General features: G+C 69.3%; 58 protein-coding genes, 1 other RNA gene, 2 pseudogenes and 1 CRISPR repeat array (2 of these 62 running past the window's edge). Of the genes and pseudogenes, 39 read left to right on the forward strand and 22 right to left on the reverse strand.

The window, feature by feature from the left end; all coding sequences use genetic code 11:
* The 3 genes in view from ACZ5RK_RS08900 to ACZ5RK_RS08910 are tightly spaced (each overlapping or abutting the next) and all read right to left on the reverse strand, a layout consistent with a single transcriptional unit that may run on beyond the window.
* Positions 1–156 carry the 5' portion of an ABC transporter permease gene (locus ACZ5RK_RS08900; RefSeq protein ID WP_464908879.1) on the reverse strand. Its footprint begins 678 nt before the window's first position, so the window shows 156 of its 834 coding nt (coding positions 1–156); its start codon is at positions 154–156; its stop codon lies off the left edge, out of view.
* On the reverse strand, positions 156–1,205 hold the full coding sequence (locus ACZ5RK_RS08905) for an ABC transporter permease (protein ID WP_464908880.1): 1,050 nt from the start codon (positions 1,203–1,205) through the stop codon (positions 156–158). Before ACZ5RK_RS08905 ends, ACZ5RK_RS08900 begins: the two co-directional genes overlap by 1 nt.
* Positions 1,202–2,671, reverse strand: a complete 1,470-nt coding sequence (locus ACZ5RK_RS08910; protein ID WP_464908881.1) for an ABC transporter ATP-binding protein — start codon at positions 2,669–2,671, stop codon at positions 1,202–1,204. Before ACZ5RK_RS08910 ends, ACZ5RK_RS08905 begins: the two co-directional genes overlap by 4 nt.
* A gap of 120 nt (positions 2,672–2,791) precedes the next feature.
* Between ACZ5RK_RS08910 and ACZ5RK_RS08915 the strand changes: the two genes are divergently transcribed.
* The 4 genes from ACZ5RK_RS08915 to csaB are packed head-to-tail and all read left to right on the forward strand — an operon-like array spanning position 2,792 to position 7,254.
* A complete protein-coding gene (locus ACZ5RK_RS08915) occupies positions 2,792–3,922 on the forward strand; it encodes an ABC transporter ATP-binding protein (protein WP_464908882.1) in 1,131 nt (376 codons plus the stop codon).
* A gap of 22 nt (positions 3,923–3,944) precedes the next feature.
* A complete protein-coding gene (gene udk / locus ACZ5RK_RS08920; RefSeq protein WP_464908883.1) occupies positions 3,945–4,580 on the forward strand; it encodes a uridine kinase in 636 nt (211 codons plus the stop codon).
* Positions 4,577–6,277: a DUF5693 family protein gene (locus ACZ5RK_RS08925; protein ID WP_464908884.1), complete on the forward strand. Its 1,701-nt coding sequence runs from the start codon at positions 4,577–4,579 to the stop codon at positions 6,275–6,277. The genes udk and ACZ5RK_RS08925 overlap by 4 nt, the downstream gene beginning before the upstream one ends.
* Complete coding sequence (csaB, locus tag ACZ5RK_RS08930; protein WP_464908885.1) at positions 6,262–7,254, forward strand: polysaccharide pyruvyl transferase CsaB; 993 nt, start codon at positions 6,262–6,264, stop codon at positions 7,252–7,254. Before ACZ5RK_RS08925 ends, csaB begins: the two co-directional genes overlap by 16 nt.
* On the opposite strand, the gene ACZ5RK_RS08935 is transcribed toward csaB, so the two are convergent.
* From ACZ5RK_RS08935 to miaA, 4 genes are read right to left on the reverse strand one after another with little or no spacing between them, the layout of a single operon-like run.
* The gene (locus ACZ5RK_RS08935) at positions 7,229–8,287 is read right to left on the reverse strand and encodes a hypothetical protein (protein ID WP_464908886.1); all 1,059 of its coding nucleotides are present in this window, start codon (positions 8,285–8,287) and stop codon (positions 7,229–7,231) included. The two genes, csaB and ACZ5RK_RS08935, sit on opposite strands and share 26 nt — an antisense overlap.
* Position 8,288: 1 nt before the next feature.
* Complete coding sequence (locus ACZ5RK_RS08940; protein ID WP_464910076.1) at positions 8,289–9,032, reverse strand: 3'-5' exonuclease; 744 nt, start codon at positions 9,030–9,032, stop codon at positions 8,289–8,291.
* Positions 9,033–9,055: 23 nt separating this feature from the next.
* Entirely contained in the window at positions 9,056–10,471 is a 1,416-nt protein-coding gene (gene gatA / locus ACZ5RK_RS08945) for an Asp-tRNA(Asn)/Glu-tRNA(Gln) amidotransferase subunit GatA (RefSeq protein WP_464908887.1), read from the reverse strand.
* Between the two features lie 7 nt (positions 10,472–10,478).
* The gene (miaA, locus tag ACZ5RK_RS08950; protein WP_464908888.1) at positions 10,479–11,387 is read right to left on the reverse strand and encodes a tRNA (adenosine(37)-N6)-dimethylallyltransferase MiaA; all 909 of its coding nucleotides are present in this window, start codon (positions 11,385–11,387) and stop codon (positions 10,479–10,481) included.
* An 18-nt stretch (positions 11,388–11,405) separates the two neighbouring features.
* Here miaA and ACZ5RK_RS08955 point away from each other — a divergent pair, with 18 nt between their 5' ends.
* On the forward strand, positions 11,406–11,813 hold the full coding sequence (locus ACZ5RK_RS08955; protein WP_054647551.1) for an Hsp20/alpha crystallin family protein: 408 nt from the start codon (positions 11,406–11,408) through the stop codon (positions 11,811–11,813).
* Here ACZ5RK_RS08955 and ACZ5RK_RS08960 read toward each other — a convergent pair.
* The 3 genes from ACZ5RK_RS08960 to ACZ5RK_RS08970 form a co-directional block, all read right to left on the reverse strand.
* Positions 11,807–12,385 (reverse strand): thymidine kinase, encoded by a 579-nt coding sequence (locus tag ACZ5RK_RS08960; protein WP_054647552.1) that lies wholly within the window; start codon positions 12,383–12,385, stop codon positions 11,807–11,809. The two genes, ACZ5RK_RS08955 and ACZ5RK_RS08960, sit on opposite strands and share 7 nt — an antisense overlap.
* 66 nt (positions 12,386–12,451) lie before the next feature.
* On the reverse strand, positions 12,452–12,667 hold the full coding sequence (rpmE, locus tag ACZ5RK_RS08965; protein ID WP_464908889.1) for a 50S ribosomal protein L31: 216 nt from the start codon (positions 12,665–12,667) through the stop codon (positions 12,452–12,454).
* A 78-nt stretch (positions 12,668–12,745) separates the two neighbouring features.
* A complete protein-coding gene (locus tag ACZ5RK_RS08970) occupies positions 12,746–12,931 on the reverse strand; it encodes a hypothetical protein (RefSeq protein WP_464908890.1) in 186 nt (61 codons plus the stop codon).
* 43 nt (positions 12,932–12,974) lie between these two features.
* On the opposite strand from ACZ5RK_RS08970, the gene rnpB reads away from it, so the two are divergent.
* Positions 12,975–13,344, forward strand: an RNA gene (gene rnpB / locus ACZ5RK_RS08975) — RNase P RNA component class A.
* A 148-nt stretch (positions 13,345–13,492) separates the two neighbouring features.
* Here rnpB and ACZ5RK_RS08980 read toward each other — a convergent pair.
* Together ACZ5RK_RS08980 and ACZ5RK_RS08985 are read right to left on the reverse strand one after the other, a co-directional pair.
* Positions 13,493–13,789 (reverse strand): hypothetical protein, encoded by a 297-nt coding sequence (locus ACZ5RK_RS08980; RefSeq protein WP_464908891.1) that lies wholly within the window; start codon positions 13,787–13,789, stop codon positions 13,493–13,495.
* Positions 13,753–14,232, reverse strand: coding sequence for a hypothetical protein (locus ACZ5RK_RS08985; RefSeq protein ID WP_464908892.1), 480 nt, complete (start codon positions 14,230–14,232; stop codon positions 13,753–13,755). Before ACZ5RK_RS08985 ends, ACZ5RK_RS08980 begins: the two co-directional genes overlap by 37 nt.
* A 26-nt stretch (positions 14,233–14,258) precedes the next feature.
* On the opposite strand from ACZ5RK_RS08985, the pseudogene ACZ5RK_RS08990 reads away from it, so the two are divergent.
* The 17 genes and pseudogenes from ACZ5RK_RS08990 to ACZ5RK_RS09070 form a co-directional block, all read left to right on the forward strand.
* Positions 14,259–14,893 (forward strand): annotated as a pseudogene (locus ACZ5RK_RS08990) (transposase); the annotation flags it as partial.
* A 243-nt stretch (positions 14,894–15,136) separates the two neighbouring features.
* A CRISPR array of direct repeats spans positions 15,137–15,591; the repeat unit is 29 nt; unit sequence CGGTCCATCCCCACGTGCGTGGGGACTAC.
* Positions 15,592–15,958: 367 nt separating this feature from the next.
* A complete protein-coding gene (gene mraZ, locus ACZ5RK_RS08995; RefSeq protein ID WP_054638370.1) occupies positions 15,959–16,393 on the forward strand; it encodes a division/cell wall cluster transcriptional repressor MraZ in 435 nt (144 codons plus the stop codon).
* A gap of 6 nt (positions 16,394–16,399) precedes the next feature.
* Positions 16,400–17,260: a 16S rRNA (cytosine(1402)-N(4))-methyltransferase RsmH gene (gene rsmH, locus ACZ5RK_RS09000; RefSeq protein ID WP_054647486.1), complete on the forward strand. Its 861-nt coding sequence runs from the start codon at positions 16,400–16,402 to the stop codon at positions 17,258–17,260.
* Positions 17,257–17,502: a hypothetical protein gene (locus tag ACZ5RK_RS09005; RefSeq protein WP_464908893.1), complete on the forward strand. Its 246-nt coding sequence runs from the start codon at positions 17,257–17,259 to the stop codon at positions 17,500–17,502. The genes rsmH and ACZ5RK_RS09005 overlap by 4 nt, the downstream gene beginning before the upstream one ends.
* Complete coding sequence (locus ACZ5RK_RS09010; RefSeq protein ID WP_464910077.1) at positions 17,499–18,818, forward strand: peptidoglycan D,D-transpeptidase FtsI family protein; 1,320 nt, start codon at positions 17,499–17,501, stop codon at positions 18,816–18,818. Before ACZ5RK_RS09005 ends, ACZ5RK_RS09010 begins: the two co-directional genes overlap by 4 nt.
* Positions 18,802–20,112: a UDP-N-acetylmuramoyl-tripeptide--D-alanyl-D-alanine ligase gene (locus tag ACZ5RK_RS09015; RefSeq protein WP_464908894.1), complete on the forward strand. Its 1,311-nt coding sequence runs from the start codon at positions 18,802–18,804 to the stop codon at positions 20,110–20,112. The genes ACZ5RK_RS09010 and ACZ5RK_RS09015 overlap by 17 nt, the downstream gene beginning before the upstream one ends.
* Positions 20,100–20,798, forward strand: a complete 699-nt coding sequence (locus ACZ5RK_RS09020) for a hypothetical protein (protein WP_464908895.1) — start codon at positions 20,100–20,102, stop codon at positions 20,796–20,798. The genes ACZ5RK_RS09015 and ACZ5RK_RS09020 overlap by 13 nt, the downstream gene beginning before the upstream one ends.
* Positions 20,789–21,646, forward strand: a complete 858-nt coding sequence (locus tag ACZ5RK_RS09025; protein ID WP_464908896.1) for a phospho-N-acetylmuramoyl-pentapeptide-transferase — start codon at positions 20,789–20,791, stop codon at positions 21,644–21,646. The genes ACZ5RK_RS09020 and ACZ5RK_RS09025 overlap by 10 nt, the downstream gene beginning before the upstream one ends.
* Positions 21,643–22,896: a Mur ligase family protein gene (locus ACZ5RK_RS09030; protein ID WP_464908897.1), complete on the forward strand. Its 1,254-nt coding sequence runs from the start codon at positions 21,643–21,645 to the stop codon at positions 22,894–22,896. The genes ACZ5RK_RS09025 and ACZ5RK_RS09030 overlap by 4 nt, the downstream gene beginning before the upstream one ends.
* Positions 22,875–23,933: an FtsW/RodA/SpoVE family cell cycle protein gene (locus tag ACZ5RK_RS09035; RefSeq protein ID WP_464908898.1), complete on the forward strand. Its 1,059-nt coding sequence runs from the start codon at positions 22,875–22,877 to the stop codon at positions 23,931–23,933. The genes ACZ5RK_RS09030 and ACZ5RK_RS09035 overlap by 22 nt, the downstream gene beginning before the upstream one ends.
* On the forward strand, positions 23,921–24,940 hold the full coding sequence (locus ACZ5RK_RS09040; RefSeq protein WP_464908899.1) for a UDP-N-acetylglucosamine--N-acetylmuramyl-(pentapeptide) pyrophosphoryl-undecaprenol N-acetylglucosamine transferase: 1,020 nt from the start codon (positions 23,921–23,923) through the stop codon (positions 24,938–24,940). Before ACZ5RK_RS09035 ends, ACZ5RK_RS09040 begins: the two co-directional genes overlap by 13 nt.
* Positions 24,937–26,277: a UDP-N-acetylmuramate--L-alanine ligase gene (gene murC, locus ACZ5RK_RS09045; protein ID WP_464908900.1), complete on the forward strand. Its 1,341-nt coding sequence runs from the start codon at positions 24,937–24,939 to the stop codon at positions 26,275–26,277. Before ACZ5RK_RS09040 ends, murC begins: the two co-directional genes overlap by 4 nt.
* The gene (locus ACZ5RK_RS09050) at positions 26,267–27,064 is read left to right on the forward strand and encodes a UDP-N-acetylmuramate dehydrogenase (RefSeq protein ID WP_464908901.1); all 798 of its coding nucleotides are present in this window, start codon (positions 26,267–26,269) and stop codon (positions 27,062–27,064) included. Before murC ends, ACZ5RK_RS09050 begins: the two co-directional genes overlap by 11 nt.
* Before the next feature lie 31 nt (positions 27,065–27,095).
* Positions 27,096–27,686, forward strand: coding sequence for a cell division protein FtsQ/DivIB (locus ACZ5RK_RS09055; protein WP_054647826.1), 591 nt, complete (start codon positions 27,096–27,098; stop codon positions 27,684–27,686).
* Positions 27,683–28,924: a cell division protein FtsA gene (ftsA, locus tag ACZ5RK_RS09060; protein ID WP_464908902.1), complete on the forward strand. Its 1,242-nt coding sequence runs from the start codon at positions 27,683–27,685 to the stop codon at positions 28,922–28,924. The genes ACZ5RK_RS09055 and ftsA overlap by 4 nt, the downstream gene beginning before the upstream one ends.
* 11 nt (positions 28,925–28,935) lie before the next feature.
* Positions 28,936–29,991, forward strand: coding sequence for a cell division protein FtsZ (gene ftsZ, locus ACZ5RK_RS09065; RefSeq protein ID WP_464908903.1), 1,056 nt, complete (start codon positions 28,936–28,938; stop codon positions 29,989–29,991).
* Between the two features lie 84 nt (positions 29,992–30,075).
* A complete protein-coding gene (locus ACZ5RK_RS09070) occupies positions 30,076–30,576 on the forward strand; it encodes a crossover junction endodeoxyribonuclease RuvC (protein ID WP_054647766.1) in 501 nt (166 codons plus the stop codon).
* Positions 30,577–30,665: 89 nt separating this feature from the next.
* Here the strand turns inward: ACZ5RK_RS09070 and ACZ5RK_RS09075 are convergent, their stop codons facing one another.
* Genes ACZ5RK_RS09075 through carH form a run of 3 tightly spaced genes read right to left on the reverse strand, consistent with a single transcriptional unit; the run spans position 30,666 to position 32,967 of the window.
* Complete coding sequence (locus tag ACZ5RK_RS09075) at positions 30,666–31,532, reverse strand: complex I NDUFA9 subunit family protein (protein WP_464908904.1); 867 nt, start codon at positions 31,530–31,532, stop codon at positions 30,666–30,668.
* The gene (gene ldrP, locus ACZ5RK_RS09080; protein ID WP_464908905.1) at positions 31,532–32,119 is read right to left on the reverse strand and encodes a transcriptional regulator LdrP; all 588 of its coding nucleotides are present in this window, start codon (positions 32,117–32,119) and stop codon (positions 31,532–31,534) included. The genes ACZ5RK_RS09075 and ldrP overlap by 1 nt, the downstream gene beginning before the upstream one ends.
* Positions 32,116–32,967 (reverse strand): HTH-type transcriptional repressor CarH, encoded by an 852-nt coding sequence (gene carH, locus ACZ5RK_RS09085; protein WP_464908906.1) that lies wholly within the window; start codon positions 32,965–32,967, stop codon positions 32,116–32,118. Before carH ends, ldrP begins: the two co-directional genes overlap by 4 nt.
* A 117-nt stretch (positions 32,968–33,084) precedes the next feature.
* Between carH and ACZ5RK_RS09090 the strand changes: the two genes are divergently transcribed.
* From ACZ5RK_RS09090 to ACZ5RK_RS09150, 13 genes and pseudogenes are all read left to right on the forward strand, one after another.
* Complete coding sequence (locus tag ACZ5RK_RS09090) at positions 33,085–33,936, forward strand: phytoene/squalene synthase family protein (RefSeq protein WP_464908907.1); 852 nt, start codon at positions 33,085–33,087, stop codon at positions 33,934–33,936.
* Positions 33,936–35,213, forward strand: a complete 1,278-nt coding sequence (phr, locus tag ACZ5RK_RS09095; protein ID WP_464908908.1) for a deoxyribodipyrimidine photo-lyase — start codon at positions 33,936–33,938, stop codon at positions 35,211–35,213. The genes ACZ5RK_RS09090 and phr overlap by 1 nt, the downstream gene beginning before the upstream one ends.
* Before the next feature lie 9 nt (positions 35,214–35,222).
* Complete coding sequence (locus ACZ5RK_RS09100) at positions 35,223–35,402, forward strand: hypothetical protein (protein ID WP_054647705.1); 180 nt, start codon at positions 35,223–35,225, stop codon at positions 35,400–35,402.
* 9 nt (positions 35,403–35,411) lie between these two features.
* A complete protein-coding gene (locus tag ACZ5RK_RS09105; RefSeq protein WP_464908909.1) occupies positions 35,412–36,587 on the forward strand; it encodes a cytochrome P450 in 1,176 nt (391 codons plus the stop codon).
* Positions 36,584–37,282 (forward strand): lycopene cyclase domain-containing protein, encoded by a 699-nt coding sequence (locus ACZ5RK_RS09110; RefSeq protein WP_464908910.1) that lies wholly within the window; start codon positions 36,584–36,586, stop codon positions 37,280–37,282. The genes ACZ5RK_RS09105 and ACZ5RK_RS09110 overlap by 4 nt, the downstream gene beginning before the upstream one ends.
* A gap of 4 nt (positions 37,283–37,286) precedes the next feature.
* On the forward strand, positions 37,287–37,961 hold the full coding sequence (locus tag ACZ5RK_RS09115) for a lysophospholipid acyltransferase family protein (protein WP_464908911.1): 675 nt from the start codon (positions 37,287–37,289) through the stop codon (positions 37,959–37,961).
* Entirely contained in the window at positions 37,958–38,983 is a 1,026-nt protein-coding gene (locus ACZ5RK_RS09120) for a glycosyltransferase family 2 protein (protein WP_464908912.1), read from the forward strand. The genes ACZ5RK_RS09115 and ACZ5RK_RS09120 overlap by 4 nt, the downstream gene beginning before the upstream one ends.
* Before the next feature lie 115 nt (positions 38,984–39,098).
* On the forward strand, positions 39,099–39,359 hold the full coding sequence (locus ACZ5RK_RS09125) for a type II toxin-antitoxin system prevent-host-death family antitoxin (RefSeq protein ID WP_054647827.1): 261 nt from the start codon (positions 39,099–39,101) through the stop codon (positions 39,357–39,359).
* Between the two features lie 20 nt (positions 39,360–39,379).
* Positions 39,380–39,772 (forward strand): type II toxin-antitoxin system VapC family toxin, encoded by a 393-nt coding sequence (locus tag ACZ5RK_RS09130; protein ID WP_054647828.1) that lies wholly within the window; start codon positions 39,380–39,382, stop codon positions 39,770–39,772.
* Positions 39,769–39,939: a hypothetical protein gene (locus ACZ5RK_RS09135; RefSeq protein ID WP_464908913.1), complete on the forward strand. Its 171-nt coding sequence runs from the start codon at positions 39,769–39,771 to the stop codon at positions 39,937–39,939. Before ACZ5RK_RS09130 ends, ACZ5RK_RS09135 begins: the two co-directional genes overlap by 4 nt.
* 57 nt (positions 39,940–39,996) lie before the next feature.
* On the forward strand, positions 39,997–41,565 hold the full coding sequence (crtI, locus tag ACZ5RK_RS09140) for a phytoene desaturase family protein (RefSeq protein WP_464908914.1): 1,569 nt from the start codon (positions 39,997–39,999) through the stop codon (positions 41,563–41,565).
* Positions 41,562–42,560, forward strand: a complete 999-nt coding sequence (gene fni / locus ACZ5RK_RS09145) for a type 2 isopentenyl-diphosphate Delta-isomerase (RefSeq protein WP_464908915.1) — start codon at positions 41,562–41,564, stop codon at positions 42,558–42,560. The genes crtI and fni overlap by 4 nt, the downstream gene beginning before the upstream one ends.
* 121 nt (positions 42,561–42,681) lie before the next feature.
* Positions 42,682–42,963, forward strand: a pseudogene (locus tag ACZ5RK_RS09150) (type VII toxin-antitoxin system MntA family adenylyltransferase antitoxin); the annotation flags it as partial.
* Positions 42,964–42,993: 30 nt separating this feature from the next.
* Here the strand turns inward: ACZ5RK_RS09150 and ACZ5RK_RS09155 are convergent.
* The 3 genes from ACZ5RK_RS09155 to ACZ5RK_RS09165 all read right to left on the reverse strand — a co-directional run bounded on the left by ACZ5RK_RS09155 (position 42,994) and on the right by ACZ5RK_RS09165 (position 47,085).
* Entirely contained in the window at positions 42,994–43,935 is a 942-nt protein-coding gene (locus tag ACZ5RK_RS09155; protein WP_464908916.1) for a YbgA family protein, read from the reverse strand.
* Between the two features lie 69 nt (positions 43,936–44,004).
* Positions 44,005–46,590, reverse strand: a complete 2,586-nt coding sequence (locus tag ACZ5RK_RS09160; RefSeq protein ID WP_464908917.1) for an arsenate reductase (azurin) large subunit — start codon at positions 46,588–46,590, stop codon at positions 44,005–44,007.
* A gap of 12 nt (positions 46,591–46,602) precedes the next feature.
* Positions 46,603–47,085 carry an arsenate reductase (azurin) small subunit gene (locus ACZ5RK_RS09165; RefSeq protein ID WP_464908918.1) on the reverse strand — a complete coding sequence of 161 codons (483 nt, stop codon included), beginning with the start codon at positions 47,083–47,085 and terminating at the stop codon, positions 46,603–46,605.
* Positions 47,086–47,313: 228 nt separating this feature from the next.
* Here ACZ5RK_RS09165 and ACZ5RK_RS09170 point away from each other — a divergent pair, with 228 nt between their 5' ends.
* Together ACZ5RK_RS09170 and ACZ5RK_RS09175 are read left to right on the forward strand one after the other, a co-directional pair.
* The gene (locus ACZ5RK_RS09170; protein ID WP_464908919.1) at positions 47,314–47,667 is read left to right on the forward strand and encodes an ArsR/SmtB family transcription factor; all 354 of its coding nucleotides are present in this window, start codon (positions 47,314–47,316) and stop codon (positions 47,665–47,667) included.
* A 39-nt stretch (positions 47,668–47,706) separates the two neighbouring features.
* Positions 47,707–48,615 carry a DUF72 domain-containing protein gene (locus ACZ5RK_RS09175; RefSeq protein ID WP_464908920.1) on the forward strand — a complete coding sequence of 303 codons (909 nt, stop codon included), beginning with the start codon at positions 47,707–47,709 and terminating at the stop codon, positions 48,613–48,615.
* On the opposite strand, the gene ACZ5RK_RS09180 is transcribed toward ACZ5RK_RS09175, so the two are convergent.
* Positions 48,612–50,186, reverse strand: a complete 1,575-nt coding sequence (locus ACZ5RK_RS09180; protein ID WP_464908921.1) for a gamma-glutamyltransferase family protein — start codon at positions 50,184–50,186, stop codon at positions 48,612–48,614. The two genes, ACZ5RK_RS09175 and ACZ5RK_RS09180, sit on opposite strands and share 4 nt — an antisense overlap.
* Before the next feature lie 23 nt (positions 50,187–50,209).
* Between ACZ5RK_RS09180 and mntR the strand changes: the two genes are divergently transcribed.
* Positions 50,210–50,869: a manganese-dependent transcriptional regulator MntR gene (mntR, locus tag ACZ5RK_RS09185; protein ID WP_464908922.1), complete on the forward strand. Its 660-nt coding sequence runs from the start codon at positions 50,210–50,212 to the stop codon at positions 50,867–50,869.
* Here mntR and ACZ5RK_RS09190 read toward each other — a convergent pair.
* From ACZ5RK_RS09190 to ACZ5RK_RS09200, 3 genes are all read right to left on the reverse strand, one after another.
* Positions 50,861–52,027, reverse strand: coding sequence for a serine hydrolase domain-containing protein (locus ACZ5RK_RS09190; protein ID WP_464910078.1), 1,167 nt, complete (start codon positions 52,025–52,027; stop codon positions 50,861–50,863). The two genes, mntR and ACZ5RK_RS09190, sit on opposite strands and share 9 nt — an antisense overlap.
* 2 nt (positions 52,028–52,029) lie before the next feature.
* Positions 52,030–52,305 carry a hypothetical protein gene (locus ACZ5RK_RS09195; RefSeq protein ID WP_054647761.1) on the reverse strand — a complete coding sequence of 92 codons (276 nt, stop codon included), beginning with the start codon at positions 52,303–52,305 and terminating at the stop codon, positions 52,030–52,032.
* Positions 52,306–52,370: 65 nt separating this feature from the next.
* Positions 52,371–52,506, reverse strand: the 3' end of a protein-coding gene (locus ACZ5RK_RS09200; RefSeq protein ID WP_054647760.1) for an SDR family oxidoreductase. Its footprint extends 602 nt past the window's final position; 136 of the gene's 738 nt are visible here — the last part of the coding sequence; the start codon falls outside the window, past its right edge; the stop codon is at positions 52,371–52,373.

The following is a 52,506-nucleotide window of genomic DNA, read 5'->3' on the forward strand; positions in this document are numbered from 1 at the left end:
CTCGAGGGCCAGGGCGAAGGCCGAAAGGGCGCTTAGGGCCATCATTCCCTCCACCCCCAGGTTCACCACCCCGCTCCTCTCGGCGAGGAGGGCCCCCAGGGAGGCCAAGAGGATGGGCGTGCCGAAGAAAACCGCGCGCAAAAGGACCTCTTCCATCAACGCCTCCAGACTACCCGGTGGCGGCTCAGGGCCTCGGCGCCGATCAGGGCCAGGAGGGAAAGCCCCGAGACCACGTCCACCACCCGGAAGGGCATGGAGAGGGCGAGCTTCAAGGCATCCCCCCCCGCCAGGATGAGGCCCAGGAGGAAGGCGGTGACGAGCACCCAAAGGGGGCGCCCCCGGGCCAGCCAGGCGGCGAGGATGGCGGTGAAGCCGTAGCCCAAGGAGATCTGGGCGGGTTCCAGGAGGCGGTGGTGGACCCCCGCCACCTCCCCCACCCCCGCGAGGCCCGAAAGGAGACCGGAAACCCCTCCCACCAAGAGGAGAAGCCGCCCCGCGGGCAGGCCCAGGTAGCGGGCCGCGGAGGGGTTCTCCCCGAAGACCCTCAGGGCGAAGCCCAAGGGGGTGCGGAAAAGTAGCCCCTGCAAGGCCAAGGCCGCCCCCACCCCCAGGAGGAGGGTGGGCCAGTGGACCAAGGTGTCCCCCAGACGGGGCAGGTCCGCCGCCTGGGGAAAGCGGTCGGTGTAGAGGAAGCCGAAGACCAGCTGCCCCTTCCAGGGCCCCGCCACCAGGTAGACCACCAGGTAGTAGGCCAGGTAGTTCTGCATGAGGGTGGTGAGGATCTCGCTGGCCCCGAAGCGCACCCTAAGCCAGGCGGCCAGCCCCCCCCACAAGGCGCCCAAGAGCCCCCCCAGGAGGAACATGAGGGGCAAAGTCCAAGGCCCCGGGGGAAGGAAGAGGGCCACGTAGGCCGCCCCCACCGCCCCCAGGAGAAGCTGCCCCTCGGCGCCGATGTTGAAGAAGCCCACGCGGAAGGCGAAGGCCAGGCCGGAGCCAATGAGCAGCAGGGGTATGGCCCGCCGGGCGATCTCGGAAAGCCCCAAGGGATCGGCCAGGGGGGAAAGGAGAATCCCAAAGGCCCGCAGAGGGGAAACCCCGTAGGCGAGAAAGAGGAGGGCCAGGAAGAAGAGGGCGAAAAGCAAAAAGGCGGCGTAGGTCAGGGCCACCTTCCCCGGGGAAGGCGCGGGGTCCAGCTCCAGCCTCATGCCTGCCCCTCCGTCATCATGCGGCCCAAACGCTCCCGGCTCGCCTCCTCCCGGGGGATGGGCCCCACCAGGCGGCCGTGGTACAGGGCCGCCACCCGGTGGGAAAGGGAGAGGACCTCCTCCAGGTCCTCGCTCACCAGGAGCACCGCCCCTCCCTCCCGCACAAGGTCCAAAAGCCTTCCGTGGACCTCCTCCGCCGCCCCCACGTCCACCCCGTAGGTAGGGTGCATGGCCAGGACGAGCCGGGGACCCTCCTTGAGTTCCCGGACCAGGATCACCTTCTGCACGTTTCCACCGGAAAGAAACCGCAGGGGAGTCCGGGGGGAGGGGGCCTGGATGCGGTGGCGGCGCATGAGCTCCTCGGCGTCCTTCTCCATGCGCCCGTAGTCCAGAAGGCCCCGCCGGGCGTAGCGGAAGTAGGTGCGCAGGGCCAGGTTTTCCGCCACGCTCATCCCCGCCACCACCCCCGTGCTCCGTTCCTCGGGGATGTGGGCCACCCCCAGGGCAAAAAGCCGGGCCGGGTCCTGGGGAAGCGGGCTTCCCCCAAAGCGCACCCGGCCCCGGTAGGGGCGGAGCCCGGCCAGGGCCTCGAGGAGCTCCTTCTGCCCGCTTCCCGCCACCCCGGCGATGCCCAAAACCTCCCCGGCCCGCAAGGCGAAGGAAATCCCCTGCAGGGGAAAACCGTGCCGGAGAACCAGGAGGTTTTCCACCTCTAGGACCACCTCCTCCCGGGGGGGCGGGGCCTTGGGGGGCGGGGCCATCCCCCGGCCCACCATGAGGCGCACCAGGAGGTCCTTATCTGCCTCCTCCCGCCGCACCTCCCCCACCTTCTCCCCGGCCCGGAGGACGACGATGCGGTCAGCGAGGTCCAGGACCTCGTCCAGCTTGTGGCTGATAAAGAGGACGGCGAGGCCCCTCTCCTTGAGCCTCCGCACCTCCCGGAAAAGGTCCTCGGCCTCCTTGGGGGTAAGGACGCTGGTGGGCTCGTCCAGGATGAGCACCCTGGGCCGGGAAAGGAGGGCCCGCAACAGCTCCACCCGTTGCTTCTCCCCGGCCGAGAGGCGGTGGACGGGGGCCTTCAGATCCACCCCCAGGGGGTGGTCCTGGAGGAGGGTCTGGAGCCTCCGGAGAAGGGCCCGGCGGGAGAAGAAGGGGGGGAGGTCCAGGCCCAGGGCCAGGTTCTCCGCCACCGAGTGGGCCTCTATGAGCTCGGGGTGCTGGGGCACCAGGGCGATGCCGAGCCTCTGGGCCACCCTGGGGGAGGGGATGACCACCTCCCGGCCCTCCAGGAGGATGCGCCCCTCGTCGGGGGCGTAGAGGCCGTAAAGAAGGCTCACCAGGGTGGTCTTCCCCGCCCCGTTCTCCCCCAGGAGGGCCAGGACCTCCCCCCTTCTCACCTCGAGGCTCACCCCGCGGTTGGCCACCACGGGGCCGAAGCGCTTGGTGATGTTCTCCAACCTCAGCATGGGAAGGCCCGCAGGCCCGGACCTGAGGATACCACCACCGCTCCCCAGGGGCTGGTATACAATGCCCCCAAGCCCCCGATGGGCCCGAAGCGGCTCAGAGCGCGGGGCGAGGAGGTAGGCATGGCTAAGGTAAGGCTGGAGCACGTGTGGAAGCGCTTCGGCAAGGTGGTGGCCGTCAAGGACTTCAACCTGGAGACGGAGGACGGGGAGTTCGTGGTCTTCGTGGGGCCCAGCGGCTGCGGCAAGACCACCACCTTGCGCATGATCGCCGGGCTCGAGGAGATCTCCGAGGGCAAGATCTACATCGGCGACCGCCTGGTGAACGATGTCCCCCCCAAGGACCGGGACATCGCCATGGTCTTCCAGAACTACGCCCTCTACCCCCACATGAACGTCTACGAGAACATGGCCTTCGGCCTCCGCCTTAGGCGCTACCCCAAGGACGAGATAGACCGGAGGGTGAAGGAAGCGGCCCGGATCCTCAAGATTGAGCACCTCCTTTCCCGCAAGCCCCGGGAACTCTCGGGCAGCCAGCGCCAGCGGGTGGCCATGGGCCGGGCCATCGTGCGGGAGCCTAAGGTCTTCCTCATGGACGAGCCCCTCTCCAACCTGGACGCCAAGCTCCGGGTGGAGATGCGGGCGGAGATCGCCAAGCTCCAAAGGCGCCTCGGGGTCACCACCATCTACGTCACCCACGACCAGGTGGAGGCCATGACCCTGGGCCACCGCATCGTGGTCATGAAGGACGGGGAGATCCAGCAGGTGGACACGCCCCTCCGCCTTTACGACTTCCCCGCCAACCGCTTCGTGGCGGGCTTCATCGGAAGCCCCTCCATGAACTTCGTCAAGGCCTCCGTGGAGGTGCAGGGGGAGAAGGCCTACCTCGTGGCCCCCGGGTTCCGGATCCGCGCCAACCCCATCCTGGCGCAAAGCCTCAGGCCCTACGCGGGCAAGGAGGTCTGGATGGGCCTTCGCCCCGAGCACCTGGGCCTCAAGGGCTTCACGGTGATCCCTGAGGAGGAAAACGCCCTTCGGGGGGAGGTGGAGGTGGTGGAGCCCCTGGGGGCGGAAACCGAGCTCCACGTGAGCGTGGACGGTACCGTTCTGGTGGCCAAGGTGGACGGGCACGCTCCCGTGAGGCCCGGGGACCGGGTGGAGCTCCTGGCGGACACGGGCCGCCTCCACGCCTTTGACCCCGGCACCGAAAGGGCCATCGGCCACTCCCAGGAACCCGTGGCCGTGGCCCGCTGAAACCGCCCCTTATCATGGAGGGGTGAGCGCCGCCAAGCCTTTCGTCATCGGCATCGCTGGGGGTAGCGCCAGCGGCAAGACCACCCTGGCCCAAGCCCTGGCCCGGGCCCTGGGCCAGCGGGTGGCCCTCCTGCCAATGGACCACTACTACAAGGACCTCTCCCACCTGCCCTTTCCCCAGCGCCTGCAGGTGAACTACGACCACCCCGAGGCCTTTGACCTGGACCTCTACCTGGCCCACGCCGAGGCCCTCCTCCGGGGAAGCCCGGTGGAGATGCCCCTTTACGACTTCAAGGCCTACGCCCGAAGCCCCAAAACCCAGCGGGTGCGGCCTGCGCCGGTGGTGATCCTGGAGGGCATCCTGGTCCTCTACCCTGAGGCCCTAAGGCAGCTCATGGACCTCAAGGTCTTCGTGGACGCCGACGCCGACGAGCGCTTCATCCGAAGGCTCCTACGGGACGTGGAGGAACGGGGGCGCACCCTTAAGGGGGTGGTGGAGCAGTACCTCCACCGGGTGAAGCCCATGCACCAGGCCTTCGTGGAACCCTCCAAGCGGTACGCCGACGTGATCCTGCCCGGAGGGGGCCAGAACCCCGTGGCCCTGGAGATGCTCCTGGCCAAGGCCCTCGCCCGCCTGGGGGAGGTGGGGGCAGCATGAAGCGGCTTCTGCACCTCCTCCTTTTCCTCGCCCTCGTCCCCTCCCTCCTGGCCCTCCTCCCCAGGCTTCGGGCGGAAAGGCCGGGGCCCGTGGCCCTGGTGCTGGATGCCGAGGCGGTGCGCGCCCAGGCCAAGGCCCAGGGGCAAAGCCTCCTCCAGGCCCTGGCCCAATACCGGGCCCAAGGGGTGAACGGGGTGGCCTTCCCCGAGCGCCTGGTCAAGGACTGGATCGCCGAAGGTGCTCTCCTTTACCGCCAGGGGCGGGAGCTTCGGGAGGAGGGGCTTCCCGCCCGGAGGGACTGGTACTACCTCAAGGGGGAAGCCTGGCTTCTGGACCTTCTGCAAAGGGCCTACCACCTCCCCACGGAAAGGCTTGGGGAGTGGCTGGGCTTCCCCGTGGACGTCCAGGCCTTCCCCGCCTTCTACGCCTTTTCGGAGATCCAAAAGGCCAAGGAAGCGGGCTTTTACGTGGTGGTCCGGCCCATCAACCACCCCCTGCGCCGCCTGGAGCCCGGGCTTCCCCTGGTGCCCAAGGAGGCGGACGCCGTGGTCTTCCAGGGCCTGGAGGCCTTGGGCTACCCCCACCGGCTGGAGGCGGCCCAGGCCCTGGTCCCGGTCCCCGTGGCCCTCATTGAGGGGACCCCCCAGCCCGGCCTTCTGGCCTACAGGGAAAGGGGCGTGCTAAGGCTTTTCAGCCTACGCTACGAGTGGCAACTCACCCTAAGCCCCGAGGAGGCCGCAGACAAGTACACCCTCGCCGCCCGGGAGCGGGGGCACCAGCTCCTCTACCTCAGGCCCTACCCCTACCCCCAGGAGACCGCCCGCCTCCTCACCCGTCTGCAGGAGGGCTTAAAGGCCAGCCACATCGCCCTGGGGGCGCCTAAGCCCCGCGGGTTCGCCCCAAGCCCCTTGCGCCACGCCGCCTGGGTGGGGGTGCTTGCGGGCCTCGGGCTTTTGGCCCTGGGGCTTCCCGTGTACGGGCCCTGGGTGGCCTTTATCCTCCTCCTCCTGGCCCTGGGGTACGCCGGGAGCCAGGCGGGGGCGTTGCTTGCGGCTCTGGTCTTCCCGGTGCTGGGCTTTTTGGGACCCAGGAACGGGCTTTGGCCGTGGGCGCGGAGCCTGGGGTACGCCCTCATGGGAGCGGTCTTCCTCAGCGCCCTGGGCTCGAGCCCGGCCACGGTCTTAGGCCTCACCCCCTTCAAAGGGGTCTCCCTCACCCTGCTGGTCCCGCCCCTCCTGGTGGCTTACAGCTTCCTGGACCGCAACTTCAAAGAAGCCCTCACCCGCCTCTACACCCACCCCCTGCGCCTGGGGGAGGTGGCCCTGGGGACTCTGGCCCTGGGCCTTCTGGCCTTCGCCCTCCTGCGCCGGGGCAACGACGCCCCCTTGGTGCCGGAGTTGGAGCTGAAGCTGAGAAGCCTGCTCCAGGACCTCATGGTGCGCCCCCGCTTCAAGGAGGTCTTCGGGCACGCCCTCTTTCCCCTGGCCCTCCTCCTCCCCTGGCCGCGCCACCTGCAAAACGCCCTCCTCTTCCTGGCAAGCCTCGGCATCGCCTCCATCCTCAACACCTTCAGCCACTTCCACACGCCCCTACCCATCTCCTTCTTCCGGGTGCTGAACGGCGCCCTTCTGGGAGGGGCTTTGGGCCTGCTAGGGGTTATCCTGGTGAGGAGGCTACGGGCATGGTGGTTGGGGTAGCGGGGTACTACGGGTTCAGGAACGCCGGGGACGAGGCCATCCTGGAAGCCATCGCCCGGGAGCTCAGGGCGCGGGGGCACCAGGTGGTGGCCCTCTCCGGGGACCCCAGGCGCACCCGGGAGGAGCACGGCCTTAGGGCTTTCCACCGCCTTAACCCCTTGGCCCTTCTTGGGGCCGACCTCTGGCTTCTGGGAGGTGGGGGGCTTTTGCAGGACGCCACCAGCGCCCTAAGCCTCCAGTACTACCTTTCCCTCCTCCGCCTCGCCCGGCTTTTCCGCAAGCGGGTGGTGGTCTTCAACCAGTCCCTGGGGCCCCTTTCCCCTCGAGGGGAGGCCCTGGTGCGGCGGGTCCTTCGGGGGGTACCCGCCATCTTCCGCGACCAGGACTCCCTGGAGTACGCCAGGCGCCTGGGCCTTTCCGCCGAGCTCGGCGCCGACCCCGCCCTCCTCCTCACCCCGCCCCCGGTGCAGCGGGAAGAGGACCTGGTCCTGGTCATCCCCCGGGCCGGGGTGGCCCCGGAGGCGGTGCGCAACCTGTACATCACCGCCAACCACCTCTTCCACGAGGGCAGGCAGGTCCTGGTCCTCCTCCTGCAACCGGGCTACGACGAGGAGGTCTTGGAAAACTTCCCCCACCACCGGGTGGAGAAGACCTCGGACCCCAGGCGGGTCCTCTACCTGGCGGCCCAGGCGGGGTACGTGATCTCCATGCGCCTCCACGGCCTTATCCTGGCAGCGGCCGCCGGTACCCCCTTCGCCGCCCTCTCCTACGACCCCAAGGTGGCCGCCTTCGCCAAGGAGACCGGGGCCTACTACCAGGAGCTCCCCGGGGACCCCATCAAACTCTCCAAGGCAGCCATGTACGGCCGCTTCCCCGACTGGGAGAAGGTGGAGGGCCTAAAGGAGCGGGCGCGGCGGAGCTTTGACCTCGCCCTGGGGGAGGCCACGCCCATCAAGCGCCCCCACGGACGCGGCTGAGGCGGGCCAGCACCCCTTCGGCAAAGCTCCCGAGGTCCTTTAAGGCCTCCTCCACCTCCTGCCTCAGGAGGAACTCCCCCGGGGAAAGCCGCTTTAGGAGGAGAAAAGGGGGCTGGGCAAAAAGCTCCACCCCCTGGCGCACCACCTCGGGGACGAGGCCTTCCTCCAGGGCCTCGGCCTCGAGGTCCTGGAGCAAGAACACCTCCCCCAGGCGCTTGCGGGCGAGAAGGAAGAGGAGGGCGGCCAGGGCCCCCCGCTCGGAAAGCTCGGCCACCAGGCGGTCTTCCAGGGCCTCCACCGCTTCCAGGTCCACCCGCCCTTCCCGCAGGAGGTCCTCCAGGTCCAAAGCCGAAAGGGGGAAGCGCCCCTTGAGGCGCACCAGGCGGTTCACCCCCTCCGGGGAGAGGTAAGGGATCCCCGGGGGCACCGCCCCTTTCTCGGACTCCGGGGCCAGAAGGGCCACATGAGCCCCCTGCGCGCGGTAGGGCCTTAGGTCCTCCACCCTCCCCTCCCCCAGCCGGAGAAGGGCCAGCACCACCTGCCGCCGTCCCAGGGGGGCCTTGTAGAGCCAGGGGGGCCCCCCCTCCAGGAGGAAGCCCAAGCGCCTCAGGTCCTCGGTGACCCCCGGGGGCTCGAGGGCCTTGGGCTCGTGGGGGAAGAGCACCTCCTTGGGGTAGGGGGTGACCCGGACCCGGCGCCTCTCCCCCTTGGGGGCCTCTTCCTTGGCCTCCTTGGGGTCTTCCCGGGGCCTCTCCAGGCGGGGGAGGGAGCGGGGCAGGGCCTTGAGCTCCACCTCCTCCCCCCGGAAGTGGAGGAGGACCACCTCGTTCACCGCCAGGCGCCGCTTGGCGTAGTAGGGCCCAAGGCCCTTAAGGAGCCCCCCCTTCCAGTCCACCTCCACCTCAAAGGCCTCCCCGTCCTCGTCCACGAAGCGCACGCGCTCCTTTCCCTGGAGGCGCTGGCGCAAGGAAGCGGTGAGGGCCATGGTACCCGATTGAATACAGGCGCTGGTCAAAACGTAGCGGGCGGTCATACTACCTCCCTAACTCCACCAGGGAACGGGGACTCCCTGAAGTGAGCATATAATACACCTCGTAGACCAGGGCAAGGGTCCGTTCCACGTCGGCCAAAGCCCGGTGCTCCCTCCTGGGGGGAAGCTCCAGGGCCTCCGAAAGGGCGTCCAGGCCGTAGCGGCGAAGCCCCCGAAGAGCCCTTTTGGCCAGGCGGATGGAGTCTACCACCGGGTTCCTCAGCTCCAACCCCATGCCCCCCAAGGCCGGGCGCAGAAAGGAGAGGTCAAAGGGGGCGTTGTGGATGACCAGGGTGGCCCCTTGCAAGAGGGGGTAGGCCTTGGCCAAGACCTCCTCCAGGGGCGGGGCCTCCGCCAGCTCAAAGGCCCGGATCCCGGTGAGGTTCTGGATGAAGGGGCCCGGCGGGCGGGAGGGGCGCACCAGGCTTTGAAAGGCCTGGCGCCTCTTGCCCTCGAGGCGCACCAGGGCGAGCTCTATGATCTCGTTCCGCCCCGGGTCCAGGCCGGTGGTCTCCAGGTCCAGGAGGACCACCGCTTCCCCGGGGTGGGGAAAGGGATAGCGCCACTCCCAAAGCCCCACCTCCTCCCCGGGGATGAAGCGCCCGTCCAGCAAAGGCCGCACCACGGGGGCCACGGGGCCCCGGAGCCCCAAGGCCTCCCCCAGGAGGGGAAGGGGAAGGGGCCTCCCTTCGGCCCTGAGGCGCCGGGCGAGGCGGGTGGCGAGGCGGAGGCGAAAAGCGGGGTCCATCCCCTGCATGGCGGCCAAACCCCCTAGAGGGCCTCCCCCAAGGGCGTGCGAAGGAAGGCGCGGTCCGTGGCCTCCTCAAAGGCCAGGGCCGCCCGCAAGAGGCGTTCGTCCTCCCCCCAGGGACCAAGGAGCTGGAGCCCCACCGGCAGGTGGCGCTCAAACCCCGCGGGGAAGGAGAGGGCCGGTAGCCCCGCCAGGTTTGCCCCCACGGTGTAGAGGTCCTCCCGGTACATGGCGAGGGGGTCGGGGCGGGCCCCCAAGGGGAAGGCGGGATGGGGGGTGGTGGGCAGGAGGAGGAGGTCCACCTCCTGGAAGAGGGCCCTGGCCTCGGCCTCGAGGCGGCGGCGGAAGGCCTGGGCCCTCCCGTAATAGGCCTCGTAGTAGCCGCTACTGAGGACGAAGGTGCCCATGAGAACCCGCCTTTTGACCTCGAGGCCAAAGCGGGCCCGGGTGGCCATCCTCACCCCTTCCACCTCCTCCCCCTCGGCCCGGACCCCGTACAGGGTGCCGTCGTAGCGGGCCAGGTTGGAGCTGGCCTCCGCGGGGGCCAGGATGTAGTAGGCGGCCAGGGCCTGGGGCAAGGAGGGCCAGGAGACCTCCTGCACGCTCAAGCCAAGCCCCTGGAAGACGCCCAAGGCCTCCTCCAAAGCCCCTTCCACCCCGGGGCTATTCCCAAGGAGGGCTTCCCGCACCACCCCGAGGCGCAAGGGGGGAAGGGGCTCTTTTAGGGCTTGCTGGAAGCGGGGAGGAAGGTCCAGGCTGGTGGCGTCCAGGGGGTCGGGGCCGGCCATGGCGTCCATGAGGAGGGCGAGGTCCCGCACGGATCGGGCCATGGGGCCGATCTGGTCCAGGCTCGAGGCGTAGGCGATGAGGCCGAAGCGGCTCACCCGGCCGTAGGTGGGCTTGAGGCCGTAGACCCCGCAGAAGGCGGCGGGCTGGCGCACGCTTCCCCCCGTGTCCGAGCCCAGGGCGAGGGGGGCGAGGTCGGCCGCCACCGCCGCGGCGCTTCCCCCGCTGGAGCCCCCGGGAACCCTTCCCGGGTCAAAGGGGTTCTTGGTGGGGAAAAAGGCGGAGTGCTCCGTGGAGGAACCCATGCCGAACTCGTCCAGGTTGGTCTTGCCCAGGACCAGGGCGCCAAGGGCCCGAAGCCTCGCCACCGCCGTGGCCTCGTAGGGGGGCAGGAAGTTCTCCAGAAGGCGGCTTCCCGCGGTAGTGCGGAGGCCCCGGGTCACGATGTTGTCCTTCACGGCCACCACCAGGCCCGCCAGGGGCAGGCGGGGGTCCAACCTCTGGGCCTCCTGCAGAAGCCCTTCGTTCAAGGTGAGGAAGGCCCCAAGCCCCGGGTCCAGCTCCCGAACCCGCCTCTGGTAGGCCTCGGCCACCTCCAGGGGGGAGACCTCCCCCCGGGCCACCCGGGCGCGGATCTCGTGGGCCAACATGCCCCCACTATAGCCGGAAGTGAAGGCGAAGCCAGTCCCGAAAGCCTAAGTACGCCTCCTCGCCCCCCCGGGGCAGGTAGGTGACGTCCCCTGGCTCGTGGCGGAACCAGGTGTACTGCCTTTTGGCGTAGGCCTTCACCGCCCGGATGTCCCTAAGGAGGGCTTCCTCCAGGCCGTACTCCCCCCGGAGGTAACCCGCCACCTCCTTGTAGCCGATGGCCTGCAAGGCGGTGGGCATCTCGGGGTACCGGGCGAGAAGCCCTCGGACCTCCTCCACCAGGCCCCGGGCGAACTGGGCCCTGGCCCTTTCCTCCAGCCTGGGGAAAAGCCAGGCCCTTTCGGGCCACAGGACGAGCTTCTTGTAGCGGAAGCGGGGAGGCCTTCGGGGGAAACGGGCAGGGGGAGTCCCGGTACGCCGGTAGACCTCCAAAGCCCGCACCAGCCTCCGGGGGTTCCGCCCCACTCGCCTCGTGTCCTCGAGGCTCACCCGGGCGAGCTCCGCCAGGAGGGCCTCGAGGCCCCTTTCCTCCAGCTCCCGCCAAAGGGCCTTCTGGGTTTTGGGGTCCGGAGGGGGAAGGGCGTGAAGCCCCTGGGAAAGGGCCCGGATGTAGTAGCCGGTGCCCCCCACCACCAAGGGGAGGCGCCCCCTGGCCAGCACCCCGGCAATGGCCTCTTCCGCCAGGTCCAGATAGCGGGCCACGCTCATGGCCTCGCCCGGGGTGAGGACGTCCACCAGGTGGTGGGGCACCCGCGCCCTTTCCTCGGGGGAGGGCTTGTCCGTGCCGATGTCCAGGCCTTGGTAGACCATGGTGGCATCGGCGGAGATGACCTCGAGGGGCAACTCCTCCCCAAGCCTCAAGGCGAGGAGGGTCTTCCCGCTACCCGTGGGCCCGGCGAGAACGGGGACGGCCTCCACATCCCTTATGCTAAGGGCATGTTAGAGCGCCTGGACCGCCTGGAGACCCTGCGGAAGCTAAAAGAACTGCAAGAGCGCATCGCCGAGCTGGCCTACCAGCTCACCGGCGAGGAACCCGCCGCCTGGGCCCCCAGGGTAGACCTCCTGGAGGATGAGGACCACTACATCCTCCTGGTGGACCTCCCTGGAGTCCGGCCCGAGGACCTGGAGCTTTTGGAGGAGGGAAGCCGCGTGACCCTGGCCGGGGTGCGCCACCCCCTTCCCGGAACCTACCTCCTGGAGGAGCGGCCCATGGGCACCTTCCGCCGCACCCTGGACCTGCCGGGGCCCATTGAGGAGGGCACGGCCCAGGCCAGCCTGCGGCACGGCGTGCTGGAGGTGCGCTTCCGGAAGCGCAAGGGCACCTCCCTTCCCGTGGCTCAGTAGACCACCTGGTGGCAGGCCCGGCACCGGGGCTCGTAGTGCTCCAAAGCCCCCACCAGGATCACGGGGTCGGTGTAGCGGGCCGGTTGGCCGTTCACCAAGCGCTGGGTGCGGGTGGCGGGAGCGCCGCACCGGGGGCAGATGGCGGTGAGCTTCTCCACGAACTCCGCCCGGGCCAAAAGCTCAGGCATGAGGCCGAAGGGTTCCCCCCTGAAGTCCAGGTCCAGCCCCGCCAGGATCACCCGCACCCCCCTTTGGGCCAGGCGTTCCACCAGGGGGAGGAGCCCGCTGTCCAGAAACTGGACCTCGTCCACCGCTACCACCTCGGGCAGGGGGTCCAGGTGGGCTTCCATCTCCTGGGCGCGCTCTATGGGAATGGCCTCTACCCTTTCCCCATCGTGGCTTACCACATAGGCCTGGTGGTAGCGGTCGTCCAAACGCGGCTTGAAGACCACCACCCGCTGCTTCGCGATGAGGGCCCGCTTGACCCGGCGGATGAGCTCCTCGCTCTTGCCGGAGAACATAGGGCCAGCGATCACCTCAATCCAACCCTGGCGGTGGAGTATAGGGGGCATGGGTCCCTCCTAGGAAAGCTTAAACGCAACCTGGGGGCCTTGGGGGCCCCCAGGTCCAGCCAGCCCTTACCGCCCCTTGCGGTAAGAATCCCCGTAGCGGCGCTGGAAGCGCTCTACCCTACCCTCCGTGTCCACGAACCGCTGCTGGCCCGTGTAGAAGGGATGGCACTTGCTGCAGACCTCCACGTGGATCTCAGGCCTCACCGAATAGGTGTGGATGACGTTGCCGCAACCGCAGATGATGCGGGCGGGAACCAGCTTAGGGTGGATGCCTTCTTTCACGCTCGCCTCCTGCCGCACGGTCTTGGCCGTGCGAAGACCATCTCCCAGTCTAAGGGCGGAGGGCCTAAGAAGCAAGGCCTACCGGGGCGGGGGAAGGCGCCGCCAGGCGGGGCCCCAGAGCCTGCGCCTGAGCCCCCGCCAGGCCCCATACCCCAGGCCGGCCAACAGGGCCACCGCCGCCAAAAGCCAGACCAGGCCCAGCACCGCCAGCCCCAAAAGGGCAAGGAGCAAGAAGCCTAAAGGGGCGTACCAAGGAACCCGCACCCCCTGATTCTAACCGGGGTTTGTGCTAGAATGGTGAGTGCCCCAGGGCAGGGGTGCGGTCGCGCCTGGAGGCCCAAACCTCCGGGTGAGGAAAGTCCGGGCACCATAGGGCAGGGTGCCAGCTAACGGCTGGGCGGGGCAACCCGACGGAAAGTGCCACAGAGAAGAGACCGCCAGCGGCCGGGGCCTCCCCCGGTGCGGGCAAGGGTGAAACGGTGGGGTAAGAGCCCACCGCCTGGCCTGGCAACAGGCTGGGGCACGGCAAACCCCACCCGGTGCAAGGCCCAGTAGGCAGGAAGGGCTTGCCCGGCCCGAGAGAACCTGCGGGATGGGCCGCTTGAGGCCGGTGGCGACACCGGTCCCAGAGAGATGACCGCAGAAAACAGAACCCGGCTTACGCCCTGCCCTGGCTCCCCTCGAGGCGAGCCTCGAGGGGTTTTTCTGTATGGCAAAAGCACATCGCACGAAGCTCCGCCCGGAGCGGTCCATCTCCACGTGCGTGGGGACTACGGCCGGGGGCTTATACCTCGGCATCGGGCGGTTGAAAAACCTCCCCCGCCCTCAGGGCTCCAGCCCCACCCGGGCGAGGAAGGCCTCCCAGGTCTCGGGAAGGGGGAAGCCCAGGGCCCGAAGCCTGGGCCCCTCAGCGAAGACCTCCCGGGCCAGGGCGAGGGCGGCCTCCCGGTCCTCCCGGGCCGCGTCCCTCAGGTACCCCCGGAAGGGGGTCCACTCCTCCACGGCGTCCAGGAGCTCCTCCGGGTCGGCCTCCTCCCCCCGGTCCAGGAGCTCCCTCACCCAGGCCACGTAGGCCCGGGCCAGGGCTAGGGGGGCGTAAGCCAGGGAGGTTTCTTGAGCCATACCACCTTGTCCCAGGGGACGTCCAGCTCGCTCAGGTCCCGCACGCTGTAGCCGGTGGCCAGCGTCCCGCTGTGGAAGGAGTATACCACGAACCAGAGGCGCCTCATCCTGGGCCCCCGGGCCTCCTCGGGGATGAAGGAGGCGGGGGCCAGGGCGGCCAGCACCGGACCCTGGTCCCGGGCGTAGGCGAAGAGGGCGGCCTCGGGGTGGGCCGGGGCCTCGAGGCACAGGCCCTCGTAGACCTCGGGAGGGGTGCCCGGGGCCAGGTCCCCGTCCAGGACCCGCTGGGCCACGTGGAGCTCGAGGCTGGTGGCCCGCTCCCGGCCGAGGAGAGGCCTGAGGGCCTCGGGGACGGAGCGGGGGCCGCGGTTGAAGGGGGCCCGGACCATCTCCCCGGCGGCGAAGAGCCAGTCCCGGGGGTCGGGCTCAACCGTACAGGCCACTGTCTTGCCGCTGGGCGAACTTCACGGGGCCCAAGGGGAAGGTGGTGGTGGGGGACGCGGGGTACCTGTACCCGGAGGTGGCGGGGAAGGTGGTGGAAAAAGGGGGGGCTACCTCTTCCTCCTGAAGGCCAACCAGGGGGAAGTGCTGGAGTGGGCTCTGGAGGTGTTCAAGGGGATGGAGGAGAGGCGGCTTCCCGGGGAGACGGAGTCGGCCTGGGAGGTGGTGCGGGACGGGGAGGTATGGACCTACCGGGTCTGGGCTTCTCCCCATCTGCCCGATGCGCTCTTGGCCTTTCCCGGGTGCAGGCAGGTGGTGCGGGTGGAGCGGGAGGTGGTGCACAAGGGGACGGGGGAGGTACGGCGCACGGTGAGCTACGCCCTCACCAGCTTGGGGGCCGAGGAGGCGGAGGCGAGGCGGCTTGGGGAGCTTCTCCTTTCCCGGTGGGAGGTGGAGAACCGGTCCTTTTGGGTGCGGGACGTCCTCCTCCGGGAAGACGCCTGCCAGGTGCGGGGCGTGGGGGCGCAGGTCTTGGCCGCCCTCCGGGCCTTTCTGGTGTCCCTGCTGTACCGCGGGGAGGTGCGGGAGAAGAAGGCGGCCCTGGAGGCCTTCTCTTTCCATCCCCTCTCCGCCCTCAGGTTCCTGGGGCTCTATGCGGTATAGCGGTCAAGTCTGCTGCTGCAAGTGGGGGTTTTGCGTTCCGCCGCCGGGGGTGGTACCATGGGGTGAACCCACCGGGCTGGGCCTGGGTTCCCGATAGCCCGGTGCAGGACGCGCGGCTCTCCAGGGGGTCGTTGCCCGTTTAGCTGGGCCAGCGGAGGAATCCCACCCGCTGGCCCAGCAAATGAGCGTAGTTCCTGGTTTCTATGAAAGTCAAAGCCACCAGGGCCCCCCAGTGCACCTCCGCGGTCCATCCGCACGTGTGTGGGGACTACAGGACGGGCACCTCCCGGATCCCCAGGGTCCACGGTCCATCCCCACGTGTGTGGGGACTACGGCTGGCTCCCGTCATCCCGTGACGCCTACGCCGGTCCATCCCCACGTGCGTGGGGACTACCCCTTCTTCCTCTACTTCGTCCCGCCGAGCTACGGTCCATCCCCACGTGCGTGGGGACTACATGAGGGCTTCTGCCAGAAACTGGGCCTGCGTCGGTCCATCCCCACGTGCGTGGGGACTACGAAGGGGGAGGAAGCGGCCCAGGGGTCAGTTTCGGTCCATCCCCACGTGCGTGGGGACTACGGGGGGGTGAGGGCCGCCCATAATGCGCCCTAGGGTCCATCCCCACGTGTGTGGGGACTACCCTGATGCTGAGTGGTGGCGCGAGGACTGGGCGGTCCATCCCCACGTGCGTGGGGACTACACATGACCAGGACGGCAAAAACGCCTGCTCACCCCCCTTTATGTGTCTTTTTGGGAGGGAAGACAGGGAATATTGTCAAGTTCCACAGCCCTCGAGCAGGAATCAAGGAAGGGAGGGCTATTCCCACCATAGCACATCAAGCGCCGTCCGTGGAAACGAAGGCGGGGCGAAGTGGGTGAGAGCCTCCGCCTGGGCTCCCGGCAAGGCCTCCTCAGCCCGGGTGGGAAATAAGTGGGGTGGAAGTGGGAGGGAGTGGAAATCTGTGGGGAGTACGTGGTATACTCCCGGCGAAAGCCTCGCCTGGGTAAAGCCCTCGCCTCCTCCAACCCAAGGGGCGGACCCCAGCGAGGGTGGGAGCGGGTGGGAAATGCCCTTCGGTGAGTACCAGTACAGCCTAGACGACAAAGGGCGGGTGGTCATCCCCGCCCCCTTCCGGGACTTCCTGGAAGACGGCCTGGTGCTCACCCGCGGGATGGAAGGGTGCCTTTACGTCTTCCCTTCCGACCGCTGGCGCAAGATTGAAGAGCAGTTGGTCAACCTTCCCCTCACCGACGCCGAGGCCCGCGCCTTTGTCCGCTTCTTTTACTCGGGGGCCCACAAGACCCGGATGGACAACGCCAGCCGGGTCCTGATCCCCCCTCCCTTGCGGCAGTTTGCCGGGCTCCAGGAAGGAGGCGAGGTGGTGGTGGCCGGGGCTCCGGGCAGGCTGGAGATCTGGAGCCAGGAGCGCTGGTGGAAAACCATTGAGGAAATCATGCGCCATCCACCAGCCCCCGAGGCCCTCAAGGGGCTTATTGGGTAGGCATTTATGGAGACCGTTACCCAGCACATTCCCGTCTTGTACCAGGAGGCCCTGGACTTCCTGAAGGTGGAGCCCGGCAAGGTGTATGTGGACGCCACCCTGGGAGGCGCCGGCCACACCCGGGGCATCCTGGAACGGGGGGGGCTGGTCCTGGGGCTGGACCAGGACCCCGAGGCCGTGGCCCGGGCCCAGGCCTTGGGCCTACCGGGCCTCCGGGTGTACCAGGCCAACTTCCGCCGCCTCGAGGAGGTGCTCCGCCAAGCTGGGGTGGAAGAGGTGGCGGGGATCCTGGCGGACCTCGGGGTTTCCAGCTTCCACCTGGAAGACCCCAAGCGGGGCTTCAGTTACCAGAAGGAGGGCCCTTTGGACATGCGCATGGGGGAGGAGGGCCCGAGGGCGGCCGAGGTGGTCAATACCCTTTCCCTGGAGGAACTTTACCGCATCCTGCGGGACCTGGGAGAGGAAAAGCAGGCCTACCGCATCGCCAAGGCCGTGGTGGAGGCCAGGAGGAAAAAGCCCATAGAGACCACCACGGAGCTGGCGGAGATCGTCCGCCAGGCGGTGGGCTTCCGCAAGGCCGGGCATCCGGCCCGCAAGACCTTCCAGGCCCTGCGCATGTACGTGAACGACGAGCTTGGCGCCCTAGAGGAGTTCCTCGCCCAGGCTGCCCAGATCCTCGCCCCCGGGGGGCGGCTGGTGGTCATCACCTTCCACTCCCTCGAGGACCGGCTGGTGAAGCGGTTCCTCAAGGCGAGCGGCCTCAAGGTGCTCACCAAAAAGCCCGTGCTTCCCTCCCCCGAGGAGGTGGCGCGAAACCCCCGCGCCCGGAGCGCCAAGCTACGGGCCGCGGAGAAGGAGGCTTTGTGAAGAGCGCCCTACGCTTCGGCCTCCTCTACCTCTTGGCCCTCCTCCTCCTCTTCGCCGCAGGCCACCGCAACCAGCTGGAAAAGGCCCGCCTGGCCCGGATGGAGGAGCGCATAGACCGCCTCAAGGCCGAGGAAGAGGCCCTCCTCAAGGAAACCTGGCGCCTAAGCCAACCCCACCGGGTGCTGGAGTGGGCGGAGAAGGAAGGGTTCGTGCCCATGAGCCGGGGGAGGTGGGAAAGGTGACCGCAGGCGCCAACCGGGTGCCCTTGGTGTTCCTGGGGATGGGCCTCTACCTGGTCCTTTTGGCCTTGGGGGTTTACGCCCTGGTGAGCCGGGGTCCACGGCCAGCCCTCCTGCCCCCATCCCCACCCCCTCTGCGGGGCAACCTCTACGCCGCCGACGGCACCCCTCTGGCGGTGAGCCTCGAGGGGGGGCGGTACTACCCCCTGGGGAAGAGCGCAAGCCAGCTTTTGGGCTTTGGGGAACGGGCCTCCGGGCGGGGCTTGGAGGGGCTGGAGCGGGACCTAAACGCCGCCCTCTCGGAGGGGCGCTCCTTCACCCTCACCCTGGACCCTTGGGTCCAGGCCTTGGCGGAACGGGCCCTCTGGAGGGGACTGGAACGAAGCCGGGGGGCCTTCGCCACCCTCCTCGTCCTGGACCGGGAAGGCAGACTCCTGGCCGTGGCCAACGCCCCGGCCTTTGACCCCATGGCCCCGCGCAAGGACCCGGAGAAAGACCTTTCCTGGCGCAACCACGCCTTCCTGGTGGTCTTGGAACCGGGCTCCACCATGAAGGCCCTCACCGCCGCCATGCTCCTGGAGGAGGGCGCGGCCCGCCTTTCCACCCCGGTGGAAGCCCCCATGTGGCGGCAGGTGGACGGCTGGACCATCCGCGACGCCGTGCCCCACCCCCCTGGGCTCACCTTGGCCGGGGTGCTCAAGTACTCCTCCAACGTGGGGATCAGCCTCCTGGCCGAGCGCCTCCCCAAGGCGACCTTCTATCGCTATATGGAGAAGCTCCATCTCACCGACCCCAGGCCCCTCCCCGGGGTGCGCACCGCCCCGCCCCTGGTCAAGGCCCCGGAGGAGTGGAGCCGGGCTGGCTACGCCAACCACACCTTCGGCCAAGGCTTCCTCGTCACCCCCTTGCACCTGGCGGCGGCCTTCGCCGCCCTGGTGGACGGGGTCTACCGTACCCCGAGGCTCTTCCAGGGCCAGGAGGCCAGGGAGGAGCGGGTCTTCTCCCCGGACACGGCGAGGGCCATCCGCCAAGCCCTGGAGGAGGCCCTCGCCCCCAGGGCCGCCCTGCCCGGCTACCACCTGGCCGGGAAGACCGGCACCGCCCAGGTGGTGGTCCAGGGCCGTTACTCTAAGGAAGTCTTCACCGCCTGGTTCGCCGGGTTCGTCCCCGGGGACGCCCCCCGGTACACCGTGGTGGTGGCCGTCCACCACCCCCAAGGCGAGATCCACGGAAGCCTGGTGGCCGCCCCCATCTTCCGGGAAGTGGCCGCCGGCCTCTTGGCCTACGCGGGCCTTCCCCCCTATGCTGAGGGGCGGTGAGGTAGAGGTGCAAGATGCGCATGTTAGGGAAATGACGCCGGAATGGGTGGCCGCGGCCACAGGGGGGAGGCTCCACCCCGGCGGCCGGACCGCCTTTGACCTCCACTGGGACAGCCGGGCCGTGGGTCCGGGGTTCCTCTTCGTGGCCCTTCCCGGAAGCCGCACCCACGGACGCGCCTACGCCCAGGAGGCCTTGGCCAAGGGGGCCCACCTGGTCCTCTCCGACCGCCCGGGGGAGGCCACGGTGGAGGTGGCGGACACGGCCTTGGCCTTGGTACGGCTGGGACGGGCCCTTCGGGAGCTCTTCCCGGGGAAGGTGGTGGCCGTGGGAGGAAGCACGGGAAAGACCACCACCAAGGAGGCCCTGGCCCAGGGCCTGGGCTTCCCCGCCCCTTCCGGCAACCAGAACACCGCCCCGCCCCTGGCCCGCTTCTTCCTTCGCCTCCCCCCAGAGGCCCCCGGGGCGGTGGTGGAGCTGGGCGTGGACCGGGTGGGGGAGATGGCCGAGCTCATGGACCTCTGCCGTCCCCAGCTTTCCGTCCTCACCGCCTTGGGAGAAGAGCACCTTTTGGCCTTCGGGAACCTGGAGGGCGTGGTGCAAGAGGAGGCCAGGCTTCTGGAAGCCCCCCTGGCCCTGGTGAGCCTCCAGGCCCGGGAGGTGTTGCAAGGCTTTGGCTACAGGGGAAACTGGCCCACCTATGGCTTCGGGGAAGCGAGTTTCCGCGGAGAGGCCCTGGAGCTTCTGCCCCGGGAAAGCCGCTTCCGCTACCGCGGGCGAAGGGTGCGGGTCCCTTACCCGGGCCTGGGCCCGGCCCTGGGGGCCTTGGCCGCCCTGGCGGTGGCCGAGCTCCTGGGGGAGGAGGTGGAGGCCGTGGCAGAAAGGCTTTCCCGCCTGGTCCTGCCCCCTGGGCGCATGGAGAGGCGGGAAGTGGGGGGCGTGGTCTTCCTCCACGATGCCTACAACGCCAACCCCCTCTCGGTGAAGGCGGGGCTGAGGTGGCTTGCCGCCCAGCCCGGGCGCAAATGGGTGGTGCTGGGGGAGATGAAGGAGCTGGGCGGGATGGCGGAAAGGCTCCACCTGGAGGTGGCGGAGGAGGCGGCCCGCCTGGGCCTCCGGCCCCTTTACCTGGGAACCCACGCCCAGGCCCAGGCCGCCCTGGGAGGGGAGGCGGTGGCGACCCTGGAGGAGGCCCTTCTCTGGCTAAAGGCCCGGGTGGCCCCGGGGGACCTGGTGTACCTGAAGGCCTCGAGGGCCCTCGGCCTGGAAAGGATCCTGGAGCTATGGGAAGGCTGAAGGCCCTTTACGCCCTCCCCCTCCTCGCGGCCTGCGCGCCCCTCCTCCCGACGCCCCTCCTCCCCTACCCCGGCGGGTTCGCCCAGGGGGGCTTGGTCTCGGGCCGCTTCCAGGTGGTCCTCCCCGGCCCTCCCCTTTTCCTGGACGCCGGGGAAAGCGCCCTCTACGCCGCCTACCCCTACCAGCTTTGGGTCTACGAAGGGGGCTCCCTGCAAAGCCTCCCCCTTCCCGGGGTGCCCCGCTTCCTGCGGGCCAGCCCAAGGCCCGTGGTGGGGCTGGAAGGGGCCGTCTGGACGGAGAAGGGCCTCTACCCCTACCCCGCCCAGGACGCCCTTCTAGGGGAGGACGGCCTCTACCACGTGGACGGGAAGGGCCTCTACCGGGAGGGCGTCCTCTTGGCCCGCGGGAACTTCCGCCAGGTGGTGGCCTGGGAGGGCCAGGTGGTGGCCCTGGGGGACCAGGCCCTCTTCTACCCGGAAGGGCGCCTCCTCCCCCTTCCCCACCCCGCCCGCAAGGCCCAAGGAGGGGCCTGCGGGGTGGTGGCCCTTCTGGACCGGGTCTATCTGGTGCGCCCCGAAGGGGTGAGGCCCCTGGCCGAGGCCCAGGACTTCGCCGCCTTTGGGGAGGCCATCTACCTCGCCCCCCAGGGGGCGGTGCGGTCTTGCAAGGAGGCGGCATGGCCCTAGCCCTCGTCCTCTCCTGGTTCCTCACGGCGGTCTGGATCTCCTTGATGAAAAGCCTTGGCCTGGGGAAGAGGGTGCGCCAGGACGGCCCCCAGAGCCACCTGGCCAAGGAGGGGACCCCCAGCATGGGGGGGGTGGCCTTCCTCCTGGCCGCCTTTCTGGCCTACCTGGCCTCGGGGAAGGACGCCTTTTTGGGCCTATGGCTCCTGGGCCTCGGCTTTGCCCTCCTGGGGCTTTTGGACGACCTCTCGGGGAGCCTGGCCCGGCCCCTCAGGGCCAGGGAAAAGCTGGCCCTGCAAGGGACGATGGGCCTGGTCTTCGCCCTCTGGGCCGCCCGGCAGGTGGCCTATACCCCCTGGCCCCTCCTGGACGCCCTCCTGATCCTCCTGGCGGTGGTGGGGGCGGCCAACGCCTTCAACTTCACCGACGGCCTGGACGGGCTTCTGGCCTCGGTGGCCGCCCTCATCCTCCTCCCCTTCTACCCCTACCCCTTCGCCCAGACCCTCCTGGGAGGGATCCTGGGCTTCCTATGGCACAACGCCCCCCGGGCCAAGGTCTTCATGGGGGACACGGGAAGCCAGGCCCTGGGGGCCATGGTGGCGGGGCTTTTCGTCCTCACGGGGAAGCTCTGGCTACTGCCCTTGGCCGCCTTCGTCCCGGTGTTGGAGGTGCTCTCCGTGGTGGCCCAGGTCCTCTACTTCCGGCGCACGGGGAGGAGGCTTTTCCGCATGAGCCCCCTGCACCACCACCTGGAGCTTTTGGGGTGGGAGGAGGCCAAGATCGTCTTCCGCTTCGCTCTTCTTACCGCCTTGGCCACGGGCCTGGCCTGGAGCCTGGGAGGTGGGGTATGATCTTGGTCTACGGCCTCGGGAAAAGCGGCCTGGGGGTGCTCCGCTTCCTGAGGCGGCGGGGGCTCGCCGCCCGCTTTTACGACGACCGGCCCAAGGAGGAGGAGGTGGCCGAGGCCCTGGCCCTGGGTTTTTCCCCGGACTGGGGCCTGGAAGGCGCCTATGGAGAGGTGGTGGCCGCCCCGGGGGTGCCCCTTCAGCACCCCAACCTGGAAGCCCTGAGGGCGCGCGGGGCCAGGGTCTTGGGGGAGGCGGAGCTCGCCTACCGGCTTTCGGAAACCCCCATCGTGGGGATCACCGGCACGGCGGGCAAGACCTCCACCACCCTCTTCACCGCCCACCTCCTCCAGGGGCAGGGGCTTAAGGCCCTTCCCGGGGGCAACGTGGACCCTCCCCTGGTGGAGGTGGTGGACGAGGCCGAGGTGGCGGTGGCGGAGCTTTCCAGCTTCCAGATGGAGCGCATCCACACCTTCCGGCCCCGGGTGGCCGTCCTTCTCAACCTGGGGGTGGACCACCTGGACCGGCACGGGAGCCTCGAGGCCTACCACGCCGCCAAGCTCAACCTCCTAAAGAACCTCACCCCGGAAGACGCCCTGGTCTACAACGCAGAGGACCCCAAGGTCAGGGAGGCGGCCGAGGCCACCCCCGCCCGGCCCTACCCCTTCCTTCCCAAGGAAAGCCCGCGGGAAACCAACCTCGAGGCCGCCCTCCAGGCCACCCGGGCCTACCTGGACCTTTTGGGAAAGCCCCTGGAGGAAAGCGCCCTAAGGGAGAGCCTCAAGACCCTCCCCGAGCCCCCCCACCGCTTCCAGGCCTTCGCCCGCAAGGGGCGGGTGGTCTTCATAGACGACTCCATCGCCACCCGCACCTCCTCCGTGGCCGCCGCCCTAAAGGCCGCCCCCGCCCCCATCGCCTGGATCCTGGGGGGGGAGGACAAGGGGGCGGATCTGGAAAGCCTCAAGGCCTACCTCCCCCGGGTGCGGGTGGTCCTGGCCATTGGCCGGGACGGCCCCCGCATGGCCGAGGCCCTGGGGGAAGGGGTAGAGGTGGTGGTCATCGGGGAGAAGGAGGGCCGGAAGGCCCTAAGGCGGGCGGTGGAGGAAGCCCTGAGGCGCCTGGAAGCGGGAAGCGTTCTCTTGGCCCCTCTGGCGGCGAGTTTTGACCAGTTCCGGGACTACCAGGACCGCGCCCAGGCCTTCCGGGAAGCGGTCCTGGCCTTGGGAGGCGAACCATGGACCCCATCCTCCTCCTAAGCGGCCTCCTCCTCCTGGCCTTTGGCCTCCTGGGGGTGGGGGTGGCCGAGCCCGGCCTTCTGGAAGACCACCTCCTCAGGGTGGGGCTCGCCCTCCTGGCCATGCTGGGAGGCAGCCTCCTTCCCGTGAGGCTTCTCTTGCGGCACGCCCTGGCCCTCCTCCTCCTGAACCTCCTCCTCCTGGCCCTGGTCCTCCTGGTGGGGGACGGGCCCATGGGGGTGCGGCGCTGGTTTGATCTGGGGCCCCTGGCCTTCCAGCCCTCGGAACTGGCCAAGATCGTCCTGGTCCTCTACCTGGCCTCCTTCGTGGGCCGCAAGGGGGAGGACTACCCCATCCTCGGCCCCGCCCTCCTGGTAGGCAGCACGGTGGGGCTGGTGCTGGTGGAGCCCGACTTCGCCACGGCCCTCTTCCTGCTCACCCTCGGAGGCCTCCTCTTCGTCCTGGCGGGGGTACCCTGGCGGAGGCTCTTTGCCATTACCCTGGCCGGGGCCTTGGTTATCGCCCCATTTTCTGGAGCATATCTAAACCGTTTCCGCTACGTCTCCGAGCGTTTCAGCGACTTCCTCAGCTACCTGCGGGGGGAGGCCCGGCCCGAGGAGACCGCTTACCAGGTCCTGCAGGCGCAAAAGGCCGTCCTCCTGGGAGGGCCTTTGGGACAGGGGCCCGGGGGAAGCCTTCCCCACCTGCCCGAGGCCCACAACGACATGGTCTTCGCCAGCGTGGTCTTCGCCACGGGCTGGCTAGGGGGGCTTATGGTCCTCCTCTTCTACGGCCTCCTCTTCCTCCGGGGCCTGGCCCTGGCCCTCAGGCTAAAGGGGGCGGAGGGCCTGGTGGCCCTGGGCCTCACCCTGTACCTCACCCTGCAGGCCGCCCTCAACATCGGCGTGGCCCTGGGCTTCCTCCCCGTCACCGGGGTGCCTTTGCCCTTGGTCTCCTACGGGGGAAGCTCCCTCCTGGTTTCGGGTCTGGCCCTGGGCCTTCTCCTTAGCCTGGCCCGCCAGGCCAGGGGAAAGGAGGTGGGGAAATGGTCCTCCTGACCGGGGGAGGCACCGGGGGGCACCTCTTCCCCGCCCTGGCGGTGGCCGAGGAGCTCAGGCGGCGGGGGCACGAGGTCTTCTACCTGGGCGCCCTGGGGGGCCTCGAGGCCCGCCTCCTCCCAAAGACCCCTATCCCCCACGCCCTCATCCCCGCGGGCAAGCTGGACCGGAGCGCCCTCAGGCCGGGGGAGGCCTGGAGGCTCCTCCGGGGCCTCAAGGCCGCCCGGGAGGTCCTGAAGGCGAGAAGGCCCAAGGCGGTGCTCTCCACCGGGGGCTACGCGGGCTTTCCCGCGGCCTTTGTGGCCGAGCTCCAGGGGATTCCCGTCCTCCTCCACGAGCAGAACGCCAAACTGGGCCTGGCCGTGAGGCTCCTCGCCCCCTTAAGCCGGGGGCTCGCCCTCAGCGTGCCCCTTCCCCTGGCCAGGGGGCTCGCCACCAAGGCCAGGGTGGTGGGCTACCCCGTGCGGGAGGTGCGCTTTCCCCAGGCCGAGGCCAAGGCCCGCCTGGGGTTTGACCCCAAAAAGCCCCTCCTTCTGGTCCTGGGGGGAAGCCAAGGGAGCCTGGAGCTCAACGAAAGGCTTCCTCCCCTCCTCAGACCCCTGGGCCTTCCCGTCCTCCACCAGGTGGGGGAAAGGTGGGTGGAGCGCTACCGCCACCTGGAAGGGGAAACCTACCGCATCCTGGGCTTTCTGGAGGCGCCCTTGGCCATGAGCGCCGCCGACCTTCTCCTGGCCCGGGCCGGGGCGGGCACTCTGGCCGAGGCCGCCTTCCACCGGCTCCCCGCCCTCCTCTTCCCCCTCCCTCCCCACCTGGACGGGGGCGCCCAACGGGCCAACGCCCTGGCCTACCAGAGGGCCGGGGCCGCCCGGCTTGGGGACTACTCCCGGCTGGCCCAGCAGGTGGAGGAGATGCTCCTGAACCCCGAACCTTACCGCGAGGCCATGGGCCGCCTCTCCCCCGAGGGGGCGGCGGGCCGCCTGGCGGATTGGCTGGAGGAGTTCTTATGAAACGGGTGCACATCATGGGCATAGAAGGGGTGGGGATGAGCGCCTTGGCCCGCCTTCTCCTGGCGGAGGGGGTGGCGGTGACGGGGTGCGACCTCGCCCCCGGCAAGCGGGCCAAGGCCCTGGGGGTGCCGGTCTACGCGGGCCACGACCCCGGCCACCTGCAAGAGGAGGACACCTTGGTGGTCCCCACCCCGGTCCCCCTGGACCACCCCGAGGTGGTGGCCGCCAGGGAGCGGGGCCTTAGGGTCCTAAGGCGCATGGAGCTCCTGGCCCAGCTCCTGGCCCCAAGCCCCTCTTTGGGGGTCACGGGGACCCACGGCAAGACCACCACCACGGGAATGCTGGCCAGCATCCTCCTGGAGGCGGGCCTGGACCCCTGGGTGCTCCTCGGGGGGGAGCTTTACCTCCTCCCCGGGAACGCCCGCTTTGGGCAGGGGCCCCGCCTGGCCGAGGTGGACGAGTCCGACCCCCTTTTCCGGGAGGTGAGGGTGGACATCGCCGTGGCCACCAACCTCGAGGCCGACCACATCGCCCCCCCTGGCCGGAAGGCCCCCAACTACCACGGAAGCTTCGGCGAGCTCAAGGCCGCCCTGCGGGGCTTTCTGGAAGGGGCGAAAGTGGTGGTGGTCCCCGCCTCCGATCCCCTTCTCCTGGAGCTTTCCCAAGGGCTTCCCCGGAGAACCTTCGGCCAAGGCGGGGAGCTTTCCGCCGAGGAAGCGGAGCTTGGCCCCTCGGGAAGTCGCTTCCTCCTGGTCCACCGGGGAAAGGCCTTGGGAGAGGCCAGACTCCAGGTGCCGGGCCGGCACAACATCCAAAACGCCCTGGCCGCCGCCCTGGCTGCCCTGGCCCTGGGCGTAGCCCCCGAGGCCATCCTAAAGGGGCTCGGCCGCTTCCCCGGAGTGGGGCGGCGCTTCCAGAGGGTGGGGGAGGTGCGGGGGGCTTTGGTGGTGGACGACTACGCCCACCACCCCACGGAAGTGCGGGCCACCCTGGAGGCGGCGGGCCACCTGCAGAGGCGCCTGCGGGTCCTCTTCCAGCCCCACCGCCTCCTCCGCACCCAGGCCCTCTGGCAAGAGTTCGTGGAGGCCCTGGCCCTGGCCCAGGAGGTGGTGGTCCTGCCCACCTACACCGCCGGGGAAAAGGGGGAGGTCTCCCCCGGGGAGCTGAGCGCGAGGATCGCCGAGGGGCTTCGCCGCCAGGGGGTGGAAGCCCGTTTCCTGGACAAGGAGGAGGCCCTGGCCTACGCCCGGGCCACGGCCGCCCCGGGGGATCTCTGGCTTACCCTGGGGGCAGGGGACGTGACGGAACTGGCCTGGAGGCTGGTCCATGAGGGTTGAGCGGGTCCTCCTCAAGGACTTCACCACCCTGGGGGTGGGGGGTCCGGCGGAGCTTTGGACCGTGGAGACCCGGGAGGAGCTCAGGAAGGCCACGGAGGCCCCCTACCGGGTTCTGGGCAACGGCTCCAACCTCCTGGTGAAGGATGAGGGCGTGCCCGAGCGGGTGATCCGCCTGGCCGGGGCGTTCCAGGCCTACGAGCTGCGGGGCTGGGTGGGGGCGGGGGTTCTCCTCCCCCTCCTGGTGCAGGAGGCAGCCCGGGCCGGGCTTTCCGGCCTGGAGGGGCTCCTCGGCATCCCGGCCCAGGTGGGCGGGGCGGTGAAGATGAACGCCGGCACCCGCTTTGGGGAGATGGCGGACGCCCTGGAGGCGGTGGAGGTCTTCCACGAGGGAGCCTTCCACATCTACACCCCCGCGGAGCTCGGCTTCGGCTACCGGCAAAGCCACCTCCCCCCGGGAGGCATCGTCACCCGGGTAAAGCTAAAGCTCAAGGAGCGCCCTCTGGAGGAGATCCGCAAGAAGATGGCCGAGGTGGACGCCGCCCGCAAGGGCCAGCCCAAGCGGAAAAGCGCCGGCTGCGCCTTCAAAAACCCACCCGGACAGTCGGCGGGAAGGCTCATCGACGAAAGGGGCTTCAAGGGCCTCCGGGTGGGGGACGCCATGGTGGCCTTTGAGCACGGCAACTTCATCGTCAACCTAGGCCAGGCCACGGCCAAGGACGTGCTGGAGCTTCTGCGGCGCATTCAAGAGGAGCTCCCCCTGGAGCTGGAATGGGAGGTGTGGCCGTGAGTTTGGGAAAGCTTCACCCCCGGAGGCTAGAATGGGCTTTATGAGGTTCCTCCTGGCCTCCCTCCTCCTCGCCACCCTTTACGTGGCCAGCCTGGTCCTCTTCCCGGTGGAGGAGGTGGAGGTGGTGGGCCTAAAGCACCTCAAAAGGGAGGAGGTCCTCGCTCGCGCGGGCCTCTACCCCGGGGAGGCCTGGCTCTGGGTGGGGCCCTCCCACCTCGCCCCCTTCCGGCAGGACCCCTGGGTGGTGGAGGCCCGCTTGGAAAAGCCGAGGCCAAAAGCGGTGCGCCTCGTCCTTAGGGAACGGGAACCCTTTCTGCCCCTGCCGGACGGCTCCGCCTTGGCCAGAGACGGCACCCTCCTCCCGGGCGGGGCCCCTTGGGCTTTTGGGCCCAGGGTGGAAGGACGGGGGCCCCTGCCCAAGGCGGACCTCTTGGCCCTGGCAGAGGCCTTCCCCAAGGCCAAGAGGCTTAGATACACCCCGGCGGGCTACTGGGTGGAGGTGGAGGGCACGACCCTCTTTGCCCCAGAGGCCCGGCTTCTGTTAGAGTATGCGCAAGCAGGTGCTCCTTTGCGGGAAGGCCGTATTTACCTATATTCTTGGGGGGTGAGCGTAGGCCCATGATTATCGCCGGATTGGACGTTGGCACCAGCAAAGTCACCACCGTCATCGGTGAGCTAGCTCCCGATGGCGTCTTGGACATCATCGGGGAAGGCACCGTCCCCTCCCAGGGGCTCAGGCGGGGGGTGGTGGTCAACCTGGAGCGCACCACCGAGGCCATCCGCCAAAGCCTCCACCAGGCCGAGCGGGTGGCCGGGGTAAAGGTGGAAGGGGTGGTGCTGGGAGTGGGGGGCCCCCACCTGAAGAGCGTGACCAGCCACGGCCTGGCCGCCATCCGCCGGGGGCAGAGCATCGCCCAGACCGACGTGGAGCGGGCCATTGAGCAGGCCAAGGCCTACCCCTTTGACGCCGAGTTGGAGCTGCTCCACGCCCTGCCCCTGGAGTTCAAGGTGGACGGGCAGGAGGGCATCCGGGACCCCGTGGGCATGGCGGGAGTGCGCCTGGAGGTGGACGTCCACCTGGTGGCGGCGGGAAGGGGGCCCTTGGCCAACCTCCGCCGGGCGGTGGGGGACGCCGGCCTGGAGATCGAGGCCCTGGTGGCCCAGACCCTGGCCAGCGGTCTCGGGACCCTCCTCCCCGAGGAGGACCAGATGAACGTCTTGGTCCTGGACGTGGGCGGGGGCACCACGGACGTGGCCGTCTTCCGGGAGGGGAGGCTGGCCCACTCCGCCGTCCTTCCCTTGGGAGGGGACCACGTGACCCAGGACATCGCCCAGCTTTTGAAGATCCCCTTTGAGGAGGCCGAGCGGGTGAAGAAGAAGTACGGGGCCGCCTTGCCCGAGCTGGCCGACCCCGAGCTGGTCCTGGAGATCAACCAAGAAGGCGGCTCCCTCGGGGAGGTCCCGGCCCCGGAGCTTGCCCGCATCATCCGGCCCCGGCTTAGGGAGATCCTCCACCTCGCCCGCCAGTCGGTGGACGAGGCCTTGGGGCCTTTGGAGGTCCGGATCAACCGGGTGGTCCTCACCGGAGGGACCGCCCTCCTGAGGGGCTTTGACCTCCTGGCCCGCCAGCAGTACGGCCTTCCCGTGCGCCTGGGTAAGCCCCACGGGGTTTCCGGCCTCACCGATGTGGTGGCCACCCCCGCCCACGCCACCGCCGTGGGGCTGGTGCGCTACGGGGCCACCCTGCCGGTGCACGCCCCCGAGGCCCGCCGGGGGCGGGGGAAGGAGAAGGGGCAGGAAGGGGCCCGAAGCGAGGGGATTTGGGCGCGGATCAAGGAGATCCTCAGCAACCTGTTTTGAGGAGGGGGGAGATGCAAGGAGCCGTTATCAAGGTCATCGGCCTCGGGGGCGCGGGGAACAACGCGGTGAACCGCATGATTGAGGCGGGGCTTTCTGGGGTGGAGTTCATCGCCGCCAACACCGACGCCCAGGTGTTGGCCAAAAACCTCGCCGACGTCCGCATCCAGCTCGGGGAAAGGCTCACCCGGGGGCTTGGCGCCGGGGCCAACCCCGAGATCGGGGAGAAGGCGGCCCTCGAGGCCGAAGACCTCATCGCCGAGGCCCTGGAAGGCGCCGACCTGGTCTTCATCACCGCCGGGATGGGAGGGGGGACCGGCACGGGAAGCGCCCCGGTGGTGGCCGAGATCGCCAAGCGCCTGGGGGCGCTAGCGGTGGCCGTGGTCAGCCGTCCCTTCAGCTTTGAAGGCCCGAAGCGCCTCAAGGCCGCCGAGGAAGGGATCAAGCGCCTCAGGGAACGGGTGGACGCCATGGTGGTGGTCCAAAACGACCGCCTCCTTTCGGCGGTGGACAAGAAGATGAGCCTCAAGGACGCCTTCCTCATCGCCGACCGCGTCCTCTACCACGGGGTGAAGGGCATCACCGACGTCATCAACCTCCCCGGCCTCATCAACGTGGACTTCGCCGACGTCAAGGCCCTCCTGGAAGGGGCAGGCCAGGTGCTCATGGGCATCGGGGCGGGGCGCGGGGAGAACCGGGTGGAGGAGGCCGCCAAGTCGGCCACCATGAGCCCCCTCCTGGAACGCTCCATTGAGGGGGCGAGGCGGCTTCTCCTCAACGTGGTGGGCTCGGAAGACCTTTCCCTCATGGAGGCGGCGGAGGTGGTGGAAAGGGTCCGCGAGGCCACCGGCCATGAGGAGGTGGACATCCTCTACGGGGTGACCTACGACGAGCGCGCCCAGGACGAGCTTCGGGTCATCCTCATCGCCGCAGGGTTCGGGGAGAGCACCGTGGTGCCCAGGCCCGCCCGCCCCCTGGACTTCCCCACCCACGCCGACCCTTACAACTTTGACATCCCCGCCTTCATCCGCTATGGGGACGCCGACCTGCCTCCCAGAAGGGGCAACTGATGGCGTAGCCCCTTCCCCCGGGCGAGGGCAGAGGGAGCTTTTCCCGGCCCAGGTGGGGTCACGGGCCCCCCACCCATCCCACCCATGATCGTGGCCGGCATAGACCCCGGCATCACCCATCTGGGCCTTGGGGTGGTGGAGGTGGAGGGCAAAGGGGCCCTCAAGGCCCGGCTCCTCCACGGGGAGGTGGTGAAGACCTCCCACCGAGAGCCCGCCCAGGCAAGGGTGGGGCGGATCCACGCCCGGGTGCGGGAAGCTCTCCTCCGCTTCCGCCCCGAGGCCCTGGCGGTGGAGGAGCAGTACTTCTACCGGCAAAACGAGCTGGCCTACAAGGTGGGCTGGGCCCTGGGGGCGGTCCTGGTGGCGGCCTTTGAGGCGGGGGTAGCGGTCTACGCCTACGGCCCCATGCAGGTGAAGCAGGCCCTGGCGGGCCACGGCCATGCCGCCAAGGAGGAGGTGGCCCTTATGGTGCGGGGTATCCTGGGGCTTAGGGAGCCTCCAAGTCCAAGCCACCTGGCCGACGCCCTGGCCATCGCCCTCACCCACGCCTTCTACGCCCGGATGGGCGCAACCAAGCCCCTCTAAAGCCAGCCCCGGCGCACGGCGTAGCGGAGGAGATGGCTCCGGCCTTCCAGCCCCCCCTTGCCCATGCCCCGCTGGCGGTAGGTGCCCCTCTACCGGCACCGGAGGTAGGCCGGGAGCACCGCCTCCAGGGCCACGGGCTCGGGCAGAAGGGCCCTCAAGGCCTCGGGGAAGGGGGCGGTGTTCCCCTCCTTGAGCATGAGGTACTGGTCCAGGGTGAGGGGGCTTATGGGCAAGGGGGAAAGGAGAGGGACGAGGCGGTCCATGAGCCAAAGGGGAATGGGGAGAAACGGCTTCCTCCGCCCCAGGACCTCCATCACCAGCTGGAGGAGCCTGCGGAAGGTGTACTCCTTAAGCCCCACCAGGTCAAAGGTCCCCTCGAGGCCCCGCTCCAAGGCCTCCACGAAAGCCCGCGCCACATCCCCCACGTACACGGGCCGGAAGGGAAAGCGCCCGTCCCCTATGAGGGGAACGAAGGGGAGGGGGGCGCAGACCAGGCCCTTCAGGACCTTCCCGAAGAACTCGTCCCCGGGGCCGAAGATGAGGCTCGGGCGGAAGATGGCGTGGGAGAGGCCGCTTTGGCGCACCAGAGCCTCCCCTTCCGCCTTGGTCCGGTGGTAGCGGCTTGGGGCCTCGGGCCTCGCCCCCAGGGCGGACATGTGGAGGAGGCGGCCCACCCCGGCCTTTTCCATGGCCTTCAGGAGATTCCTCACCCCTTCCACGTGCACCGCCCGGAAGGTCTGGTCCCGCTCGCGGATGATCCCGGCCAGGTAGATGGCGGCCTCCGCCCCCCTCAGGTCCGGCGCCTCCTTGGCGATATCCCCCTCCACCAGGACCGCCCCCGGGGGAAGCTCCCGGGGCCTCCGCGCCAGGACCAAGGGGGTGTGCCCCCTCTCCAGGAGGAGGCGCACCACCTCCCGGCCCACGAAGCCCGTTCCGCCAACGACAAAGACCCGCATCAGGCCGCTTCCAGGGCGCCTTCCGCCTCCCGCTCCAGGGCGGGAAGGTCCAGGAGGTAGACCCGGCGGTAGGCGGTGGCCAGGAGGCCCTCCCTCCTGAGGTCCGCGAGGAGCTTGGAGACCGACTCTCGGGTGGAGGCGGTGGCGTCGGCGATCTCCTCGTGGGAGACGGTGACGTAGATGCCCTGCCCGTCCCTGCCCGAGGCCGGGGTGTCCGCCAGGAAGAGGAGGTAGCGGGCGATGCGGGCGCGAAGCTCCCCCGTCTGCAGGTGGGCCTCGTAGGCGTGGAGGCGGCGCATCTGCCGGGCCAGGTTCCTCGCCACCTGGTGCAGGGCCTGGTGGTCCATGGCCCTGGGGTCCAGGCCCTGGACCAGGACCTCGGTCATGGTCTCGGCGGTGTAGCGGTAAGCCTTCCCCTCTAAGGCCTCCTCCCCGAAGTAGTCCCCCGGCAGGACGTGGCGCAGGGTAAGGAGGCGTCCATCGGGGAGGAGCTCCACGATGCGCACCAGGCCTTCCTCCAGGCGGTAGAGGGTCTGGGCCCTCTCCCCCCTCAGGTAGACGGTTTCCTTGCGGCCGAACCTCTTCATGCGCCTCTCCTTTCTCCCAGGTCCCAGAGCTCGCGGCTTAGGGCCTCGAGGTCCTCGGCGTAGAAGGCGCCCAGGCGCCTGGCCTCCTCCGGGCTCGCCCCCCGGCCCCCCAGGTAGACCCGGGGAGCGAGGCCCGCCAGGGCGCCTTCCGGAAGGGCGGCGAGGGCCTCCGGCAGCAGGGCGGAGAGCACCACCGCCCGGGCCCCCAACCTCCGGGAAAGCGCTCTCAGGTCGGGAAGAGGGGTGTCGGGGCCCAGGTAGAGGGCGGGAAGCCCCCGGCGGCGGAGGGCGTAGGCGGCCAGCATGGCCCCCATCTCGTGCCGCTCCCCGGGGGGCGTGGTCACCAGGACCGGGGCCCCCAGGGGCTGGGCCACCAGGTCCAGGAGCTCCTGGAGCCTGGCCCGGAGGAAGGTGCTGGCCAGGTGCTCCTCGGCCACGCTCACCTCCCCCCGGTGCCACCCCTCCCCCACCCGGCCCAGCACGGGAAGGAGGAGGTGGCGGATGGCCCCCTCGGGACCCCAGAGCCTCAGAGCCCGGCGGAAGAGGGCCTCGGCCTCCAGGAGGTCTGCCCCCAGGAGGGCCTGGTAAAGGGCTTCCTCCAGCTCCTGGGGAGGCGCTCCCTGGGCCAGGTAGCGCCGGATGGCCGCCTGGGGCGTGCTCCCTTCCTCCAGCCAGCGTTTGATGGTGCGCAGGGCCTCCACCTCCTCGAGGGCGTAGAGGCGGTGGCCCCCCGGGGTGCGCCTGGGCCTGGGGAAGCCGTAGCGCCTTTCCCACTGGCGCAGGACCTCGGCAGAAAGGCCGGTCATGGCCTCCACCTCGGCGATGGTGTACTCCCCGGAGCGAACCACGCCCCCATGCTAGCCCTATGTACAGATTTTGTCAAGCTTTCGTCTAGAGCGCTTTGTGGTCGGGACAAAAGTCCTCCCCCGGGACCCACCCCAAACTGGTGAGGTGAGGGAAACCCTATGGAACCGGACTGGCGTGCCCTATCCCGCATCCTAAAGGCCCACTCCGCCACCTTCTACCTGGGAAGCCTCCTCTTTCCCGGGGAGGCCCGCAAGGGGGCCTGGGCGGTCTACGCCACCTGCCGCCTGGGGGACGAGGCCGTGGACGGGGAGGGGGCCGGGGAGGAGGCCTTGGCGGCCTGGTGGGAGGGGGTGGAGCGGGCCTACCGGGAAGAGCCCCTTTCCGAGTGGGAAAAGGGCCTCGCCTGGGCCCTGGAGCGCTGGCCCATCCCCTTTGAGGCCTTCCTCCACATGAGGGAAGGCTTCCAGACCGACCTGGGGCCCGTACGCCTCAGGACCGAGGAAGAGCTCCTCCTCTACTGCTACCGGGTGGGGGGGACCGTGGGGCGCATGATGGCCCCCATCGCCGGAGGGGGTAAGGAGGCGGAGGACAAGGCGGTGAAGCTAGGGCAGGCCATGCAGCTCACCAACATCCTGCGGGACGTGGGGGAGGACCTGGGGCGGAACCGGGTTTACCTGCCCCTGGACCTCCTCCAGGCCCACGGGGTGCGCCTTGAGGAACTCCGGTCGGGGCGCATCCCCCCGGGGTACCGGGCCCTCATGGCCCACCTGGAGGGGAAGGCCCGGACCCTTTACCGGGAGGGGCTTTCCGGCCTCCAGCACCTCAGGGTGGGCCGGGCGGCCGTGGCCCTCGCCGCCTTGCAGTACCGGGGAGTCCTGGATAAGCTCAGGCTTTCCGGCTACGATAACCTGAGAAGGCGGGCCCACCTCAGGGTCTGGGAGCGGGTCCTCCTGCTTCCGAAGGCCCTGCTCGCCGCCCGCCTTCCCTCGGTGGTGGAGGAGCATCCCTGATGGGTCCCCTCCTGGTCTGGCACCGGGCGGACCTGCGCCTCTCCGACCACCCCGCCCTCCTGGAGGCCCTGGCCCAAGGCCCCGTGGTGGGCCTCGTGGTCCTGGACCCCAACAACCTGAGGACCTCTCCCCGGCGGCGGGCCTGGTTTTTGCGCAACGTCCTGGCCCTGCGGGAGGCCTACCGGGCCCGGGGTGGGGCCCTTTGGGTCCTGGAGGGCCCCCCTTGGGAAAAGGTGCCCGAGGCGGCGAGGCGGCTTAGGGCCAGGGCCGTCTACGCCCTAAGAAGTTACACCCCTTACGGCCGCTACCGGGACGGGAGGGTGAAGGAGGCCCTCCCCGTGCCCCTCCACCTTCTCCCCGCCCCCCACCTCCTCCCCCCCGACCTCCCCCGGGCCTACCGGGTCTACACCCCCTTCAGCCGCCACTACCGCGGGGCCGACCCCCCTCTTCCCCCCCCGGAAAGCCTGCCCCAGGCCCCGGAGGAAGGGGAGGTCCCCGAGGAGACCCCGGACGTCCCCCTCCCCGAGCCCGGGGAGGAGGCGGCGAGGCGGAGGCTTTTGGCCTTCCTGGAGGGAGGGCTACTTCGCTACGCCGAGGAGCGGGACCGGCTGGATGGGGAGGGAGGCTCGAGGCTCTCCCCCTACTTCGCCCTGGGGGTCCTCTCTCCCCGGGAAGCCGCCTGGGAGGCGGAGAGGCGGGGCGGGGAAGGGGCGAGGAAGTGGGTGGCGGAGCTCCTCTGGCGGGACTTCTCCTACCACCTCCTCCACCACTTCCCCGAGATGGCGGAAAAGCCCCTGGACCCCCGCTTCGCGGACTTCCCCTGGAGGGAGGACCCGGAGCTCTTCCGAGCCTGGTACGAGGGGAGGACGGGAATCCCCCTGGTGGACGCCGCCATGCGGGAGCTCCACGCCACGGGCTTCCTCTCCAACCGGGCGCGGATGGTGGCGGCCCAGTTGGCGGTGAAGTACCTCCTTCTTCCGTGGAAGAAATGCGAGGAATCCTTCCGCCACCTCCTCCTGGACGGGGACCGGGCGGTGAACCTCCAAGGATGGCAGTGGGCCGGGGGCCTGGGGGTGGACGCCGCCCCCTACTTCCGCCTCTTCAACCCCATCCTGCAGGGGGAAAGGCACGACCCCCAAAGGACCTGGCTTCGCCGCTGGGCCCCCGAGTACCCCTCCTACGCCCCCAAGAACCCCGTGGTGGACCTGGAGGCGGCGAGGCGGCGCTACCTGGCCCTGGTAGCCCGGGACACGCTTCCCCCGGGGAGCCCGGGGTAGGGTGGGGGCATGTTCAGGGTGCGCGACCCCCAAAAGACCCTGCGGCAGATCACCCTCTTCCGCTACGCCATGGCCCTCCTCTTCCTGGGGCTCGCCCTCTTCCGCCCGGAGAAGCCCCTCCTCTTGGGCCTCGCCCTCCTGGCCTTCCTCATGGCCCGCTCGGGGTACTGCCCCCTGGTGCGCAAGTAGGATAGCCCCATGGAGAGGCTCTCCCCCAAGGAGGCCCTTCCCTACCTAAAGCGCCTCCGGGAAGACCCCCTTTCCGTCCTCCTGGAGTGGGGCCGGGCCCATCCCAGGCTCCTCCTCCCCCTGCCCGGTTTCCCCCTGGCCCTGGTCTTGGACCCCGAGGGGGTGGAGGGGGTCCTCCTGGCGGAGGGCCTCACCAAGGACACCTTCCAGTACCGGGCCCTCTCCCGCCTCACGGGGCGGGGCCTCCTCACCGACTGGGGGGAAAGCTGGAAGGAGGCGCGCAAGGCCCTCAAAGACTCCTTCCTGCCCAAGGGCGTGCGGGCCTACCGGGAGGCCATGGAGGAGGAGGCCGAGGCCTTCTTCCGGGACTGGGGGGAGGAGGAGAGGGACCTGGACCGGGAGATGCTGGCCCTCTCCTTGAGGATTCTGGGGAGGGCCCTCTTCGGAAAGCCCCTCCCCGAGAGGCTCGCCGAACTCTCCCTGAGGGCCCTGGACCGGATCATGGCCCGGACCCGTAGCCCCCTCGCCCTCTTGGACCTCCCCGGGGAGGCCCGCTTCCGAAAGGACCGGGCCGCCCTCTACCAGGAAGCGGAGGGCCTGACGGCCCACCCGCCCTTAAGCCGCCTCCCCCGGGAAAGGGCCCTGAGGGAGGCCGTGACCCTCCTGGTGGCGGGGCACGAAACGGTGGCCAGCGCCCTCACCTGGTCCCTCCTCCTCCTCTCCCACCGCTCGGACTGGCAGGAGCGGGTGGCCGAGAGCGAGGAGGCGGCCCTCGCCGCCTTCCAGGAGGCCCTGAGGCTCTACCCCCCGGCCTGGATCCTCACGCGGAAAGCCGAGGCCCCCTTCCCCCTGGGAAGGGAGGTCCTACCCCGGGGGACCACCCTGGTCCTCTCCCCTTACGTGACCCAGAGGCTCTCCTTCCCCGAGGGGGAGGCCTTCCGGCCCGAGCGCTTCCTGGAGGAGAGGGGAACCCCCTCCGGGCGCTACTTCCCCTTCGGCCTGGGAAAGAGGCTCTGCCTGGGTCGGGACTTCGCCCTCCTCGAGGGCCCCATCGTCCTCAGGGCCTTCTTCCGCCGCCTCCGCTTAGACCCCCTCCCCTTCCCCAGGGTCCTGGCCCAGGTGACCCTGAGGCCCGAGGGGGGGCTCCCCGCCCGGGCCCGCCCCCGGAAGGAGGCGAGGGCATGACGTATCTGGAGTTCCACCTGATCTTTCTCCTCCCGCCCCTCTTCCTACTCCTCCTCACCGGGCCTCCCCGGGCCTCGAGGCTCGGGGCCTACCTCCTCATGCCCTTCATCGCCTTCCTCTACACCACCCCCTGGGACAACTACCTGGTGTGGAAGGGGGTTTGGGGCTACCCGGAAGGGCGGGTCCTCCTCCGCCTGGGCTACGTGCCCCTGGAGGAATACCTCTTCTTCCTCCTCCAGCCCCTCCTCACCGGGGCCTTCCTCCACCGGGTAGCCCAGGACCCACCCCCCAGGGGTCCGGGCCTCGCCCGGGTGGTGGGCGGAGGGGGGTGGCTCCTCGTGGCCGCCCTGGGGGTCCTCCTGGTGGCCCTGGGGGAGGGATACCTCTACCTGGGGCTCATCCTGGCCTACTTCGCCCCGGTCTTCCTCCTCCAGTGGGCCTTCGGGGGGGACCTCCTCTGGGGCTGGCGGCGGGCCCTCCTCCTCGGGGCGGGGGTCCCCACCCTGTACCTCTGGGCGGCGGACCTTTACGCTATAGGGAATGGGATCTGGTGGATCTCCCCCCGGTACACCCTGGGCCTTGGGGTCCTGGGCCTCCCCCTGGAGGAGATGCTCTTCTTCCTCTTCACCAACCTGGCCGTGGTCCAGGGTCTCCTCCTCGCCTGGCACCCCGAGGCCCTGAAGCGCCTAAGATAGCCCCGTGGCAGACCGCTGGGAGAACCTGAAGAAAAGGCCCGTGGGGAAGGCCCTCCGCCTCCTGGTGGAGGGCTTCCTCCTCCGGAGCCTCAAGGGGAGCCTCCGGGGGGTCTACCTCCGGGGGGAAGTCCCGGAAGGTCCCCTGGTCCTAGCCCCAAACCACCACAGCTTCTTTGACGGCCACCTGGTGTGGCTCCTGGGGAGGCTCTACCGGAGGCCCACCACCCTCCTGGTGGCCGAGGAGAACGTGAGGGCCTTCCCCGTGCTGAAGCTTGCCGGGGCCCTGGAGGCGGGAAGGGTCCGGGAGGCCCTAAGGAGGCTCAGGCGGGGGGAGTGGGTGGCCCTCTTCCCCGAGGGCGGGATGGCCTACCCCGGCCCCTTGCGCCCCCTCAAGCCGGGGGCGGGGTGGCTTGCGGGGAAGGCAGAGGTGCCCCTGCTCCCCGTGGCCCTGAGGGTGGTCCTCCGGGGCCACGAGCACCCCGAGGCCTTCCTCTGGGTGGGAAGGCCCCTTCCCCCTGAAGGGGACCTGGGAGGGGCCTTGGGGAAACTTCTGCAGGAGCTTGACGCCCTCCTGGCCAAGACCCACCCCAGGGAGGTGCCGGAAGGCTTTAGGGAGGTGCTTCGGGGAAGGCGGAGCCTGGAGGAATGGATTCACCCCCTGGTGAGGCTTCTCCCATGACCGGGGACCTCTTCTTCTTGGGGGTCTTCCTCTTCCTCCTCCTGAGGTGGCTCGCCCTCCTCTATAACCTCCTCGCCTTCCCCCGCCTGAGGCCCCGCCCCACGCCCCCGAGGCCCACGGCCTCCCTCCTCGTCCCGGCAAGGAACGAGGCGGAGAACCTAAAGAGGACCCTCCCCGCCCTCCTCCGCCAGGGGGCCCTGGAGGTCCTGGTCCTGGACGACCTCTCCGAGGACGGCACCGCCCAAGCCGCCCTGGAAGCGGCGGGGAACCACCCCGGCTTCCGCCTCCTCCAGGGCACGCTCCCGCCCCCGGGCTGGACGGGGAAGAACTGGGCCTGCTTCCAGCTCGCCCAGGAGGCGCGGGGGGAGGTCCTGGTCTTCACCGACGCCGACGTCCTCTGGGAGGAGGGGGCCCTCGGCGGGCTTCTGGAGGCCCTGGAGGGGAAGGAGATGGTCTCCGCCCTCCCCCGGCAGGAGGTGGGCCCCAGGGAGGGCGCCCTGGTGGCCTTCGTGATGAACGGGCTCTTCTCCTTCCTGCCCCACCTTCTTCTGGAGCGTCTAGGGGTGGCCAACGGCCAGGTCCTGGCCTTCCGCAAAGCGGCCTACTTCGCCTTAGGCGGGCACGAGGCCGTGAGGGGGGAGGTTTTGGAGGACGTGGCCCTGGCCAGGAGGGCGGGGGCCTACGGGCTCTTCCTGGGCGGAGGGCTTTTCCGGGCGCGCATGTACCGGGGGTACGGGGAGGCGGTGGAGGGCTTCGCCAAGAACTTCCTGGAGGTTCACCTCAAAAACCCCGCCCTCCTCTTGGGCTCGGCCTTTTACCACCTCGCCCTCTACACCCTGCCCTGGCTCTTCGGGCGGTGGGAACTTGGGCTTATGGGCCTTCTGGAGCGCCTAGCGGTGCAGCGAGCCCTGGGGGGTTCCCTCTGGCCCGGCCTCCTCGCCCCCCTCGCCCCCCTTCTCCTCCTCCCCGTGTACCTGCGGGCCCTTCTCCCGGGGAAGCGCTGGAAGGGGCGGAAGGTGTAGGCGCCATGCCGACCCGGGCCGGCGTAGAGCCCCGGCAAAGCCTCACCGAGGGGTTGACCCTGGCCCCCTTCCGTCTCAACTAGACAGACCGGTCTACTCCGGGTACCCTGAAGGCGTGAAGGCCGTTTGGCAACTCCAGGAGGCCAAAGCCCGCTTCTCGGAGGTGGTGGAGCGGGCCCTTAGGGGCGAGCCCCAGCTCGTCCTTCGCCGGGGCCGGAAGGCGGTGGTGGTGCTGGACTGGGAAACCTACGCCCGGCTCGTTGGGGAGGAGGCCTCGGTCCTCGAGGCGCTTAGGCCCCCCAAGACCCTTCCCAACGAGGAGGTGGAAGCCCTCTTCCAGAGGCCCGAGGCGGGCTTCCGGGAGGTGGACCTCTGAAGTACCTCCTGGACACCAACGTGGTCTCCGAACCCCTCAAAAAGCGCCCCCATCCCGGGGTGCTCGCCTTTTTGCGTCAGCTCAAGGTGGGGGAGGCGTACCTCTCGGCCCTAACCTTGGGAGAGCTGGCCCAGGGGGTGACCCGGGCCCCGGAGGCCCGAAGGCCCGCCCTCGCCGCGTGGCTTTCGGGCCTCAAACGGAACTTCGGGGAGCGGATCCTTCCCCTGGACGCCGAGGTGATGGAGATCTGGGGCGAACTCACCGGGAAAGCCCTCGCGGAGGGAAGGCCTCTTTCCCCCCTGGACGCCATGCTCGCGGCCACGGCCCTGCGGCACGGCCTGACCCTGGCCACCCGGAACACCGGGGACTTCCGCCACCTCCCCGTGCCTCTCCTGAACCCCTGGGAAGTGTGACCGCAGGCTGCCTGGGGGGCGCGGCGGCCCTGGTGAGCGGCCTCTTCGGGCTCCTGGGGGCTCTTTTCGCCGGGGGGCTCGGCCGGGCCGTGGGCGTGGAGGGGGTCTACGGGGCCTCCGCCCTCGGGTTCCTGCCCCTGGCCCTCGCCGGCGCCAGGGTCCGGTAAGCCCTCTGTGGGCCAGGCCCAACTCGGCGGGACGAAAGGCCTGGTAGACTCCTCCCCATGCGGGCCGTGGTCATCGGAAGCGGAGTGGGGGGGCTCTCGGCGGCCATCCGCCTCGCCGCCATGGGCCTTCAGGTCCTGGTCCTGGAGAAGCTCCCGGGGCCCGGGGGAAGGGCCTTCGTCCACCGGGCGGAGGGCTTCACCTTTGACATGGGCCCCACGGTGATCACCGTCCCCCCCTTCCTGGAGGACCTCTTCGCCACGGGTCCGGGCGACCCCAGGCTCTACCCCGACTTCCCCGAGGAGGAGGGGCTTAAGCACACGGAGCGCTACGCGAAGCTCGTCCCCCTGGACCCCTTCTACCGCCTCCACTTCCCGGACGGCACCTACTTTGACTACAAGGATGACCCGGAGCACCTGAAGGGCGAGATCGCCCGCATCGCCCCGGAGGACCTCGAGGGCTACCGCCGCTTTGAGGCCCACGCCCGGGCCCTCTTCCAGAAGGGCTTCCTGGAGCTCGGCTTCACCCACTTTGGAAGCCTCCTGGACCTCCTCAAGGTGGCCCCGGACCTCCTCAGGCTGGACGCGGTGCGGCCCCTCTTCTCCCTGGTTTCCCGCTACTTCAAGAGCCCCAAGACCCGGCAGATCTTCTCCTTCGAGTCCCTCCTCATCGGGGGAAACCCCCTCCAGGTGCCTGCCCTCTACGCCATGATCCACTTCGTGGAGCGCCGCTGGGGGGTGCACTTCGCCATGGGGGGCACGGGGGCCTTGGTGCGGGGGCTCGTCAGGAAGCTTGAGGAGCTTGGGGAAAAGATCCGCTACAACGCCCCCGTGCGCCGCATCCTCACCAAGGGGCGGCGCGCCGTGGGCGTGGTGCTTCAGGACGGGGAGAAGATGGAGGCCGACCTGGTGGTCTCCAACGCCGACTACGTCCACACCTACGGCGAGCTCCTTGCCCCCGAGGACCGCACCTGGAACGGCGACTGGCGCCTCAAGCGCACCAGGCTTTCCATGAGCCTCTTCGTGGCCTACTTCGGCTTCAAGGCCCGGGGGGACGAGGGGGAAAGGCTTAGGCATCACAACGTCATCTTCTCCCACCGCTACGAGGGGCTTCTTCGGGACATCTTCGGGCGGAAGGCCCTCCCCGAGGACTTCGCCCACTACCTCCACCTCCCTACCCTCACCGACCCCTCCCTGGCCCCTCCCGGGCACCACGCCGCCTACACCCTGGTCCCCGTGCCCCACAACGGGAGCGGCCTGGACTGGGGGAGGCTCGGCCCCCAGTACCTGGAGAAGGCCCTCCGCTACCTGGACGAGGCGGGGTACCTCCCCGGCCTCATGGACCGCCTGGTCTACACCCACTTCGTCACCCCGGACTACTTCCAGTGGACCTTGAACAGCCACCTGGGAAACGCCTTCGGCCCCGAGCCCGTGCTCTGGCAGACCGCCTCCTTCCGCCCCAAGAACCGCTCGGAGGACGTGAAGGGGCTCTACCTGGTGGGCCAGAGCTACCAGCCGGGGGCGGGCCTCCCCAGCGTCATGATGTCCGCCAAGATGACCGCCCGGCTCATCGCCCAGGACCTGGGGTTGGAGAGGGCACCCAAGGGGCTTCTGGAGGGCCTTTCTTGAACATCCGGGAGAGGAAGCGAAAGCACCTCGAGGCCTGCCTAAGGGAAGAGGTGGCCTACCAGAGGACAACCACGGGGCTTGAAGGCTTCCGCCTGCGCTACCAGGCCCTGGCGGGCCTCGCCTTAGGCGAGGTGGACCTCACCACCCCCTTCCTGGGAAAGACCCTGAAGGCCCCCTTCCTCATCGGGGCCATGACCGGGGGGGAGGAAAACGGGGAGAGGATCAACCTGGCCCTGGCGGAGGCCGCGGAGGCCCTGGGGGTGGGGATGATGCTGGGCTCGGGCCGGATCCTCCTAGAGCGCCCCGAGACCTTAAGGAGCTTCCGGGTGCGCCAGGTGGCCCCCAGGGCCCTCCTCATCGCCAACCTGGGCCTGGCGCAACTCCGGCGCTACGGCCGGGAGGACCTCCTGCGGCTGGTGGAGCTTCTGGAGGCGGACGCCCTCGCCTTCCACGTGAACCCCCTGCAGGAGGCGGTGCAGGGGGGGGACACGGACTTCCGGGGCCTCGTGGAGAGGCTCGCCGAGCTCCTCCCCCTCCCTTTCCCCGCGATGGTGAAGGAGGTGGGGCACGGCCTCTCCCGGGAGGCAGCCCTGGCCCTACGGGACCTGCCCCTTTCAGCGGTGGACGTGGCCGGGGCCGGGGGGACCAGCTGGGCCCGGGTGGAGGAGTGGGTGCGCTTCGGGGAGGTGCGCCACCCCGAGCTTTGCGAAATCGGCATCCCCACGGCGAGGGCCATCCTGGAGGTGCGGGAGGCTTTGCCCGAGATCCCCCTCATCGCCTCGGGGGGGGTCTACACGGGAACGGACGCCGCCAAGGCCCTGGCCCTGGGGGCGGACCTGGTGGCGGTGGCGAGGCCGCTTCTAAGGCCCGCCCTGGAGGGGGCGGAGAAGGTGGCGGCCTGGATTCAGGACTACCTGGAGGAGCTCAGGACCGCCCTCTTCGCCACGGGGGCGAGGAACCCCAAGGAGGCGCGGGGGCGGGCGGAGCGGGTGTAGACTACAAGGCGTGGAAGCCCAGGAGGTCCGGCCCCGCGAGGTCCTCCTTCGCTTCCCCTAGGTCCAGGCCGCCTTCCTCCTCGGGTCCCGCGCCGAGGGGCGGACGCGGGCGGACAGCGACTGGGACCTCGCCCTCCTCCTCTCTCCCGAAGAGCCCGACCCTACCCTCGAGGTCCTGGGGGCCCTGGTGGCGGCGGGGTTGGAACGGGTGGACCTGGTCCTCCCCCACCGGGCCCCGCCCCTCCTCGCCTTCCTCGCCGTGAGGGGAAAGCCGGTGTTCCTTCGCCAAGGTTTTGACCTAGGGAGCTACCTTTCCCGCGTGGCCCGGGAGTGGTGGGACACCGAACCCCTCCTCCGGGTCCAGCGGGAGGCCCTGAAACGGAGGTGGCTTGACCCGTCCTGAGGCCCTGGGCCGGGTCCTCGCCCGGTTCCTCTAGGCCACGGGAACGCGCATCAGGGCCCGGGGGTACGGCTCCAAGAGGGCCTGGGCCTCCACGTAGGGCTCGGCGAAGCGCCGGGCCCAGGAGGCGAGGAGGGCCAGGGGGGCCTCGAGGGGAAGGCGCTCTTCCCTAAAGTCCATGAGGAGGTCCAGGAAGTGGGCCTTCTCTCTTGGGGTGAGGGCCTTCTTGAAGTGGCCGAAGGCGTGGAGGAGGGCGTCGGTCATGGTTCCAAGGCGCCAGAGCCTCTCGGTGGCCCGCAAAAATTCCTCCTCGTAGGCCCGGCGCACCTCGGGAAAGGGCCTCCCCTTGGCTCCGGCGAGGAGGCGGCCCAAGTCCATCGCCTCCTTCTGGCTGTAAGCCATGAGGAGGAGCTTGTAGCGGGCGTGGAAGGCCATGAGGCCGGGGAGGTCCTCCACCCGCCGAAGCCTGGCGAGGGCGAAGACCCGGGTGAAGAAGTGGCCCCGGATACGGGGGTTGGTGAGCCTCCCCTCGTCCTCCTTGGGGAGGAGGGGAAAGCGCTCCTCCACCAGCCTGGCGAAAAGGCCAGGACCCTTCCCCACCACCCCGCCCCCCTCGGGGTGGGCGTAGACCTTGGCGTCCTTGAGGGCACAGGAGGGGGAGCGGTTCTTGAGGAGGAAGCCCTCCACCTCTCCAAGCCCCTGGAGGAAGGCCTCGCCAAAATGGGCCATCCTCTCGGTAAGGTCCTCCCCTGTCCTGGGCTGGAGCATCCTGGGGCCTCCTTCCCCCCGCACCAGGCGCACCACGGGCCTCGGCACCCCGAGGCCGATCTCCACCTCGGGACAGACGGGAAGAAAGTCCACGTGCTCCCTTAGGGCCGCCACCACCTTGTCGGGGATGACCTCCCCGGAGTAGCGCACGGCGGCGAACCCCAGGCAGGCGCTCACCACCAGGCGGGGCCTCGGCCAGGAGTCCATGCGTCCATGGTACCCTGCGCTAAAAAGGCCGTGGCCCAAGCCTAAGGGCTTGGGTCACGGGAAGCTTACTCAGTCAAACTTGTTTTGCTGCAGGAGGCTTGCCGTCTGCTGCACCGAGGGGATGGCCCCCGCCACCTTCCTGAGGTTGGCCCGGGTGCCCTTGTACCAGGGAATGGTGGTCTTGGGGTCGGTGTAGCCGGAGACCAGGGAGTTGGAGGTGCCCCGCCAGTGGTACATGACGAGGAAGAGCATGCCCGGCTTCACGGCATCGGTGACGTAGACCAGGAAGGTGCCGTTCCCCTCCTCGTTGTAGACCTCCACCAGGTCCCCGGACTGGAGGCCGAGGCGTTTGGCGTCCTCGGGATTCACCTCCACGTAGGGTAGGGGCAAGGCCATGGCCTTCTCGGGGAGGTGGCGGTCGTGGTAGGCGGTCTGCCAGATGGTCTGGGCCCGCCCGGTGGTGACCCAGAAGGGGTACTGCCGGGCCCTTTCCCCCTCCAGGTACTTGGCCACCTCGGCGGGGTAGCCCTCCCAGTCATCGGTGCCGTACCACTTGAACTTGCCGTCCTCGGTGCCGAACTTGTAGACGTAGCGCCGGACCGTGCCCACCAGCTTCCCCGTCTTGGGGTCGCGGCGCACGGGGGTCTGGATGCCCTTCTGGCCCACCTCCTTGAGGAACTTGTAGGTGACTCCCTTGTAGTTCTCCGCCTCCAGCTTGGCCTCATCCTCTTCGGATACGGCGTTGTCGCTGAACTCCGCGGCCCCCGCCAGGAAGACGTCCTCGTCCGTCTTCCAGTTCTTGCCAAACTCAAACTTGGCCGCTTCCTGGGCCTTGCCCTCCGCCCGGTAGAGCTCGGCGATGCGGAGGCCCACCCACTTGAAGATCTCCCAGTCGGGCTTGGCCTCCCCGGGCGGGTCCATGAACTTCTCGTAGAGGCGGAGGAGGCGGCTGTTGCAGTTAATGGAGGTGTCGTTGGCCTCACCCCAAGCGGCGGCGGGCAGGATGAGGTGGGCATCCCGGGCGGTCTCCGTCATGTAGATGTCCTGGACCACCAGGAAGAGGGCGTCGGGGTCCTGGTAGAGGATGTCCAGGATCTTCTTGGCCCGCGCCTCTATGGTCCCGGGCTCGCCCCCGGCGCCCAGGGCCTTGGTGAGCTTCTCCGTCCGCTCTTGGATGCGCTTGCGGAAGACCTGGTTGTTGGGGGTGGAGAGGTAGGGGTCGGTGGCGATGACCCAGTAGAACTTGCCTTTCCCCTCCACGAGGAACTTGTCCACGTTGACGGGAGGCCCACCGCGGTAGATGGAGCCCGGGGTGGGGGCGGGAGGCCGGACGTATCCCTCCTGGTGCCCACCCTGACGGCCGCACCCCGTGCCCGGGCGGCCGATGTTGTGGGTGAGGACGGCGAGTTGCACGATGGCCGCCACCTGGTCGTAGTTTTTCATGTTCCAGATAATGCCCTTCTCGTAGATGGTGAGGGTGCGGCGCTTGAAGCGGCCCGCCTTGGGCTTGGCAATCCAGTAGGCGGCCTTCTCCATCAGGGCCCGGGGCACACCGGTGATGCGCTCGGCCTCGGCCATAAACTGGTTGTAGGGCACGGAGAGCTTGAGGCTCTTTTGCTTGTACTCCTCAAAGAGGGCCATGTCGGTCCGGGCCTGGAGGTAAGCCATGTCGTGGTAGCCCTTCTCCCAGACAGCCCGGGCGATGGCGTTGGCCAGGATGTAGTCCGTGCCCAGGTTGGGCTGCAGGAGGAGGACGCGGTCCTTGGCCACGGTTTCGGCCACGGTGTAGGAGCTGGTCTTCCTGGGGTCAATGACGATGAGGTAGCCTGGCTCGGCGGGCTCACCCCGGTTAAAGGCCGCTTGCTTCTCCGCCACCGTGGCCCCTTGGAGGTTGGGGAGCATGTGCTCGACGTAGAACACCGTGGCGGTCTCGTAAGAGTTCGCCCCCCAGAGGACGATGGTGTCGGCCAGCCGGGCGTCCTCGTAGGTGTAGTTCAGCTCGTGGACCCCCCGCTCGCGGCTTCCCCAGACCTCGGAGTTGTAGGCGGGGCGGTTGTGGATGGCAATGTGCTTGACGGAGAGGGCGGTAAAGAAGAGTTTCCCGGCGCCGTAGTTGTCCTCAAAGCCCTGGCCCGAGCCGCCGTGGTCGTAGCACTTCACGGCGATGTTGTCGTCGTTGCCGTCCCGGTCCCGGATGCCCTTGATGAGGAGGCCCATGAGGGTGAGGGCGTCCTGCCAGGTAATGGCCTGGAACTCGTCGCCCACCCTGAGGAGGGGGTAGGTGAGGCGGTCCTGGGTGCCCCGGTCCAGGCTCCAGACGGTGAGGGCGTTGGTGCCGCCCCGGATGGAGTAGTTTCCCCGGTTGATGGGGCTGTCCTTGGCGGGGACGATGACCACGTGGTACTGCTGGCCGTCCTTGCCCACGGTGACGGCGTGCATGGTTTCCGTGTAGCTCTGGCCAGCGAGGGGGGGCTGGGCCTGGGTCAGGTCCAGGCCGAAGGCGTTTTGGTTGGGCTTGAGGCCGCCCTGCTCACCCACGGGCCAGACGTACACCTTGTAACCGCACCCCACGTTGCAGTACTGGCAGACGGTGTTGTAGACCTTGGCGTTCTTAGGGGGAACGGGAAGCTGGTCCCTACGGGGAATAAGCGCCATACCTCGCACCTCCTACACGTTCTTCACGCGGCCCCAGATGAGGCCGGCCACGGCCACGGCGTAGATGTCGCCCTTGCCGTCAATCCGCAAGGGAATCTGGGGGAGCCAGGAGCTGGCCAGGCCCTGGTAGGTCTGCCCCGCCTTGGCGGGGTCAAACATGGAGTAGTGGCAATGGCAGACAAACCTCCCCCCCTCGTACTGCACGGGGCAGCCCATGTGGGTGCAGAGGGCCGAGAAGGCCACGATGTCCCGGTCCTTGCCCACGCCGCCGATGGCGGGGCGGCCCAGCTTCACCAGGATGGCCGGGGCAGAGGCGTCGGGGTAGGAGAAGGAGATGGGCTGGCCCGTCTTGACCTGGGAGAGGTTGGCCACCTTCACCGCCGGGTAGGTGAGGCTTGGAGCATAACAGAGCTGGGCCTTGCCTCCGGCGGCGAAAAGGGCCGTGGCCGCAGCGGTCAGCTGAACAAAACGCCTCCGGCTCAAGGTTTGCGTCATACTTTTGTCCCTCCCTTCCTTGACGGTTTGAAGGCTATCAAACCCTAACGGAGTTTGTCAATAGATGGAAGCCGCCCCGAGTATACCCTATTGGGGTACAAAAGGGGAAACCCTCTCCCAGAGGGGAGTTGGGACCGATTGAGGGACGAGGCCATAAGGGAAACCGAAACCTCTTCCGGGCCCTCTCTTAAGGGAGCGCTCCCATAGCCCATCTGGCATAATGGAACCGTGAAGGGGAGGAATCCCACCCAAGGCCGCCTCGAGGCCCTGGCCCACCCCGCCAGGATGGTCATAGTGCGCCTTCTGGCGGAGCTACCCGACGAGCACACCGCCTACGATCCCCGTTGCGGCACGGCCTATGGGGTCTGCTTCTGCCACCTGAAGGAGAAAACGGGCCTTTCCGCCCCCACCGTGAGCCACCATCTTCGCCTCCTGAGGGAGGCGGGCCTGGTGGAAGGGGTGCGGGTAGGGCGCTGGACCTACTACCGCCTCAGGCCTGGGGCCCTGGAGGCTTTGGCCCACGAGCTTTTGCGCCTGGCCCACCAGGCGAGGAAAGCCCTGGAGGCCGAGAAAGCAGGCTGAGTCCCGCCTGGCGAAACCCCCTTGCCTTACCATGAGGGCGTGGCGGAAGTCCGGGTGGGCACGGCCAGCTGGACGGACGAAACCCTTCTGGCCTCAGGCTGGTATCCCCCGGAGGTGAGGCACCACCCGGAAAGGCGCCTCCGCTACTACGCCCAGCACTTTGACACCGTGGAGGTGGACAGCACCTTCTACGCCCTGCCCCGCCTCGAGGTGGTGCGGAAGTGGGCGGAGAGGACCCCTGAGGGCTTCCTCTTCCACGTCAAGGCCTACTCCGCCTTCACGGGGCACGGCCTCGAGGCGGGCGCCCTCCCCAAGGACCTGCGGGCCCTCCTCCCCCAAAAGGAGGGCCACCTCTCCCAGCGGGAGGTCCCCGAGGAGGTGGTGGAAGAGGCCTGGCGGCGCTTCTTCCAGGCCCTCGAGCCCTTGCGGGAGGCAGGGAAACTGGGCTACCTCCACTTCGGCCTCCCCCCCTGGACCGAGCCTAAGCCCCGGAGCTTCCGGTACCTGGAGCGATTGGCGGAGAGGACCCCGGGGTACCTGGTGGCGGTGGAGTTCCGCAACCCCAGGTGGTACACCGCCTGGGGCTTCGTGAAGCGGGAGCTTATGCGCCTCGGCCTCGTCCACGTGAGCGTGGACGCCCCGCCCCACCCCGAGGCCCCGCCCAGGGTACTGGAGCCCACCCGGGAGGTGGCGGTCCTCCGCTGCCACGGCCGGAACGCCGAGGCCTGGAAAGGACCCCACACCAGGCCCTACGAGCGCTTCAACTGGCGCTACTCGGAGGAGGAGCTTCAGGACCTGGCGGAGGCTACCCGCACCCTGGCGGAGCGGGCGGAAAAGGTCTTCGTCATCTTCAACAACAACTACGGCACCCAAGGGGTGGAGGCCGGTTTGGGGCTCAAACGCCTCCTGGGCCTCCCGCCCCCGGCTTGGGCGGAAACCCCGTTCTAAAGGGCCAGGGCGAGCCCCTCCGCCCGGGGGTCAGAGGCGGCGCAAAGGACCTCCCCCAGGCGAAAAACCGCCTGGCCCCGCCCAAAGAAGGCGTACTCCGCCTCGTACCGCACCCGGTGCCCCAGGTCCTTGAGAAAAAGGGCCGTGGCCTGGGAAATGCCGGGCTCCAAAACCACCTCGTCCCCCGGCACCACCTGCCACCGGGGCCGGTCCAGGGCCGCCTGGGGGTTCAGCCCAAAGTCCGCCAGGCCCACCACCACCTGCACGTGCCCCTGGGGCTGCATAAAACCCCCCATGACCCCAAAGGGCCCAAGGGGCTTCCCCTCCCGCGTGAGAAAACCCGGGATGATGGTGTGAAAGGGCCTCTTCCCCGGCCCCACCCGGTTCGGGTGTCCCTCCTCCAAAGTGAACCCCAGGCCCCGGTTCTGCAGGGCAATCCCCGTACCAGGCACCAGCACCCCGGAGCCAAACCCCTGGTAGTTGGACTGGATCAGGGAGACCATCACCTCCCCGTCCGCCGCCGCCAGGTAGACCGTCCCCTCGGGGCGGAGCCCGGGGAGGACCCGGGGAAGGGCCCGCTCCCCAATGAGCCTCCTCCTCTCCGCCGCGTAGGCCTTGGAGAGGAAGGCCTCCGGGGAAAGCTCCATGTGCCCGGGGTCGGCCACGAAGCGGTAGGTGTCCGCCAGGGCCAGGCGCATGGCCTCAATCTGCACGTGGTAGCTCAGAGGATCCTCCGGCCTCAGGTCAAACCCCAGGAGGAGGTTCAGGGCCAGGAGCACCGCCACCCCCTGGCCGTTCGGAGGAAGCTCCCAGACGGTGAGCCCCTTGTACTCCGTGGAAAGGGGCGTCACCCATTCCGGGGCGTGGGCAGCCAGGTCCTCCCGGGTAAGAAGGCCCCCAGTGGCCTCGCTGAAGCGGGCGAGGGCCTCGGCCAGGGCTCCCCGGTAAAGGCTTTCCCCGTAGGTCTCGGCGATCTCCCTCAGGGTCTTGGCGTGCAAGGGGCTCCGCCACACCTCCCCGGCCCGGGGAGCCCTTCCCCCAGGAAAGAACACCTCCTTGAAGGCGGCGAACTCCCGCCCCTCCAGGGGGAGGTAGACCCCCTCCGCCCGCCGCCAGCTCCGGGCCGTCTCGGGACCCACGGGAAACCCCTCCTCGGCGTACCGGATGGCCGGGGCAAGGACCTCCGCAAAGGGCAACCGCCCCCACCTCTCGTGCAGGGCCCGCCACCCCGAAACCGCCCCAGGCACCGTCACGGGAAGCCAGCCCCTCTCCGGCATTCCCCCGGGAAGCTTCTCCGGAGTAAGGGCTTGGGGGCTTCGGCCAGAAGCGTTCAGGCCGTGGAGGGCGCCGTCCCACACCAGGGCAAAAAGGTCCCCCCCAAGGCCGTTGGAGGTGGGCTCCACCACGGTGAGGCAGGCGGCCATGGCAAGGGCCGCGTCCACCGCGCTCCCCCCCTTCAAGAACATCTCCATCCCCGCTAAAGCCGCCAAAGGTTGGCTCGTGGCCACCGCACCCCGCCTGCCCAAAACCACCTGGCGGCGGGAAGGGTAGGGGTAGTGGGTGAGGTCCATGGCCCCATGCTACCTTTAAGGGGATGGCCCGCACCCCGCTCTCGGAAGCCCAGGAGGATTACCTGAAACAGCTCTTTCTGTTGGAGGAGGGCCTCGGGGGGCCCGTCCCCACCCAGACCTTGGCAGAGCGGCTTGGGGTCAAGCCGCCTTCCGCCACGGGGATGCTGAAAAAGCTTGCGGCCCTGGGGCTGGTGCACCACAGCCCCTACCGGGGAGCCAGGCTCACGGAGGCGGGGCGGAAGGTGGCCCTGGAGATCCTGCGCCACCACCGCCTCCTCGAGGCCTACCTCCACCAGGCCCTGGGCTACGGCTGGGAGGAGGTCCACGAGGAGGCCGAGCGCCTGGAGCACGTGATCAGCGAGGCCCTGGAGGAACGCATCGCCGAGGCCCTGGGCCACCCGGCCTTCAACCCCCACGGCGACCCCATCCCAAGCCCCGAGCTCACCCTCACCCCCACCCCGGCCATCCCCCTGCCCCAGGCCCCCCTGGGGGAGGTGCGGATGGTGCGGGCCTTGGCTCAGGACCCGGGGACCCTGAACCTCCTCGCCCACCTGCACCTCAAACCGGGGGTCCGCTTCCTGGTGGTGGACAAGGGCGAAGGGGTAAGGGTGGAGGTGAAGGGCGAGGTCTTCCTCCTGCCCCAGACCCTGGCCCAGGCCATCGGGGTGGAGCCCTTAGGCTAGGGCCAGGTGGACCAAGGTCCGGAAGGCGTGGTACAGCCTCGCCCCAAGCCGGGAGTGGAGGGCCCTTTCCGGCTCCAAGACCGAGAGGAGGTTCGGGGCCTGGCTCAGGAAAAGGGCGCTCAGGCCCAGGGCGGGGTCCACGAAGAAGTAGGTGCCGCCAAACCCCCACCAGTACCAGTCTCCCGGGCTGCCCGGGGAGAGGCCCATGGGGGAAAGCCGCACCGCCACCCCGAGACCAAAGCCGTACCCGGGCCCCGGGAGGTACTCGGGGCCCCTCCGCATCCCCTCCCAGGCCAGAGGGCCCAGGTGGTCTGCGGTCATGAGCCGGCAGAGGGCGGGGGAAAGGGAGCCCTGGCCCGTGCGCAGGGCCTCGAGGAAGCGAAGGTAATCCCCCGCCGTTCCCACGCCCCCCATTCCCCCGGCGTACCGAGGAGGGGGGCCCTCCACCGGGAGGAGGCGGGGGGTGCGGCCCGTCTCGGGGTCCTTGGGGAAGGGCTGGGCCAGGCGGGCGGGGTCCTTGGCCTGGAAGCCCGAGTCCCGCATGCCGAGGGGGCGGAAGAGCCTTTCCTCCAGAAGCTCCGCCAGGCTCCGCCCCGCGAGGGCCTCCAGGAGGTGCCCGAGGACATCGGTAGCAAGCCCGTACTCAAAGGCCTCCCCGGGCTGGAAGCGGAGGGGAAGACCCGCCAGGCGTTGCAAAAAGGCCTCCCGGGTGAGGTCAAACCGGTCCACCCCGGCCTGGAGGTAAAGCCCTTTCACCGGGGAGCGGAAGAAGACCCCGTAGGTGAGGCCCGCCGTGTGGCGCAGGAGGTCGTAGACGGTGAGGGGGCGCCTCAGGGGCTCCCACACCACCTCCTCCCCCACCTCCCGGCCCACCCGGAGGGAGGAGAGCTCGGGCAGGTACTTCTCCACCGGGTCCTGGAGGGAAAGCGCCCCCTCCTCGAGGAAGGTGAGGGCCAGGGCGGAGACCCAGGGCTTGGTCATGGAGTAGAGGCGGAAGAGGGCGTCCTCCCGCATGGGAAGGCCCCGCTCCGGGTCCAGGAGGCCATAGACCCCCTGGAAGGCCACCTCCCCCTCCCGGGCCACCAGGACCAAAGCCCCGGGGAGAAGGCCCTCCTCCACCCTCTGCCGGAAGTAGGCGTCAAGCCTCCGGAAGTCCACCCTCACCACCCCTCAGGAACGGGCCTCTTCGGGCTCAAAAGGAGCCAGAGGGCGAGGAGGAGAAGCCCCAAGGGGAGGAGCCACTTCAGGAAAAGGCCCAAAAGGCTCAGGGCCACCCCCAAGAGGGCGAGCAACAGGGCCACGGGGAGGGCCAAGGCGGCGAGGAGGAGGGCCAGGGGGAGGGCCAAAAGGGCGAGGACCAGGGCCACGAAGGGGCTTAGGAGGAACCAGGCGAGGACAAGCCCCAAAAGGAGGAGAAACCAGCCTAGGACCCGCATGCCCTAAGCCTACACCCTCCCACCGCCGGGGCCCCCATGCGGGCGCAAGCCCGCATGAGGTGATCTCAGGCCGGGGCCGCCCCGACCGTCCTCCCCCCGTCCACGAAGAGGACCTGGCCGGTGATGAAGCTGGACTCGTCGGAAACGAGGAAGAGCGCGGCGTAGGCCACCTCCAAAGGCTTCCCCGCCCGGCCCAAGGGC

This window comes from Thermus kawarayensis JCM 12314, assembly GCF_055393575.1.

Excerpts from the sequence above, each read along its gene's own strand:
- ACZ5RK_RS08905 (WP_464908880.1), bottom strand. The coding sequence starts at position 1,205 with ATGAGGCTGGAGCTGGACCCCGCGCCTTCCCCGGGGAAGGTGGCCCTG.
- ACZ5RK_RS08910 (WP_464908881.1), bottom strand. The coding sequence starts at position 2,671 with ATGCTGAGGTTGGAGAACATCACCAAGCGCTTCGGCCCCGTGGTGGCC.
- ACZ5RK_RS08915 (WP_464908882.1), top strand. The coding sequence starts at position 2,792 with ATGGCTAAGGTAAGGCTGGAGCACGTGTGGAAGCGCTTCGGCAAGGTG.
- ACZ5RK_RS08925 (WP_464908884.1), top strand. The coding sequence starts at position 4,577 with ATGAAGCGGCTTCTGCACCTCCTCCTTTTCCTCGCCCTCGTCCCCTCC.
- csaB (WP_464908885.1), top strand. The coding sequence starts at position 6,262 with ATGGTGGTTGGGGTAGCGGGGTACTACGGGTTCAGGAACGCCGGGGAC.
- ACZ5RK_RS08935 (WP_464908886.1), bottom strand. The coding sequence starts at position 8,287 with ATGACCGCCCGCTACGTTTTGACCAGCGCCTGTATTCAATCGGGTACC.
- ACZ5RK_RS08940 (WP_464910076.1), bottom strand. The coding sequence starts at position 9,032 with ATGGACCCCGCTTTTCGCCTCCGCCTCGCCACCCGCCTCGCCCGGCGC.
- gatA (WP_464908887.1), bottom strand. The coding sequence starts at position 10,471 with ATGTTGGCCCACGAGATCCGCGCCCGGGTGGCCCGGGGGGAGGTCTCC.
- ACZ5RK_RS08955 (WP_054647551.1), top strand. The coding sequence starts at position 11,406 with ATGTTAGAGCGCCTGGACCGCCTGGAGACCCTGCGGAAGCTAAAAGAA.
- ACZ5RK_RS08960 (WP_054647552.1), bottom strand. The coding sequence starts at position 12,385 with ATGCCCCCTATACTCCACCGCCAGGGTTGGATTGAGGTGATCGCTGGC.
- ACZ5RK_RS08980 (WP_464908891.1), bottom strand. The coding sequence starts at position 13,789 with ATGGCTCAAGAAACCTCCCTGGCTTACGCCCCCCTAGCCCTGGCCCGG.
- mraZ (WP_054638370.1), top strand. The coding sequence starts at position 15,959 with ATGCCCTTCGGTGAGTACCAGTACAGCCTAGACGACAAAGGGCGGGTG.
- rsmH (WP_054647486.1), top strand. The coding sequence starts at position 16,400 with ATGGAGACCGTTACCCAGCACATTCCCGTCTTGTACCAGGAGGCCCTG.
- ACZ5RK_RS09015 (WP_464908894.1), top strand. The coding sequence starts at position 18,802 with ATGCTGAGGGGCGGTGAGGTAGAGGTGCAAGATGCGCATGTTAGGGAA.
- ACZ5RK_RS09020 (WP_464908895.1), top strand. The coding sequence starts at position 20,100 with ATGGGAAGGCTGAAGGCCCTTTACGCCCTCCCCCTCCTCGCGGCCTGC.
- ACZ5RK_RS09025 (WP_464908896.1), top strand. The coding sequence starts at position 20,789 with ATGGCCCTAGCCCTCGTCCTCTCCTGGTTCCTCACGGCGGTCTGGATC.
- ACZ5RK_RS09030 (WP_464908897.1), top strand. The coding sequence starts at position 21,643 with ATGATCTTGGTCTACGGCCTCGGGAAAAGCGGCCTGGGGGTGCTCCGC.
- ACZ5RK_RS09035 (WP_464908898.1), top strand. The coding sequence starts at position 22,875 with ATGGACCCCATCCTCCTCCTAAGCGGCCTCCTCCTCCTGGCCTTTGGC.
- ACZ5RK_RS09040 (WP_464908899.1), top strand. The coding sequence starts at position 23,921 with ATGGTCCTCCTGACCGGGGGAGGCACCGGGGGGCACCTCTTCCCCGCC.
- murC (WP_464908900.1), top strand. The coding sequence starts at position 24,937 with ATGAAACGGGTGCACATCATGGGCATAGAAGGGGTGGGGATGAGCGCC.
- ACZ5RK_RS09050 (WP_464908901.1), top strand. The coding sequence starts at position 26,267 with ATGAGGGTTGAGCGGGTCCTCCTCAAGGACTTCACCACCCTGGGGGTG.
- ACZ5RK_RS09055 (WP_054647826.1), top strand. The coding sequence starts at position 27,096 with ATGGGCTTTATGAGGTTCCTCCTGGCCTCCCTCCTCCTCGCCACCCTT.
- ftsA (WP_464908902.1), top strand. The coding sequence starts at position 27,683 with ATGATTATCGCCGGATTGGACGTTGGCACCAGCAAAGTCACCACCGTC.
- ftsZ (WP_464908903.1), top strand. The coding sequence starts at position 28,936 with ATGCAAGGAGCCGTTATCAAGGTCATCGGCCTCGGGGGCGCGGGGAAC.
- ACZ5RK_RS09070 (WP_054647766.1), top strand. The coding sequence starts at position 30,076 with ATGATCGTGGCCGGCATAGACCCCGGCATCACCCATCTGGGCCTTGGG.
- ACZ5RK_RS09075 (WP_464908904.1), bottom strand. The coding sequence starts at position 31,532 with ATGCGGGTCTTTGTCGTTGGCGGAACGGGCTTCGTGGGCCGGGAGGTG.
- ldrP (WP_464908905.1), bottom strand. The coding sequence starts at position 32,119 with ATGAAGAGGTTCGGCCGCAAGGAAACCGTCTACCTGAGGGGGGAGAGG.
- ACZ5RK_RS09090 (WP_464908907.1), top strand. The coding sequence starts at position 33,085 with ATGGAACCGGACTGGCGTGCCCTATCCCGCATCCTAAAGGCCCACTCC.
- phr (WP_464908908.1), top strand. The coding sequence starts at position 33,936 with ATGGGTCCCCTCCTGGTCTGGCACCGGGCGGACCTGCGCCTCTCCGAC.
- ACZ5RK_RS09100 (WP_054647705.1), top strand. The coding sequence starts at position 35,223 with ATGTTCAGGGTGCGCGACCCCCAAAAGACCCTGCGGCAGATCACCCTC.
- ACZ5RK_RS09105 (WP_464908909.1), top strand. The coding sequence starts at position 35,412 with ATGGAGAGGCTCTCCCCCAAGGAGGCCCTTCCCTACCTAAAGCGCCTC.
- ACZ5RK_RS09110 (WP_464908910.1), top strand. The coding sequence starts at position 36,584 with ATGACGTATCTGGAGTTCCACCTGATCTTTCTCCTCCCGCCCCTCTTC.
- ACZ5RK_RS09120 (WP_464908912.1), top strand. The coding sequence starts at position 37,958 with ATGACCGGGGACCTCTTCTTCTTGGGGGTCTTCCTCTTCCTCCTCCTG.
- crtI (WP_464908914.1), top strand. The coding sequence starts at position 39,997 with ATGCGGGCCGTGGTCATCGGAAGCGGAGTGGGGGGGCTCTCGGCGGCC.
- ACZ5RK_RS09155 (WP_464908916.1), bottom strand. The coding sequence starts at position 43,935 with ATGGACTCCTGGCCGAGGCCCCGCCTGGTGGTGAGCGCCTGCCTGGGG.
- ACZ5RK_RS09160 (WP_464908917.1), bottom strand. The coding sequence starts at position 46,590 with ATGGCGCTTATTCCCCGTAGGGACCAGCTTCCCGTTCCCCCTAAGAAC.
- ACZ5RK_RS09165 (WP_464908918.1), bottom strand. The coding sequence starts at position 47,085 with ATGACGCAAACCTTGAGCCGGAGGCGTTTTGTTCAGCTGACCGCTGCG.
- ACZ5RK_RS09180 (WP_464908921.1), bottom strand. The coding sequence starts at position 50,186 with ATGGACCTCACCCACTACCCCTACCCTTCCCGCCGCCAGGTGGTTTTG.
- mntR (WP_464908922.1), top strand. The coding sequence starts at position 50,210 with ATGGCCCGCACCCCGCTCTCGGAAGCCCAGGAGGATTACCTGAAACAG.
- ACZ5RK_RS09195 (WP_054647761.1), bottom strand. The coding sequence starts at position 52,305 with ATGCGGGTCCTAGGCTGGTTTCTCCTCCTTTTGGGGCTTGTCCTCGCC.